The organism is Nonomuraea sp. SBT364, assembly GCF_001083785.1.
In the GTDB taxonomy this organism is placed as follows: Bacteria; Actinomycetota; Actinomycetes; order Streptosporangiales; family Streptosporangiaceae; genus Nonomuraea.
Genome location: NZ_LAVL01000052.1, coordinates 1 through 50,775 on the forward strand (window position 1 = coordinate 1; position 50,775 = coordinate 50,775).

The 50,775-nt window shown below is 73.3% G+C and carries 44 protein-coding genes and 1 pseudogene; 22 read left to right on the forward strand and 23 right to left on the reverse strand.

Going from position 1 to position 50,775, the window contains the following annotated elements; translation table 11 throughout:
* From ADY59_RS23150 to ADY59_RS23165, 4 genes and pseudogenes are all read left to right on the forward strand, one after another.
* Nucleotides 1-2,241 (forward strand): annotated as a pseudogene (locus tag ADY59_RS23150) (hypothetical protein); the annotation flags it as partial.
* A 90-nt stretch (nt 2,242-2,331) separates the two neighbouring features.
* Nucleotides 2,332-2,913 (forward strand): DUF998 domain-containing protein, encoded by a 582-nt coding sequence (locus tag ADY59_RS23155; RefSeq protein ID WP_197093802.1) that lies wholly within the window; start codon nt 2,332-2,334, stop codon nt 2,911-2,913.
* 8 nt (nt 2,914-2,921) lie between these two features.
* Nucleotides 2,922-3,989 (forward strand): sensor histidine kinase, encoded by a 1,068-nt coding sequence (locus ADY59_RS23160; RefSeq protein WP_197093803.1) that lies wholly within the window; start codon nt 2,922-2,924, stop codon nt 3,987-3,989.
* Entirely contained in the window at nt 3,986-4,639 is a 654-nt protein-coding gene (locus ADY59_RS23165; protein WP_049565418.1) for a response regulator transcription factor, read from the forward strand. Before ADY59_RS23160 ends, ADY59_RS23165 begins: the two co-directional genes overlap by 4 nt.
* Before the next feature lie 71 nt (nt 4,640-4,710).
* Here the strand turns inward: ADY59_RS23165 and ADY59_RS23170 are convergent, their stop codons facing one another.
* Entirely contained in the window at nt 4,711-5,988 is a 1,278-nt protein-coding gene (locus ADY59_RS23170) for a phytase (protein WP_049565419.1), read from the reverse strand.
* A 39-nt stretch (nt 5,989-6,027) separates the two neighbouring features.
* Nucleotides 6,028-7,197 carry an ABC transporter substrate-binding protein gene (locus ADY59_RS23175; protein ID WP_049565420.1) on the reverse strand — a complete coding sequence of 390 codons (1,170 nt, stop codon included), beginning with the start codon at nt 7,195-7,197 and terminating at the stop codon, nt 6,028-6,030.
* 242 nt (nt 7,198-7,439) lie between these two features.
* Here ADY59_RS23175 and ADY59_RS23180 point away from each other — a divergent pair, with 242 nt between their 5' ends.
* From ADY59_RS23180 to ADY59_RS23215, 8 genes are read left to right on the forward strand one after another with little or no spacing between them, the layout of a single operon-like run.
* A complete protein-coding gene (locus ADY59_RS23180; RefSeq protein WP_049565422.1) occupies nt 7,440-8,321 on the forward strand; it encodes a Cgl0159 family (beta/alpha)8-fold protein in 882 nt (293 codons plus the stop codon).
* Between the two features lie 31 nt (nt 8,322-8,352).
* Complete coding sequence (locus ADY59_RS23185) at nt 8,353-9,333, forward strand: inorganic phosphate transporter (protein ID WP_049565425.1); 981 nt, start codon at nt 8,353-8,355, stop codon at nt 9,331-9,333.
* Nucleotides 9,330-9,989 (forward strand): DUF47 domain-containing protein, encoded by a 660-nt coding sequence (locus ADY59_RS23190; protein ID WP_049565427.1) that lies wholly within the window; start codon nt 9,330-9,332, stop codon nt 9,987-9,989. Before ADY59_RS23185 ends, ADY59_RS23190 begins: the two co-directional genes overlap by 4 nt.
* Before the next feature lie 26 nt (nt 9,990-10,015).
* Nucleotides 10,016-11,842: an ABC transporter permease gene (locus ADY59_RS23195; protein ID WP_049565429.1), complete on the forward strand. Its 1,827-nt coding sequence runs from the start codon at nt 10,016-10,018 to the stop codon at nt 11,840-11,842.
* Nucleotides 11,843-12,940 (forward strand): ABC transporter ATP-binding protein, encoded by a 1,098-nt coding sequence (locus ADY59_RS23200; protein WP_049565431.1) that lies wholly within the window; start codon nt 11,843-11,845, stop codon nt 12,938-12,940.
* Nucleotides 12,937-13,701, forward strand: coding sequence for an HAD family hydrolase (locus ADY59_RS23205; RefSeq protein ID WP_049565433.1), 765 nt, complete (start codon nt 12,937-12,939; stop codon nt 13,699-13,701). The genes ADY59_RS23200 and ADY59_RS23205 overlap by 4 nt, the downstream gene beginning before the upstream one ends.
* A complete protein-coding gene (locus ADY59_RS23210; protein WP_049565435.1) occupies nt 13,692-14,495 on the forward strand; it encodes an inositol monophosphatase family protein in 804 nt (267 codons plus the stop codon). Before ADY59_RS23205 ends, ADY59_RS23210 begins: the two co-directional genes overlap by 10 nt.
* Nucleotides 14,492-15,277 carry an HAD-IIB family hydrolase gene (locus ADY59_RS23215; RefSeq protein ID WP_049565437.1) on the forward strand — a complete coding sequence of 262 codons (786 nt, stop codon included), beginning with the start codon at nt 14,492-14,494 and terminating at the stop codon, nt 15,275-15,277. Before ADY59_RS23210 ends, ADY59_RS23215 begins: the two co-directional genes overlap by 4 nt.
* Nucleotides 15,278-15,333: 56 nt before the next feature.
* Here ADY59_RS23215 and ADY59_RS23220 read toward each other — a convergent pair whose 3' ends face one another.
* The 5 genes from ADY59_RS23220 to ADY59_RS23245 all read right to left on the reverse strand — a co-directional run bounded on the left by ADY59_RS23220 (nt 15,334) and on the right by ADY59_RS23245 (nt 24,954).
* Nucleotides 15,334-17,217, reverse strand: coding sequence for a glucuronyl esterase domain-containing protein (locus tag ADY59_RS23220; RefSeq protein WP_231618845.1), 1,884 nt, complete (start codon nt 17,215-17,217; stop codon nt 15,334-15,336).
* A gap of 153 nt (nt 17,218-17,370) precedes the next feature.
* A complete protein-coding gene (locus ADY59_RS23225) occupies nt 17,371-17,760 on the reverse strand; it encodes a VOC family protein (protein WP_049565439.1) in 390 nt (129 codons plus the stop codon).
* 357 nt (nt 17,761-18,117) lie between these two features.
* Entirely contained in the window at nt 18,118-22,395 is a 4,278-nt protein-coding gene (locus ADY59_RS23235) for an nSTAND1 domain-containing NTPase (RefSeq protein ID WP_049565443.1), read from the reverse strand.
* Nucleotides 22,396-22,675: 280 nt separating this feature from the next.
* Complete coding sequence (locus ADY59_RS23240) at nt 22,676-22,849, reverse strand: YbdD/YjiX family protein (RefSeq protein ID WP_197093804.1); 174 nt, start codon at nt 22,847-22,849, stop codon at nt 22,676-22,678.
* Nucleotides 22,846-24,954 carry a carbon starvation CstA family protein gene (locus ADY59_RS23245; protein WP_049565445.1) on the reverse strand — a complete coding sequence of 703 codons (2,109 nt, stop codon included), beginning with the start codon at nt 24,952-24,954 and terminating at the stop codon, nt 22,846-22,848. The genes ADY59_RS23240 and ADY59_RS23245 overlap by 4 nt, the downstream gene beginning before the upstream one ends.
* Nucleotides 24,955-25,114: 160 nt before the next feature.
* Between ADY59_RS23245 and ADY59_RS23250 the strand changes: the two genes are divergently transcribed.
* Nucleotides 25,115-25,852, forward strand: a complete 738-nt coding sequence (locus ADY59_RS23250) for a class I SAM-dependent methyltransferase (RefSeq protein ID WP_049565492.1) — start codon at nt 25,115-25,117, stop codon at nt 25,850-25,852.
* Here the strand turns inward: ADY59_RS23250 and ADY59_RS23255 are convergent.
* The 5 genes from ADY59_RS23255 to ADY59_RS23275 form a co-directional block, all read right to left on the reverse strand.
* Nucleotides 25,831-26,637: an ABC transporter permease gene (locus ADY59_RS23255; RefSeq protein ID WP_049565446.1), complete on the reverse strand. Its 807-nt coding sequence runs from the start codon at nt 26,635-26,637 to the stop codon at nt 25,831-25,833. The two genes, ADY59_RS23250 and ADY59_RS23255, sit on opposite strands and share 22 nt — an antisense overlap.
* Nucleotides 26,634-27,563, reverse strand: a complete 930-nt coding sequence (locus ADY59_RS23260; protein WP_049565448.1) for an ABC transporter permease — start codon at nt 27,561-27,563, stop codon at nt 26,634-26,636. The genes ADY59_RS23255 and ADY59_RS23260 overlap by 4 nt, the downstream gene beginning before the upstream one ends.
* Nucleotides 27,560-29,068 carry an ABC transporter substrate-binding protein gene (locus ADY59_RS23265; protein ID WP_156325676.1) on the reverse strand — a complete coding sequence of 503 codons (1,509 nt, stop codon included), beginning with the start codon at nt 29,066-29,068 and terminating at the stop codon, nt 27,560-27,562. The genes ADY59_RS23260 and ADY59_RS23265 overlap by 4 nt, the downstream gene beginning before the upstream one ends.
* Nucleotides 29,069-29,173: 105 nt before the next feature.
* Nucleotides 29,174-29,839, reverse strand: a complete 666-nt coding sequence (locus ADY59_RS23270; protein WP_049565453.1) for a response regulator — start codon at nt 29,837-29,839, stop codon at nt 29,174-29,176.
* Nucleotides 29,824-30,996 carry a sensor histidine kinase gene (locus ADY59_RS23275; RefSeq protein ID WP_231618846.1) on the reverse strand — a complete coding sequence of 391 codons (1,173 nt, stop codon included), beginning with the start codon at nt 30,994-30,996 and terminating at the stop codon, nt 29,824-29,826. Before ADY59_RS23275 ends, ADY59_RS23270 begins: the two co-directional genes overlap by 16 nt.
* Nucleotides 30,997-31,155: 159 nt before the next feature.
* Here ADY59_RS23275 and ADY59_RS23280 point away from each other — a divergent pair, with 159 nt between their 5' ends.
* Together ADY59_RS23280 and ADY59_RS23285 are read left to right on the forward strand one after the other, a co-directional pair.
* Nucleotides 31,156-32,082, forward strand: a complete 927-nt coding sequence (locus tag ADY59_RS23280; RefSeq protein ID WP_049565494.1) for an ABC transporter ATP-binding protein — start codon at nt 31,156-31,158, stop codon at nt 32,080-32,082.
* Nucleotides 32,079-34,334 (forward strand): alpha/beta fold hydrolase, encoded by a 2,256-nt coding sequence (locus tag ADY59_RS23285; RefSeq protein ID WP_049565457.1) that lies wholly within the window; start codon nt 32,079-32,081, stop codon nt 34,332-34,334. Before ADY59_RS23280 ends, ADY59_RS23285 begins: the two co-directional genes overlap by 4 nt.
* Nucleotides 34,335-34,351: 17 nt before the next feature.
* Here ADY59_RS23285 and ADY59_RS23290 read toward each other — a convergent pair whose 3' ends face one another.
* Nucleotides 34,352-36,583: an ATP-binding cassette domain-containing protein gene (locus ADY59_RS23290; protein WP_049565459.1), complete on the reverse strand. Its 2,232-nt coding sequence runs from the start codon at nt 36,581-36,583 to the stop codon at nt 34,352-34,354.
* A 63-nt stretch (nt 36,584-36,646) separates the two neighbouring features.
* On the opposite strand from ADY59_RS23290, the gene ADY59_RS23295 reads away from it, so the two are divergent.
* Nucleotides 36,647-37,609: a helix-turn-helix transcriptional regulator gene (locus ADY59_RS23295; RefSeq protein ID WP_049565461.1), complete on the forward strand. Its 963-nt coding sequence runs from the start codon at nt 36,647-36,649 to the stop codon at nt 37,607-37,609.
* A 49-nt stretch (nt 37,610-37,658) separates the two neighbouring features.
* Complete coding sequence (locus tag ADY59_RS23300) at nt 37,659-38,330, forward strand: GNAT family N-acetyltransferase (RefSeq protein ID WP_049565462.1); 672 nt, start codon at nt 37,659-37,661, stop codon at nt 38,328-38,330.
* A 57-nt stretch (nt 38,331-38,387) separates the two neighbouring features.
* On the opposite strand, the gene ADY59_RS23305 is transcribed toward ADY59_RS23300, so the two are convergent.
* The 9 genes from ADY59_RS23305 to ADY59_RS23345 all read right to left on the reverse strand — a co-directional run bounded on the left by ADY59_RS23305 (nt 38,388) and on the right by ADY59_RS23345 (nt 45,898).
* Nucleotides 38,388-38,591 carry a cold-shock protein gene (locus ADY59_RS23305; RefSeq protein ID WP_049565464.1) on the reverse strand — a complete coding sequence of 68 codons (204 nt, stop codon included), beginning with the start codon at nt 38,589-38,591 and terminating at the stop codon, nt 38,388-38,390.
* A 179-nt stretch (nt 38,592-38,770) separates the two neighbouring features.
* Nucleotides 38,771-39,961 (reverse strand): sensor histidine kinase, encoded by a 1,191-nt coding sequence (locus tag ADY59_RS23310; RefSeq protein ID WP_231618847.1) that lies wholly within the window; start codon nt 39,959-39,961, stop codon nt 38,771-38,773.
* A complete protein-coding gene (locus ADY59_RS23315; RefSeq protein WP_049565465.1) occupies nt 39,958-40,611 on the reverse strand; it encodes a response regulator transcription factor in 654 nt (217 codons plus the stop codon). Before ADY59_RS23315 ends, ADY59_RS23310 begins: the two co-directional genes overlap by 4 nt.
* Nucleotides 40,612-40,653: 42 nt before the next feature.
* Entirely contained in the window at nt 40,654-40,950 is a 297-nt protein-coding gene (locus ADY59_RS23320; RefSeq protein ID WP_049565468.1) for a DUF3817 domain-containing protein, read from the reverse strand.
* A 29-nt stretch (nt 40,951-40,979) separates the two neighbouring features.
* Nucleotides 40,980-41,816 carry an ABC transporter ATP-binding protein gene (locus tag ADY59_RS23325; RefSeq protein WP_049565470.1) on the reverse strand — a complete coding sequence of 279 codons (837 nt, stop codon included), beginning with the start codon at nt 41,814-41,816 and terminating at the stop codon, nt 40,980-40,982.
* Nucleotides 41,813-42,871, reverse strand: coding sequence for a FecCD family ABC transporter permease (locus ADY59_RS23330; protein ID WP_049565472.1), 1,059 nt, complete (start codon nt 42,869-42,871; stop codon nt 41,813-41,815). The genes ADY59_RS23325 and ADY59_RS23330 overlap by 4 nt, the downstream gene beginning before the upstream one ends.
* Nucleotides 42,868-43,911 (reverse strand): FecCD family ABC transporter permease, encoded by a 1,044-nt coding sequence (locus tag ADY59_RS23335; RefSeq protein WP_049565474.1) that lies wholly within the window; start codon nt 43,909-43,911, stop codon nt 42,868-42,870. Before ADY59_RS23335 ends, ADY59_RS23330 begins: the two co-directional genes overlap by 4 nt.
* The gene (locus ADY59_RS23340) at nt 43,908-44,993 is read right to left on the reverse strand and encodes an iron-siderophore ABC transporter substrate-binding protein (RefSeq protein ID WP_049565476.1); all 1,086 of its coding nucleotides are present in this window, start codon (nt 44,991-44,993) and stop codon (nt 43,908-43,910) included. Before ADY59_RS23340 ends, ADY59_RS23335 begins: the two co-directional genes overlap by 4 nt.
* Before the next feature lie 131 nt (nt 44,994-45,124).
* Complete coding sequence (locus ADY59_RS23345) at nt 45,125-45,898, reverse strand: helix-turn-helix domain-containing protein (RefSeq protein WP_049565478.1); 774 nt, start codon at nt 45,896-45,898, stop codon at nt 45,125-45,127.
* Nucleotides 45,899-46,117: 219 nt separating this feature from the next.
* Here ADY59_RS23345 and ADY59_RS23350 point away from each other — a divergent pair, with 219 nt between their 5' ends.
* Genes ADY59_RS23350 through ADY59_RS23370 form a run of 5 tightly spaced genes read left to right on the forward strand, consistent with a single transcriptional unit; the run spans nt 46,118 to nt 49,473 of the window.
* Nucleotides 46,118-46,381, forward strand: coding sequence for a hypothetical protein (locus ADY59_RS23350; RefSeq protein WP_156325677.1), 264 nt, complete (start codon nt 46,118-46,120; stop codon nt 46,379-46,381).
* Nucleotides 46,382-46,385: 4 nt separating this feature from the next.
* A complete protein-coding gene (locus ADY59_RS23355) occupies nt 46,386-46,790 on the forward strand; it encodes a hypothetical protein (RefSeq protein WP_049565484.1) in 405 nt (134 codons plus the stop codon).
* A gap of 20 nt (nt 46,791-46,810) precedes the next feature.
* On the forward strand, nt 46,811-47,035 hold the full coding sequence (locus tag ADY59_RS23360; RefSeq protein WP_197093806.1) for a hypothetical protein: 225 nt from the start codon (nt 46,811-46,813) through the stop codon (nt 47,033-47,035).
* Between the two features lie 36 nt (nt 47,036-47,071).
* Nucleotides 47,072-48,295, forward strand: a complete 1,224-nt coding sequence (locus ADY59_RS23365; protein ID WP_197093807.1) for a radical SAM protein — start codon at nt 47,072-47,074, stop codon at nt 48,293-48,295.
* Nucleotides 48,292-49,473 carry a cupin domain-containing protein gene (locus ADY59_RS23370; RefSeq protein ID WP_049565487.1) on the forward strand — a complete coding sequence of 394 codons (1,182 nt, stop codon included), beginning with the start codon at nt 48,292-48,294 and terminating at the stop codon, nt 49,471-49,473. Before ADY59_RS23365 ends, ADY59_RS23370 begins: the two co-directional genes overlap by 4 nt.
* 21 nt (nt 49,474-49,494) lie before the next feature.
* On the opposite strand, the gene ADY59_RS23375 is transcribed toward ADY59_RS23370, so the two are convergent.
* A partial coding sequence (locus tag ADY59_RS23375) for an amylo-alpha-1,6-glucosidase (protein WP_156325678.1) occupies nt 49,495-50,775 on the reverse strand: 1,281 nt, incomplete at its 5' end.

The window sequence follows — 50,775 nt, forward strand, 5'->3', positions numbered from 1 at the left end:
GGGGGTCCTGGGGGTGGGGGGCGGCTGGCGGTGGCGGACGAGGCGTATCGGGTCGTCATCCTGCCTGCCGTGACCGCGCTGGACGAGGACGTGGCCGAGCGGCTGGACGAGTTCGCCGCCGCCGGGGGACTGCTGGTGGCGGTCGGGGCGCTGCCGGAGTCGCCGCGCCTCAAGGCCCGCTTCGCGGCCGGCGGCGCGCTGTTCGCGCCGGCACCCGAGCACCTGGGGGAGGCGCTGGCCGGGCTGGAGCGCCGGGTCGAGGCACCGGTGCCGCCGCTGGTCCGCGAGATCGGCGACACCACGCTGGTGTTCCTGACCGCCGCGTTCCCCATGGCGAGCAGGATCGGCGTGGCCCGGCCCGGCGAGCGCGGCGTCGAGCTGGGCTGGCTGGACGCCTCGATCGACTTCGACCCCGGCAGGTACGCGCGCGAGATGCGCGTCAAGGTCACCGGCGTGCGGGGTACGCCACTGCTGGCCGGCCTCTTCGGCGCCGAGCCGAGACCGCTGCCGTACCGGAGGGACGGCGACGCGGTGGAGGTGGACGTGCCCTTCGACGACGGCCCCGCCGCCCTGCTGATCTTCGACGGCAGCACCGCCGCCCCCGAGCCCCGCCCGCGCTACGGCGACCCGGTCGACCTGGGCCAGGAGTGGGACGTGGACCTGGTGCCGACCCTGGACGACACCTGGTCGGACTTCGGCGCCACCGGCGCCACCGTCGAACGCTGGACGCTGGCCGGCGCGGACGGCGGACGCGTGCACGCCGGCTTCGGCCCCATGGGCGAGCAGCGGACCGGCGACGGCCCGTGGACGCCGTCGGCGTGGTCGGCCTCCCGGGGCCTGCACAAGGACCCGGTCCATCGCGACACGCTGGGACCGAAGGGCCACGTGCCGGCGGAGTTCCTGGCGTTCGGCCGGGTCGCGGCGGGGCGGCGGGCCCGCTTCCGCAGCCTGCTCACCGTCCCCGGCGGCGACGACGGTGGCGGCTGGCTGGCGCTCGGCGCGCCCGCCGCCAAGACCGTCCGGCTGGACGGCGTGGAGCAGCCGATCGAGGACACCGGATACGCCGCCGTCTCACGTGCCCGCCTGGCGCCCGGCACGTACCTGCTGGAGCTCGACCTCGTCCCCGACGAGGAGCTCGAACTGCGCGCGTACGTGTGCCTGGTCGCCGAGCGGGGCGACGCGGCCCGGCCCGAGTGGATCGGCGGCGCGCCGCTGGAGACGACCGTGACCGTGGGCGCGCCGCCGTACGAGGTGCTGCAGGTCGCGTCCGTGGCACCCTGCCGGGTGCTGGTCAACGGGGAGGAGGCGGGGCGGCAGGGCGGCTTCGACCCGTACGCGGACGCCGACATCCCCCGCCTGCGCCGCTACGACGTCGCCCACCTGCTCCGTCCCGGCGACAACGTGGTCCGGGTGGAGTCGGACGGCTGGGTGCTCGTCGACGGGCTCGTGGTGTCCGGCCCGCACTGGACCTCGCGCCCGCGCGTGCGGCGCCGCCAGCAGGGCGACCCGGCCGCGCTGTATCTGCGGCCGCGCCCGCACCCGCTGCCGGGAGCGGGCTGGCTCGACGGGCGGCCTGCTGCGCTGCCCGCCACCTTCGCCGTCCCCGGCGCACGGCCGGGCACCGCGCGATTCCTGCTGGACCCGCCGCCCGGCGCGACCGCGATCGAGGTCGACGCCACCTGCGGCACCGCCAGACTCATCAACGGCGAAGGCCACGCGACCGCCCTCACCCCGCGCGGTGCCCCGGAGGCCGGCGTCACACCGGGCGCCGGTCCGGGGGGCGCCCCCGGGTTGGCGGGCGTGGTCGCGGCCGGGGCGGTGCTGGAGGTCGTCACCGGGCCCGGAGCCGAGGAGGGGGCGGCGCTGGCGGGCCCGGTCCGCTTCACCTGCGGTCCCGGCCGGATGCGGCTGGGCGACTGGGAGGAGCGCGGGCTGGCCGGTTACAGCGGCGGCGTCCGCTACCGGACCACGCTCACCGCCTCCGCCGGGCCCGCCCGGCTCGACCTCGGCCGGGTCCGCGGCACGGCGGAGGTCGCGGTGAACGGCCGGCCCTGCGGCATCAGGGTCTGCTCGCCGTACACCTTCGACGTCGTCCTGGACGAAGGGGACAACACGCTGGAGATCCTCGTCCTCGGCACCCTCGGCCCCTACCTGGACGAGGTCAGCCCGACCCACTTCGTCTTCCCCGGCCAGCGCGTCACGGGCCTGTTCGGCCCGGTCCGGCTGGCTCCACGGCTCTGAGAGGCGGTGTCAGTACACCGAATGGTGTACCCGCAGGTGTCATCGAACGGACGATGCCGGGCCGTACACCCCGTCCCTAATGTCGCAGCCATGAAGAAGACAGTTCTGGCCGGAGTCGGCGTCGGGGGAGTGGCCTTCGCCCTTTCGGACCTGGTCAACACGGAGATGAGCCCTGTCGAGGAGACCGTCAGCCGGTTCGTGAACACCGGCGCCGGCTGGCTGGTCACGGTCGGGCTCCTCGCCATGGCGCTGGCGGGCGCGGCCCTCACGGTGGCGGCGGCCCGCGCCGGCGCCGGCCGCGCCGGGACGTGGCTGCTCGGCCTCTGGTCGGCCGGGGTGCTGGTGGCCGCGATCTTCCCGGCGGACCCGCCGGGGCAGTGGGACGACCCGTCGGTGTCGGAGACCGTCCACGGGCTGTCCGCCTGGGTGGCCTTCCTCGCCTTCATGATCGCCGCGGTGCTGCTGACCAGGGGCTTGCCGAGAGACGCCCTGCTCACCGGTGTCACCGTAGCCGTGGTGGCTGGGATGATCCTGTTCGTGGTCACTCTCGTGGATGTCATGATCGCCCGCTCGCTGCCGCCGGTGGTGGGGGTGACCGAACGCGTGGCCATGGCCGCCAACCTGCTGTGGATGGCCCTGGCGGCCGTCCGTCTGCCCCGCCGGCGCCGATGATCGGCGCCGTGCTCCCCGCCGTTCTCACCGCCGTCGCCGTCCTGACCGGGATGGCGGCGGTGGGGGCTCCGATCGGCGTGCCGGCCGTCACGCTGGCACTCGTGCTGGGCGGCCTGCTGCTGGTCAGGCGGCGATGGCCGGTCGGGGTGCTGCTGGCGTCGGCGGCCGCGCTGATCGCCTTCCAGGCGGCGGGGCTGTTCGAGGGCGGCTGGGTGTGGCCGCTGACCGCGGCCGCCTACACGGCGGCCGCGGCGGGCCGGTTGCGCCGGGCCACCGGAGTGGGGCTGTTCCTGCTGGCCTACGCCCTGGCCTGGGACTGGGCCGTCGCGGACGCTCCGCCGGCCCGCGCGCTCGCCTCCGGCGGGGCGGAGATGCTCTGGCTGGCACTCGTGCTCGCGGTCGGCCACGCCCGCCACAACCAGTTGCGCTGGCGGGCCCAGCTGGAGGAGGCCCGCGAGGCGGACGCCCGCCGCCGCCTGGCCGAGCAGCGGCTTGAGATCTCCCGTGAGCTCCACGACATCGTCGCCCACACCCTGGCCGTGGTCGGCGTCCACCTCAACGTGGCCGCCGACGCGCTGGAGGAGGCCCCCGATGAGGCGCGCGAGGCCCTGCGCACCGCGATGGACGTGCGGGGCAGGGCCATGAACGACCTCCGCTCCCTCATCGGCGTGCTGCGGATCGACGGCGGCACGGCCCCGCAGCCGGACCTGGCGGGCATCGCCTCGCTCGTCGACGCGGCCGGGGCGAGCGGCCTGGACGTCACGCTGCACGAGGACGGCGACCCCGCGACGGTCCCCGCGGCCCACGCGGTCGCGGCTCACAGGATCGTCCAGGAGGCGCTGACCAACACGATCAAGCACGCCGGCGCCGCACGGGTGACGGTCCGGCTGCGCTACTCGGGGAGCACGGTGACGGTCGAGGTGACCGACGACGGGCGGGGCGCTCCGGACACCGCCGAAGGGCACGGCCTGACCGGCATGCGCGAGCGCGTCACCGCCCTGGGAGGCATCCTGAGCGTCGAGGGCCGGGACGGCTTCGCCGTACGGGCGAGCATCCCGCTGGCGGGGCGCGCATGACGATCAGGGTGCTGCTCGCCGACGACCAGGCCCTCGTCCGCGCGGGCTTCCGCAGCCTGCTCGGCCGCTCCAAGGACCTCACCGTCGTCGGCGAGGCCGCCACCGGCGACGAAGCCGTGCGGCGGGCCCGGGCCACCGAGCCCGACGTCGTCCTCATGGACATCCGCATGCCCGGCATGGACGGCATCGAGGCCACCCGGCGGATCCTCGCCGAACGACCGGCTACCAAGGTCGTCATCCTCACCACGTTCGACACCGACGAGCACGTCTTCGCCGCGCTGCGGGCCGGGGCCTGCGGCTTCCTCACCAAGGAGGTCGAGCCGGCCGAGCTGCGCCGCGCGGTCGCCGTGGTGGCGGCGGGGGAGGCGCTGCTGTCGCCGGGGGTCACGCGGCGGGTCGTCGAGCAGTTCGCCCACCGGCCCGTCCCGGTGGGCGGCGACGGCCTCACGGTGCTCACTGCCCGCGAACGCGAGGTCGTCCGCCTGGTCGCCGAAGGACTGTCCAACGACCAGATCGCCGCCAAGCTGGTGATCAGCCCGTTGACGGCCAAGACGCACATCACCCGGGCGCTGACGAAGCTGGACGTCCGGGACCGGGTGCAGCTGGTGATCGTCGCCTACGAGACGGGACTCGTCCGGCCCCGCTCATGACGACGCCCGCCGGCCGACGCGCGGCCCCGGCGGAGCGCTGCCCGCCGGGGCCCCGTATCGATCCGGGCGGGTCAGTCGCGGGGGTCCCAGCCGCCGGTGTCCACGTCCAGGTCGAGCTCGTCGGCGATGTCGTCCCACTCGGCGAACTTGAAGTTCGTGTTCTCCCGGTCGGGCACGGCCGGCGTGTTGGCGCCGTCGTGCGAGACGAACAGGCCCTCGTCGAAGTCGCCCAGCGGCAGGTTCAGCACAGTGGCGCCGTCGCTGTGCTCGGCGCCGTCGATGCCGCCGCCGGCGCCGATCCGGAACTGGCCGAGGTAGGCGTTGCCGCCCTCCCTGCGGTAGACGGCGAAGGTGCTGTCACCCTGGCTGGAGGCCAGCAGGTAACCCTTGCCGTCTTCCCGGTAGTAGATCGTGAGCCCTTCGGCGTCCGCGGTCAGGTGCCGGCCGCCGAAGCCCGGGTCGGCGCCTGGCGCGCACTCCTCCGTCGCGGGGTCGTAGGTGCCCGGCACGCCGTACTCCCTGACCTTGTCCATCAGCACCGGCGTGCCCGTGAGGTCGGCCCGCATGCGCCAGACGCCGACGTCCTCCTGGGCCGCGTAGAGCACGTCCCGCTGCTGGTCCACGACCATGCCCTCGACCTGCGCCAGCTCGTCGGGCTCCATGCACGGGGTCCACGGGCGGCCGTCGGGCAGGGTGAACGAGGCGGGCAGGCCGATCGTCCTGACGAGCTGGTAGCCGACCTTGCCGTTCGCCTCGGGCAGGAGCTTGACCAGGCCGATCGAGGTCTTGTGGCGGCGGCTGACCAGCGCGTAGGTGCCGGTGGAGTCCTTCCAGGCGGCCAGGCCGTACGCCGTCTCCGCGTCGTTGACCTGTTCGTGGGTGTCGTTGAAGACGAACGGCGCGCCCGGGGCGGTCACGTCGGTGAGCCGGCCGTCGTCGACGGCGTAGAGGCGCAGCTGGTCGCGGCCGCGGTCGGAGACGACCGCGAGGTCACGGCCGTGGAAGCCGTAGGTGACGTCGACGTTGTTGAACCGGCCGGGCTCGTCGTCGGGCCCGGGGGCGGCGGGCGCGGGGATGTGCTGGATCTGGCGGCCGTCGAGGTCGTGGACGAACAGCCCGCCCTCCTTGGCCGTGGCGATCACCACGCTGTCCTCGGAGTCGGACGGGTGCGCCCAGATCGCCGGGTCGTCGCCGTTGGCGTTGCCGCCGGCCTCGTCGTCGAACAGGGCGGGGGTCTCCACCTCGGGTGACACCGACGGGACGCCGGAGCCGGCCGCCGCGGGTAAGGCCAGGCCGCTCGACGCGGACACCAGCAGGGCTGCCAGGAGGAACCTGGGCAGGGGACGCATGACGCCTCCTCATGTGGGGGGTGATGGGGTGATGCCTGATCAGCCGCGGTTGACCCGCCAGAAGTCCGAAACGCCCTGGCGGTTCCGCAGGTCGCCGAGCAGGCCCTTGGGGTCGGTGTGGAAGAGCTGGCCCTGCCAGTCGGACAGGCCGGGCGGGGTGACCAGCGGCTTGACCGTGCTGTTGCCGGAGACGCCGCCCTCGCCGATCTCGTGCTTGACGCCCTCCTCGGTCATGATGAAGTGGACGTACAGCTTGGCCGCGTTGGGGTGCTTGCTCTTGGCGGCGACGGCGACGTACTTGGGGTAGCTGAAGCCGGTGAAGGGCGTCATGCCCTCGCACGCGGCCTGCTTGTAGCCCTTGTCCTCGTTGTTGCGGAACTTGGAGATCGACATGAAGCCGATCTTCTTGTCGGTGGTGCCGGGCGCGCCGACCGCGCCGGAGATGTCCTCGTCGGAGCCGGTCAGCACCGGCTTGTTGAGCGAGATCCGCCTGATCCACTCATAGGCGGCGCTCTTCTCCTCGGTCTTCAGCGCCTTGCCGTACTTCGCCTGGTAGGCCTGTTCGAGCGCCTGGTTGCCGTGCGCGTCCAGCTGGGTGAAGAACGACAGCACGGTGGGCTTGCCGAGCGGGTCCTGCATGACCAGCTTGCCGGCCCATTCCGGTTCGGTCAGGTCCCACACGTTCTTGACGGGGCAGCCGCCGGGGGACAGGGCCGTGTTGTAGGCGAAGATCGTCGCCTTCGAGAGCGCGAGCAGGGGGTTCTGGTTCTCGGCGGGGATCTGGTCCTTGAGGTCGGCCGGCACCCAGGTCCGGGTCACGCCCTGCGGCATGAGCCGGCCGACCAGCACGCCGCCGTCCTCGTACATGGCCGCGTCGATGGTGACGTTGTCCGCGGCGTGCTCACGGGTCATCTTCTCGGCGGTCTGCGGGGAGTCGGACTTCACTCCTTCCATGGTGATCCCGTACTTCGCGGTGAACGCCTTGGCCACCTCCTCGATGTCGCCGCTGGAGTCGTAGACCAGCACGCTGCCCTCCTTCTTCGCGGCGGCGATCAGCGCCTGGAGGTCGAAGTCCGCGTCGAGCGACGGGCCGGGCAGCGCCTGGGCGGTGTCCGTGGGGGACGGCCCGCCGCCGGCCGTGGACGGCGCGCACGCCACGGCGGCGGCCGTCAGCAACGCCATGGAGATGAACTTCCCGGTACGCCTCATCGCGGCGTCACCTCTCTTGCCTCGGGGATTCTCCGGGCGCCGGCTGAGCCCCGATCGGCGCCGTGGTTCATTCACGATGAACATCCTGTGAACCGTTTGTCAAGACATATGTATGTCAGTTCGGCATGGGGACCTAAGAGGCGTTCGTCAGTATGTCAGGACAAAGCATTGACTGTTCATCGATTGTTCATCTAGAACTGAAGGCCATGGCCGACAGGCCCGTGCGGAAGGAGTCTTCACGCATGCTTGAGCAGGATCACCGCAGGCTGCTCGACGATCGGGCCTGGCGTCCGGAGCGGGTCGCCGAGGCGGCCGCCGCCCGCAGACGCCGGCCACTCAGGAACGGCAGGGGCCAGCTGCTGATCATCGCGGCCGACCACCCCGCCAGGGGCTCGCTCGGGGTCGCCGGCCGGCCGCTGGCCATGCGCAGCCGCATCGACCTGCTCGACCGGCTCATGACCGCCCTGGCCAGGCCCGGCGTGGACGGGCTGCTCGCCACCGCCGACGTCGTCGAGGACCTGCTGCTGCTCGGCGCGCTCCACGACAAGATCGTGATCGGCTCGATGAACCGCGGCGGCGTGCACGGGTCGGTGTTCGAGTTCGACGACCGGTTCACCGCCTACGACGCCGACTCGATCGCGGCCATGGGCCTGGACGGCGGCAAGATGCTGTGCCGGATCGCGCTGGACGACGCCGCCACCGCCGCCACCCTGGCCGGCTGCGGGCACGCGGTGACCCGGCTGGCCGGGCACGGCCTGATGGCGATGATCGAGCCGTTCTGGTCGGGGCGGCTGGAGGGCGTCGTGCGGCACGACTTGTCGCCGGAGGCGATGATCCACGCCATCAGCGTCGGGCAGGGCCTCGGCGCCACCTCCGCCCGCACCTGGCTGAAGATCCCGGTCGTGCCCGACATGGAACGCGTAGTGGAGTCGACGACGCTGCCCGTCGTGCTGCTGGGCGGCGACACAGGCGGGGCCTCCGGCGAGGTGTTCGACGCCTGGAGCAAGGCGCTGCGGCTGCCCGGCGTCCGCGGCCTGGTGGCCGGCCGGGCGCTGCTCTACCCGCCGGGCGGCGACGTGACGGCCGCGGTGGACACCGCGCTGAGCCTGCTGGAGGCGACGTGACGACGTCCGCCGGCCGGCGGCCCCGCCTCTGATGGGCTGGACGCTCGCCTTCGCCGTGGTGGCCGCGCTGTTCGTGCTGATCAGCGGGGCTAACGACGGGGCCACGCTGATCGGGCTGGGGATGCGGTTCCCGAAGACGCCGGGCTGGGTGGTGGCCGCGTTACCCGTGGCGCTGCTGTTCGCCGGCCCGTACGTGCTCGGCGTCGCCGTGGCCGGGACGTTCACCGAAGGGCTGGCCGGGCGGGGCGGGCGCGGCGGCGCGGCCGCGTTCCTGGCGGGCGTGGTGATCGCGGTCGTGGTGGTGGCGGTGCTGACCGGCAGGGGACTGCCGACCAGCCTGACGCTCGCGGTGGTCGGCGGCATCGCCGGCGCCGGGCTCGGCGCGGGCCTGCCGGTGCCGTGGACGAGCCTGGTCACCGTGCTCGCCGTCGGCGCCTGCGCGCCGCTCGCCGGGCTGGCCCTGGGCTACCTGCTGGGGACGGCGGCGCGCCGGGTGCCGTCCACCAGCTGGATGCCCAAGCTCGTGCTCGCCGCCCATCTGCTCGCCTACGCGGCCCAGTGCACCGCGTACGCGGTCAACGACGGCCAGAAGATGATCGCGGTCGTGAGCGTCGCGGTGGACGTGAGCCGGCACGGGCCCGGCCGCGTCGGGCCCGTCGACGTCGCCCCCGGCTGGATGGCGGCGCTGGCGGTGCTGTTCCTGGCCGGCGCGCTGACCGGCCTGGCGCCCGTGGCCGAGCGGCTCAGCCGGGGCCTGGTCCTCACCCGGCCGCTGCACGTGGTCTCGGCCGAGACGGCGGCCACCGGCGCCGTCCTCGGCAGCTCGGTCCTGGGCAGCCCGGTGAGCATGACGCAGTCCGTCACGGCCGGCGTCGTCGGCGTGGTGGCGAGCGAGGGAAGCAGGAGGGTGCGATGGCAGGGAGTGCTGAACCTGGGCACGGCATGGCTGGTCACCCTGCCCTCGTCGCTGGCGCTGGGCTGCCTGGCCGGCCTCGGGCTGAGGCTGCTGTGAGCGGCCGGGGCGGCCCCGCCCGCCGGATCGCCAGGGCCTGGGACGAGCTGCGCGGCCGGTCGGGACGGCGGGTGATCGACCTGATCCGCGGCCAGGTCGCCGTCGCCAGGACGGGCGCCGAGCTGGCCTGCTCGGCGGCCGCCGACACCCTGGGACGCCAGGACGCGCGCGCCCGGATGGCCGAGATCGAGCACGAGGGCGACGCCGCGCGGGCCGAGCTCGTCCGGGCGCTGAAACGGGTGCTGACCACGCCCATCGACCGGGAGGACCTCTTCCGGCTCTCCCGCTCCGTCGACGACGTCCTCGACCAGCTTCGCGACTTCGTGCGCGAGGCCGACCTGTTCGGGCCGGCCGACCTCGCCTTCGCCGTCGAGCCGCTGGAGGCCGTGGCCGACGGCCTGGACGAGCTGGACCGGGCCCTGCTGAAGATCACCGGCGACCCCGGCTCGGTCACCGTCGCCGTGCTCGCCACCCGCAAGTCCCGCAGCCGGGTCCGCCAGCTCTACCAGGCCCGGCTCACCGAGCTGTTCGCCGGGCCGCTGGAGATGAGCACCCTGCGCGAACGCGAGCTGCTGTCGCGCCTGGACGCCGTGGGCAGACGGCTCGGGGAGGCCGCCGACGCGCTCGCCGACGCGATGCTCAAACGAAGCCACTGAAATCCGTCACCCCCCGAAGGAATCCCATGGCTGTCGTGACCAAGACCGAGCCGCCGCCCCGCCCGCCGAGACGGCGCAGACTGCGCTACCGCCTCCAGGTCATGCGGCACGATCCGACCGCCGCGCTCGGCCTGATCCTCGTCGTCCTGCTCGCCTATCTCGTCGTGGCTCCGCTGGTCGCCGTGCTGTCCGACGCCGTACGCCTGCAGTACGGCGACGACGTGCACACCGGGCAGCAGCCGGGCGAGTGGACCGGCTACTACCTGTGGCGGGTCTTCCGCTCCCGGATCAGCACCCTGTTGTTCTGGGAGCCGCTGCTCAACACGCTGGTCGTCGCCGTCGGCACCACGGCGTTCGCCCTGGTGCTCGGCGGCGGCATGGCCTGGCTGGTGAGCCGGACCAACGTGCCGGGGCGCCGCTGGCTGGCCGGGGCGCTGGTGGTCCCGTACATGCTGCCGTCGTGGACGTTCTCGCTGGCGTGGCTGTCGCTGTTCAAGAACGAGCGGGCCGGCGGGCAGATCGGGTTCCTCCAGGCGCACGGCATCCGCACGCCCGACTGGCTCGCCTACGGCGCGCTCCCGATCATCATCACGCTGGGCCTGCACTACTACCCGTTCGTGCTGCTCCTCGTCGGCAACGCGCTGCGGCGCATCGACGCGCAACTGGAGGACTCCGCGCGGATCCTGGGCGCGCCGAGGCGCACCGTCGTGCGGCGGATCGTGGTCCCGCTGATGCTGCCGGCCCTGTCGTCGGCCGTGCTGCTCGTCGTCGGGCGGGTGCTCGGCACGTTCGGCACGCCCTACGTCCTCGGCCTGCCGGTCGACTACCGGGTGCTGTCCACCGGGCTCTTCCAGTCGATCAGGGACCGCAGCACCGGCGTGGCCTCCGTGCTCGCCACCGTCATCGTGATCATCGGCGTGCTGATCGTCTTCACCGACATGCGGCTGATGCGCGAGCAGCGCCGGTTCGTCACCGTGGGCGGCAAGGGCGCGATGGACCGGCCGGCCGACCTGCGCCGCTGGCGCCGGCCCGCCTGCGCGCTCGGGCTGCTGGTCTTCGCCGTGAGCGTGCTGGTCCCGGTGCTCACGCTGCTGCTGTCCACCGTCACCCGCACCCCGCTGGACCTGTCGACCTTCACCCTCGACTACTGGATCGCCGAACGGCTGCCCGGCGCGGTCGGCTTCCCGCACGGCGTGCTGCGCGGCTCCGAGCTGTGGGAGGCGGCCTGGAACTCGCTGCGCATCGTCGGCCTGGCCGCGCTCATCTGCGCGATCCTCGGCCTGCTGATCGGCTACGTCGTGGTGCGGGGGACCGCACCGCGCATCGCCGGTTTCCTGCGCCAGGTGTCCTTCCTGCCCTACCTCATCCCCGGCATCGCCTTCGCCGCCGCGTCGCTGTCGCTGTTCGCCGTCGCGCGGGGGCCCGTCCCGGCGCTGTACGGCACCACGTTCCTGCTGGTCCTGGTCATGGCCGTCACGCACCTGCCGTACAGCTCACGCTCGGGCATCGCGGCGATGATCCAGCTCGGCAGGGAGCCGGAGGAGGCCGCGCAGATCGCCGGCGCCTCCTGGTGGCAGCGGATGCGCCGCATCATCTTCCCCATCCAGAAGGGCGCCCTCGTCACCGGGATCGTGCTGCCCTTCATCTCCGGCCTCAAGGAGCTCAGCATCGTCATCATGCTGACCACCACGGGGACCCAGCTCCTCACGACGCTCTCGATCGGCCTGGTCGACTACGGCTACACCCAGCTCGCCAACGCCGTCGTCCTCATGATCGCGTTGCTCTCCTTCACCATGACATCCCTGACGCAGCGGCTGACCAAGAGCAGCCTGGCGTCCGGCCTAGGAGGATAGATGCCGAACATCACCCTGAGCGGAGTCTCCAAGAGCTACGGAGGCGGCGACCACGCGGTCAGGAACCTCGACCTGGTCGTCCCCGACGGCGCCTTCATGTGCCTGCTCGGCCCCTCCGGCTGCGGCAAGACCACCACGCTCCGCATGATCGCCGGGCTGGAACAGCCCACCACGGGCACCATCGCCGTCGGCGGCCGGACGCTCGACTCCGTCGAGCAGGGCATCTACGTCCCCCCGGAGAAACGGGCCATGGGCCTGGTGTTCCAGAACTACGCGCTCTGGCCGCACCTGTCGGTGCGCGAGAACGTCGAGTTCGGCCTGCGCATGCGCAAGGTGCCCGGCCCGGAGCGGCGCTCACGGGCCGCCGAGGCGCTGAAGATGGTGCACGTCGAGACCGCCATGGACCGATACCCCTCGCAGCTGTCCGGCGGCCAGCAGCAGCGCGTCGCGCTGGCCAGGATGCTCGCCGTCAACCCCGCCGTGCTGCTGCTCGACGAGCCGCTGTCCAACCTCGACGCCCGCCTGCGCCTGGAGATGCGCGCCGAGCTCAAACGCATCCACGAGGAGTCCGGCGCCACCATCGTCTTCGTCACCCACGACCAGCTCGAAGCCCTCACCATGGCCACGGACGTCGCGGTCATGAGCGACGGCGAGCTGCAGCAACTGGCCGCCCCGATGGAGATGTACGCCAGGCCCGCCAACCGGTTCGTCGCCGAGTTCGTCGGCAGCCCGCCGATGGCCATCGTGGACGCCGGCCCCGCCCCCGCCGGCCTGGCCGCCTCCCTGCTGCGCTTCGTCCGGTCCCGCGACACGCGCGCCGTCCCCGCCGCCGTCGGCATCCGCCCCGAGGCGCTGCGCCTGGGCGCGCCGCCCGGCTCGGCGTGGAGCGAGGAGGCCCTGGTCGAGGCCGTCCTCCCGGCCGGCTCCTCCTGGACGGTACGGCTGCGCGTCCTGGACACCGAGCTGTACGCGCTGTCGTACACGCCCGTCCGGGCCGCCCCTGGCGACGTGATCACCTGCTGGGCCGAGCAGTTGCACCTGTTCGACGCGGACGGCTCCCGGATCTCCTCCTGGGACCGGTCGGAGGTCAGCGCGTGATCCGGCCGAAGGCGCTGCTCCTGGACTTCGGCGGTGTCCTCGTCGACACGAGCGAACGCCCCGCCTGGGCCGCCGAGCTGGCCCTGGAGGTGCACGCGCTGCTCGCCGGGGCGGGCTTCGACGGCCTCACCGCCGACGACGTCGAGACCGACATCCGGGCCGGCGCGCGGGCCGACTCGTACTGGAAGGACTCCACCTCCCGGCAGTTCGCCCCCGAGGAGATGACGCACCGCCGGTTCTGGGCCGAGTTCGTCGCCACCGACTGGCCGGAGCAGGCGCGCACGCTGGTCACCATCGAGGCGACGCCGCTGTGCCGGCGCATGGGCGAGCTGCGCAGGGACCGCGAGCTGCGCCCGGGGACGGAACGGCTGCTGACCGCCTGCCGCGAGCGCGGTGTCCGGGCGGCGGTCGTCAGCAACGCCCTGTGCGGCGCCGTGCACCGTGACCACCTCGCCGCCACCGGCCTGGACCGCCTGCTGGCGGCGCAGGTCTACAGCGACGAGGCCGGCGTGCGCAAGCCGAACCCCGAGATGATCTGGATCGCCTGCCGGGCCCTCGGGGTGGACCCCGCCGACGCCTGGTACGTGGGCGACAACTACGACAGGGACGTGCTCTGCGGCGCGCGGGCCGGGGCGGGCGCCACCGTCCTGATGGTCTCCGGGAGCACCGGCGAGGTCCCGTACCGGGTCCGGCAGAGCCCGCACGCCACCGTCGACGACCCGAGCGCCCTGCTGAAACTGCTGGAGGAGACATGGACCTGAACACCTCGCGCGAGCTGACCGCCATCGCGTCCGAGGCGGCCCGGGCCGTCGGCGACCGGCTCCGCGGCGCCTTCCGCTCCAGGCCGCAGGTCCGCACCAAACGTGACTTCCACGACCCGGTGACCGAGCACGACAAGGCGGCCGAGGACCACATCCGCGACGTCCTGGCCCGCCGCTGCCCCGACAGCGTCGTGGTCGGGGAGGAGGGCGGCACCCACGGGGAGGGCGCGGTGAGCTGGTACGTCGACCCCATCGACGGCACCGCGAACTTCGCCGCCGGCCTGCCGTTCTTCTGCACCTCCATCGCGGCGGCCGTGGACGGCGAGGTGGTCGCCGGGGTGGTCTACGATCCCGTGCGCGACGACGAGTTCGCCGCCTGGCTCGGCGGGGCGACGTGCAACGGCACGCCGATCCGCAGCGCCGGCGCCCGCACCGACCGGGAGGCGATGCTGCTGTCGAGCTATCCCACACCCCGGGACCTGGACAGGGACGGCGACGCGGCGCTGGACCGCCTGGCCAGGATGACCCGCGCGTTCGCCGCAGTCCGCCGGCCCGGCAGCGCCGCGCTGAAGCTCGCGCACGTCGCCGCCGGGTGGTCCGACGTCGCCTACGGCACGCACGTCAACGCCTGGGACGTGGCGGCCGGATCCCTGCTGGTCAGGCAGGCCGGCGGCGTCTACCTCCCGCTGTCCGGCAGCGTCTTCGCGCCCGGCGGCTACCTCGCCTGCGTCGGCGGGTTCGACCTCGGCGCCTCCGTCATGGCCGAGGTCGCGGCGGCTGCGAGCACGTCGTGATCCGCTGGATCGTGACCGACCTGGACGGCACGCTCGTGGGACGGGACCTGGCCATGGTGCCCACCGGCCGGGAGGCGCTGCGCCGCTTCCGCGCGGCCGGGGGCGAGGTCGTCCTGGCCACCGGGCGGATGGAACGATCGGCCCGCCGCTACTACGACGAGCTGGGCCTGGACGGGCCGGCCATCCTCTACAACGGCGCCAGAACCGTCAACCTGACCACCGGCGCCGTCCTGCGGTCGCGCCACCTGCCGGCGACGGCCTGGAAGACGCTGCTCGCCCTGTTCGGCGAGCTCCCGGCGGGCGTCCACCCGGTGGCGTTCAGCGGCGGGCAGGCGCTGACCCCGCAGGACGCGCCCGCGCTGCGGGACTACGCCCGGCGGGACGGGATCACTCTGCGCGACCCCGGCGACTGGACGGCGCTGCCGCCCGGCGCGATCACCAAGTGCATGCTGATCGGCGATCCGCTCCCGCGCCTGGACATCCCGGGCACGGTCACGGTCCGGTCCGAGGCGACGTACCTGGAGGTGCTGCCGGAAGGGGCGACCAAGGGGAACGCGCTGCGCGAGCTCGCCGCCGCCCGGGGCGTGCCGCTCGGGCAGATCGCGGCCATCGGCGACAACCCCAACGACCTCGACATGATCGCGGCGGCCGGCGTGGGGATCGCCGTCGGCGACGGCCACCCGGACGTCCGGGCCGCCGCCGACGTCGTGGCCGCGGCCTGCGCGGACGGCGCGGTCGCCGGGGCCGTGGAACTGGCGTTCCGGTCCAACGGCTGGTCCTGACCCGGACCGGCCCACCCCCACCGGCGAGGCGCGGGGGTGGGCCGGGGGATCGCCCGTCAGGCGCAGGTGTAGCCGGACGGGAGCGCGGTGCCGCCGCTCGGGCGGGTCGCCTGGAAGCCGACGCTGGTGGTGGCGGCCCCGGGGGCGAGGGCGCCGTTGTGGGCGACGTTCCTGACGGTCACGGTCTGCCCGCTGACGGTGAAGGCGCCGTTCCACGAGCCGGTGAGCGTGTGCCCGGCCGGCAGCGTGAAGGTCACCGTCCACCCGCTGATCGCCGACGTGCCGGTGTTGGTGATGGTCAGCGGCTGGATGACGTACCCGGTGCTCCACTGGGTCTGCGTGGCCGGCACGGCCGCGCAGACTCCGGTGGACGTGCCCGGCTGGGTGGTGACCTGCGCGGTGTCCGACACCGGCGAGGTGTTGCCGGCGGCGTCCCTGGCTCTGACCTGGTAGCGGTAGGTGGTGTCCGGGGTCAGGCCGGTGTCGCCGAACGAGGTCGTGGCCGAGGTGCCGACCTGGGTGAACGTGCCGCCGCTCGCGCCGGGCGCGCGCAGGACGTCGTAACCGGCCAGGCCGGAGCCGCCCTGGTCGGTCGAGGCGGCCCAGGTCAGCGTGGCGCCGCCGGCCGTCACACCGGTGGCCGCCGGGGCGCCCGGCGTGCTCGGCGGGGTGGTGTCTGCCGAGCCGTCGCCCAGCGTGGGGGTCTGCCAGTCGCGCCACTCCGCCAGGTTGCCGCTCGCCCGGGACGAGATCCGCATCGCGCCGGCGGCGCTGCCCGACTTCAGCAGGAACCTCTGGATGTTCTGCTGCAGCGGGGTGCGCCATTCCGGCCGGCTGGCGCAATGGCTGCCGTCCTGGACGTCGGACCAGTAGGTGATGGCGTCGCCCGCGCCGAGCGCCTTGTAGACCTCCGCCCCGCCGAGCGCCGCCACGCTCGCCGACCGGGGGCCCAGGTTGGCGATGTGCGGGTTGTCCATGACGAACAGCCCGCGCGGCGCCACCATGGCGACGATCTCGTGCGTGTCCACCGGCAGCCTGCCCGGGCTGCTCGTGAAAGAGCCGAACGCGTCACCCAGCCACGGCTGCTCACCGTAGGCGCTGCTCAGGCTCTGCGCGCCCTCCCCGGGGATCCCGCGGAAGATGGGCACACCGGCGCTGCCCGACTCGATCGGCATGGTCAGGGCGATGCGCTGGTCGAACGCGCCGACCACGAAGGCGCCCTTGCCGAACCGCGAGCATCCCGTCACGCCGGTCGCGTCCGCGCGCAGCACGCTGCCGTCGGACTGCTCGATGACGTCGATGATCCGGCTCACCCCCCAGGCCCAGGCCATGAGCAGCCCGGTGCTGCTGGAGGAGCCGTACACGCTGTAGAACGCGCCCTGCTTGTTGTTGCGCGGGGTGCCCTCCCGGCCGACGGCGTACGGGTCGTAGCTGATGACGGCGGCGCCGGCCGCCCTGATCGCCGCCGTGTCCGCGCCGAACCCGCCCAGCACGACCACGGCGGGGAACGGCCCGGAACCGCTCGGCAGCGAGACGCTCGCGGAGAAGCTGGAGCTTCTGCCGTTGTGGCTCACGTTCACCGTGATGCCGGAGCGGGTGACCGACCCCGTGACACCGGACGGCTTGCCCGGCTTCTCGCCGTAGACGAACTTCTCCGCCAGCCGCTTGATCTCCTCACGGCGGCACCGCCAGTCGGACTTGGCGGTGATGCGGGTGCCGTCCAGCTTCCTGAAGGGATCGGGAAGCCGGGAGTTCGTCGGCAGGGATCCGGCGTCGGGCAGACCGGGCACCGCGCAGTCGGCGCCTTCGTTCTCGACCCCGGCGGCCGCGGCGGCCCTGGTGGGGGCGACCGCCGCCGCCCCCGCGACGGCGAGCGCCGCCGCGGCCGCCAGCGCGACGAGCCTCGTACGGATCCTTGAGCGGGCCATGCCGGTGATCACTGGGGCTCTCCCTTCCGGGTGGGGCGTTGGCGATCAGTCTGAGAATCCGGCCGAAACATGTCAAGCAAATGCCGAAATATTTCGGAGACCGGTTTTCGCCCACGCCTGTGACGTGCCCCTGTGTCGACGAAGTCGCCGAAAGTTTCGGCTCGGTCAGCCGCCCGCCGGTGTCGTCCACTCGACGAGTTGCACCACCACGCCGCTCGGGTCGGTCATCTGGAACAGCGACTCGCCCCACGGCTCGGTGCGCAACGGCATCGTGATGTCGGCCCCCTCGCCGCGCAGCCGCTGCTCCTCGCCGGCCAGCCCGGTGACGGTGAAGGCGACGATCAGACCGGCGGCGTGCTGATCGCGCTGCCCGGCGGGCAGGACCTCGCTCCCGCGCCGCAGCAGCACGACGTCGGCCGCCGCGTCGTCACGGGTCAGCGAGACGAATCCCTCGGCCGCCATCGCCTCCCGGAAGCCCAGGTGCTTGGTGAAGAAGCCGCTGGAGCCCTCCAGGTTGTCGACGGTCAGCGAAATGGTGGAAGCGGTGATGTTCACGTCTCTCCTCGGAGCCGGACTTCGGACGGCCCCAGCCTGCTGCGCCCCGCGGCCTGGAACAACGCCGGATGTCGCATCGGCCGATAACCCCGGGGTTATCGAAACCCCGCCCCCTCCGCGGTCAGCCCCGCCGGGCTGATGGGCGTCCCCATGGCCCTGCTGATGCACCAGCGCGGCCTGGACATCGCGGCAGTCGGACCGGCCCCGGTGATCCATGAGCCCGGGCTCGCCCGCGGCGCGACGTGCGGCTCCGCCGCGCTGTGCGGCGTCACGCTCATGGGCGGCGGCGTGATTCCACCGGCCCTGTCCTGGAGCTGGACGTTCGGCCTGCTGCCACCCCTGCGGGCGCACCCGGCGTCAGCCGCAGGACGGCCGGTAGCTCTGCGCACCCCCGGCGTACGTCAGCCACTCCCGCTCGGTGAAGCCTCCACCGGCGACCGCGCACAGACGGCGGACCACGCTCCGGGGGTCCATGTCCACCCGATGGACGTCGCCCTCGCTGGTCACCGCCGTCACGCGATGCCCGTCCGGCCCGGCGGCCACCGCCGGCACGTCCGACGTCCTCAGGAAGAAGGGCTCCGCGATGGGCCGCCGGGTGGCGACATCCCAGACGCCGATGGCCGAGCCGCCCGGGCGGCCGGGGTCGGTCGTCTCGCCTGCCGTGACGAGCAGCCGTCCGTCGGGGGAGAAGGCCATGCTGTGCAGGAGTTGCGTCCTGGTGCGGAAGGGCAGTCCCGAGGCCGTCATGGTCGCCGCCGACCAGAGCGTGACGTCGTTGTATCCCTCGATCTCCGTGAGGGCGAAGGACGCGCCGTCCGGCGTGACGCTCTCGAAGGCGCGGGACGGGCCCGCATCCGCCGAGGCGCGCACGGTGCCCTCCGGCGCGCTGCGCCGGTGCAGCCGTTCAGGGTCCGCCCCGGTGCTCGTGATGACGCTGCGCCCGTCCGGAGTCATCCGCGCCGTGCCTTCGGAGGGGGTGGGGAAAGTCCCCACCGGGTCGGCGTCCCAGCGGTCCCACAGCAGCATGCGGTCTCCGAGATGGGCGGCGACCCGCACCCCGTCACGGCTCACCGACAGCGTGCCGTCCACCTCCTCCCCCTCATACAGCCACCCGGACCGTCCCGACCGCAGGTCGATCTTCGATACGCCGCCGCCGTCCAGGACGGCCAGGGTGCCGCCGTCGAGGCTGAAGGCGAGCTCCGGTGCGCCTTCCCACGCGAGAGGGGTGACGGATCGATTGAGGATGACGCGCCACGAACCCGTGTCCCACACCGTGAGCCGTCCCGCGGCGATCGCCGCGATCTTCGTGGCGTCCTGGCTGATCACCACCGTGTCGGGTCGGTGCGGCAGGGTGAAGACCGGGAGGTACGGGCCCAGATCCAGCGTCAGGACACGCTCTCCGGCTGTCCAGTAGAGGTGGCCGCCGGCTGCCCGCACGGTTCGCGGATAGTCTGGCAGCGGGTAGCGCGCCAGCAGGCGGCCGTCGGAGGCACGCCACACGTAGACCGCGAGCTGGTCACAGGTGGTGATGATCGTGCCTTCGGGGGCGAACGCGGCGCCGCAGTAGACTGCGAGGTCCTGGTGCGGGAGCTGGGCGACGGCTTCGCCGGTCCGCACGTCCCAGAGACAGCCCCGCGTCGCGGCGGGCATGAGGACCAGGCGGCTGGAATCGGTGTTGAAATCCAGGAAGAAGCCCTCCTGGTCGCCGTAGCCGGCTGAGCAGTTCTTCAGCGTCCGGGCGTCGTCGCGCCCGGCCAGATCCCGGAGCTCGACCCCCCGGGCGCCCTTTCGGACCGCGACGAGCCGGCCCGCCGGGTCGAGCGCGACGAAGTTGGCGTAGACGCCGGCCAGCTGCCCGATCTGTCTCATGGTGGCGGCATGGTAGAACCGGGTTCGTACGTCGCCCGGCCCGTTCTCGATCGTGACGGCGAAGTATCGGCCGCCTCCGGTCACGATGAGCGGAAACCAGGCGGCGGTCGCGATCCGGGTGATCGGCGCGCCGAGCGCCTTCCCGGTGCGGGCGTCGAAGACTCTGACCGACCACAGCTCCGTTTCGGCACCGCCATCGCTCCATCCCACCGCGGCCACCCGCCCGCCATCGGCCAGCCATACGTCGGTGGCGCCCCCGGGGACCGCGATCGTCGTGCGAGGAGTGCGGCCGGGCAGGTCCCAGATCTCGACCCGGGCGCCGTTCAGCCGGGCCAGTACGCGGCCGTCGCCGCTCAGCGTCGTGGTCGCCGGGTGGTTGCTCACGGGCGCCGCGGGAAGTGCGAGCAGTTCGCGCTCGGCGCGGAACACGGAGTTCACCAGTGCCGCGCGCGCCTCCATGGCGGGGGCCAGGCGCCAGGCCGCGAGGCTGAGCTTGAGGGCTCGGACGCGGTCGTTCTCCCGCTCGTTCTCCGCCTGGGCTGACAGCGCCCGCGCGAGCGCCTGGTCGTACTGGCGCTCCAGCAGGCTCTGCCTCTGGTCGCTCTGCTGCCGGAGATATTCGGAGAATCCGCCCAGACCGGCGAGGATGACCAGCAGAAGCATGAGAACGATGCCGCGGACCCGCCGCTGCCGATCCCTGCGGCGCGCGACGCCGGTCCCCGCGGCGAGGAAGGCACGCTCGGTGTCGTCGAGGACGATGGAGCCGTCGGCGACCTCCGTCCAGGACATCGATCGCGCGGCCTCCAGACGGGTGCCCTGGTAGAGGAAGGACGGGTCGCGATCATGCGCCTGCCAGTCCCGGGCGTCGTCGACGAGCTGGCTGTGCAGCACGTGGGCCGCCTGGTCCACGCTGAGCCAGCCGCGAAGCCGGGGCCAGGCCTGCAGCAGGTAGTCGTGCGCGATCTCGGCGCTTTCCTCGCCCAGCACTATCAGCCGCTTGCCGGCGAACGCCTCCAGCACCGCGTCGGCGTCGCCCGCCCGCTCGCCCAGCGCGCGCAGCTCGTCGCGTGTCGTCCTGCGGCGGGTGAACTGGCCGTCGCCGCTCACGGCCGTCATCCGCCGGAACACCACGCGCGCCGTGTCCCGCGCCGGTGGCGACAGACTTTCGTACACGGCCTCCGCACTGGTCTGCACGGCCTGCGCCACACCGCCGCCCCTGCCGTAACCGCGGATGGTCAGGCGCTTTCCCTCTCTGTTCTCCCAGGTGACCAGCATCGTCTGGGACAGCAGGGGCAGCGCCCCCGATCCGTGGCGGTCCGGCGGGCCGAGGTCGGCGAGGATGGCGTCGGCCAGTCCGGCCTCCACCTCCAGCCCGGCCGCTGCCGCGGGCCCCGTGATCACGCGGCGCAGCTCCGGCGTGGTCATGGGATTGACCACGAACTGCCCGTCCTGCAAGGCCTCGGCCAGGACCGGGTACTCCGCGCACCGGTCGATGAAGTCCCCGCGCACGATCACCACGACCAGCGCCGCCGGCTGCTTCCCCGGCCCGACGGGCGTGGTGGCGGCCGCGCCCAGAGCGGTGACGAACGCCTCCCGCTGCTCACCGGTCCCCAGCGTGAAGACTTCCTCGAACTGGTCGACGACCATGACGAGGCGGGCCCGCTCAGGGGCGTCGCAGGCCAGGAGGGCGTGCTGGACGGCCAGATGCGCTTCATCGGGGCGCTCGGCCAGGGTGTCACGCTGAATGATCGCGTCACCGTCACGAAGCGCGGACAGATGCGTGGCCAGCTCGTCCAGCGGCGCCTGCGCGGGCGTGAGCAGCAGACATGGCCAGTGCTCCGATCGGGGGACGGGCAGCATCCCCCGGGCCAGCGCCGGCACCAGCCCGGCGTGGACCAGCGACGACTTGCCCGCTCCCGAAGCTCCGGTGACCACCACCAGGCCGGGGCCTTCCAGGCGTTCGGCGATCTTGTCCAGCAGCCGGGCCGTGGTCTGCTCGCGTCCGTAGAAGATGGGCGCGTGGCCGACCTCGAACGGCCAGAGGCCGCGATAGGGACTGTCGTGCTCCCAGCGCGGTGCGCCGTCCAGTGCCGCCGAGCGCGCCTGCCTGAGCTGGGCGACCTCTTCTCGCAGGAGCATGAGCTGCATGGACTGGAGGCGCACCTGCTGCCGATCGTGACGGCGTTCGCCCTCCTGCCGGTGCAGGGTCCGCTGGATGCCGGCCGCCGCCGTCTCCAGCTCGGTGAGGAGGAAGGCGAACTCCGAGAACTGGGTGCCCAGCGCGGCGAATGCCTCGGCCAGCCGCGTCTGCAGCACGTGGTCGCCCGTGCCGATCGCGACCTCCAGGGCGACCGCCGGTGCCTCCACCTCCCGCAGGAGCGCGGCGATCCGCACCCGGAGCAGCCCGGCGTCGGCGTCGTCGCCGGCCAGCCGCTCGGCCAGGCGGTCCGTCAGGTGCCGTTCGACCTCCTCCTCCGGCACCGGCCCATCGGTACGGCGCCGCAGCGCGGCGATGGCGTCGCTGACCACCTGGCTCAGGATGTTGGTGCCGACGCCAGCCGCTATGGTCGCGGCGGCCTGGGCGGGCGGCATCGCGGCCAGCGGGGTCAGGGCGCCCGCGGACAGCACGGCCAGGAGCGCGGGCGGGGTCAGTTTCGCGGCGCCGGCGGCGGCGTGCCGCGCGACGGCAGCGGCGACGCCGGCCCGGGCCCGCCCGCGGGCTTCCCCGGCCGGCTCGGCCTCCGGTTCGTCTGCATTGGCGATCATCCAGCCACCCTGTCGTCGTAACTGGATATCGCCACGCCGGCGCCGCGCGCTACGGGATCGGCCCTCCGTCCAGCCGGGGCAGGTAGCTCCGATACGGCGTGTGAGTCCCCCCTGTGGCCCGGAAGACCGGCCGGGGGAGGCAGGGGGTCGTGACTCGAATCAGGGGGGTGGAGATCCGTTCTGCGAGCGTGGACGGGGTTCGCGCAGCGCAAGGCTGGATCGGCGCGCCCACCGGCCCCTGGGCTGAAGCGACGATTCCGGCGGGTTCTGGCCGCCGCGGTCAGCAGCAGCGGCTCTGCGGTGTCGCCTCGCGCAGGTCGGATCGCCGGCGTTCGAACCGGCGGCGCGACATCGGCGTCCCGCCATGTCCCTCGTGCGCGCGCACGTACCGCTCGTAGGCGGCCGTCCCCGTGAGCTCACGCACGTACCAGCGCAGGAAGCGCAGCACCTTCACGACGGCCGCGAGCCGGTGTCTGGGGTCGTGAGCAGCCCGGACGGCGCGACGATGGCCGATTCCACGTACGGGGCCTCCTTGAGCGGCAGCGGCTCGCGGGAGCGGATCGCGCGGACGCACACCACGGCCGCGTCGGCGATGACGACCAGCACGAGCACGGCGAACAGCGCCGCCAGGACGCCGTCGACCGTGGAGTTGGTGACGACGGTCCGCATCTGGTCCAGGTTCCGGGCCGGGGCCAGCACCTCGCCCGCCGCCAGCGCGCCGGCGAAGAGCTCCCGCTGCGCGAAGAAGCCGATCTTCGGGTCGGCGTCGAAGACCTTCTGCCAGCTCGCGGTGAGCGTGACGGCCACGTCCCACGCCAGCGGCACGCCGGTGACCCACGCCCACCTGAGCTTGCCCGACTTGATCAGCAACGTGGTCGCCAGCGTCAGCGCCACGGCCGCCAGCAGCTGGTTGGCGATGCCGAACAGCGGGAAGAGCTGGTTGATCCCGCCGAGCGGATCGTTGACGCCCGCGTACAGGAAGTATCCCCAGGCCAGCACCACCACGGCGCTGGTCGCCCAGAGGCCGGGCTTCCAGCTCACCCGCCCGATCGGCTTCCACACGTTGCCCAGCGTGTCCTGCAGCATGAACCGCCCGACGCGGGTCCCGGCGTCGACGGTCGTGAGGATGAACAGCGCCTCGAACATGATCGCGAAGTGGTACCAGAACGCCTTGAACGCCGCGCCGCCGAACACGGCCGAGAGGATCTCGGAGATGCCGACGGCGAGCGTGGGCGCGCCGCCGGTGCGCGCGATGATGCTGCTCTCCTCCACCGCCGCCGCGGCCGCCGTCAGGTCCTGCGGCGAGATCGTGAAGCCGAGCCGCGCGACCGCCGCCGACGCGCTCTCGGCGGTGCTGCCGAGCAGCCCCGCCGGGGCGTTCATGGCGTAGTACAGGCCGGGCTCCAGCACGCTGGCCGCGACCAGCGCCATGATCGCGACGAACGACTCGGTCAGCATCCCGCCGTAGCCGATCAGCCGGATCTGCGACTCCTTCTGGATCATCTTCGGCGTGGTGCCCGACGAGATGAGCGCGTGGAAGCCGGACAGCGCGCCGCAGGCGATGGTGATGAAGACGAACGGGAACAGCGCCCCGGCGAACACCGGGCCGTCGCCGTTCAGCGCGAATTCGGTGACCGCCTCGTTCCGCAGCACCGGCGCCGCGACGACCACCCCCAGCGCCAGCAGCCCGATCGTGCCGATCTTCATGAACGTCGACAGGTAGTCGCGTGGCGCCAGCAGCATCCACACCGGCAGCACCGAGGCGCAGAACCCGTACACCACCAGGCAGCCGACCAGCGCCTGCGGGCTGAGCGTGAACATCCCGGCCAGCGCGGAGTCCTGCACCCAGCTGCCCGCCACGATGGCCAGCAGCAGGAGCGCGACCCCGATGACCGACGCCTCGGCAACCCGCCCCGGCCGCAGCACCCGCAGGTAGAACCCCATGAACAGGGCGATGGGGATGGTCATGGCGATGGAGAAGGTGCCCCACGGCGAGGCGGCCAGCGCGTTGACGACGACCAGGGCCAGCACCGCGAGCAGAATGATCATGATCGCGAAGACCGCGACGAGCGCCGCCGCCCCGCCGATCGGCCCGATCTCCTCGCGGACCATCTGGCCCAGGCTCTTGCCGTCGCGCCGCATGGAGAAGAACAGGACCACCATGTCCTGGACGCCACCGGCCAGGATCACGCCGACGATGATCCAGATGGTGCCGGGCAGGTAGCCCATCTGGGCCGCCAGCACCGGCCCCACCAGCGGCCCGGCCCCGGCGATGGCGGCGAAGTGGTGACCGAACAGCACCCGCCGGTCCGTCGGCTGGAAGTCGACGCCGTTGTCCAGCCGCTCGGCCGGCGTGGCCCTGCGGTCGTCGACGCCGAGCACCGTGCGGGCGATGAAGCGCGAGTAGAAGCGGTAGGCGATCGCGTACGAGCCGAGCGCGGCGGCGACCATCCAGACCGCCGACACGCTCTCGCCCCGCGACAACGCCAGCACGCCCCAGGCGACCGCGCCGGTTATCGCGACCGCCGACCAGATGACGATCGACCTGACCCTCGACATGCGTGATCCTCCTGACTGCGGGCGGGGCGGGGCGTCACTCCTGAGGCAACCTAGAGGCAACGCCGGTGCGTAGTCAGGCGGTGACCGAATGATCCCGATGTGGCGCGTCAGAACGAAATCCGGTGGACAGCGCGCCCGCCGCCCGGCCAGGGTGGGCGGCATGCGCCAGGAGATCTGGGACAGCGAGACCGCCCGCGGCTATGACACGCCGGGCACCGGCATGTTCGCGCCCGAGGTGCTGGGGCCGACCGTGGACCGCCTCGCCGCGCTCGCGGGCGGCGGCCGGGCGCTGGAGTTCGCCATCGGCACCGGCCGGGTGGCGGTGCCGCTCGCCGGGCGGGGAGTGCCCGTCACGGGCATCGAGCTGTCCCGCCCGATGATCGACCAGCTGCGCACGAAGGTGGACGAGGCGACGATCCCGGTGATCGCCGGCGACATGGCGAGCGCCGTCGCCCCTGGCGCGTACACGCTCGTCTACCTCGTCTTCAACACGATCTCCAACCTGCTCACCCAGGCCGGGCAGGTCGCGTGCTTCCGCAACGCCGCCCGGCACCTGTCGCCCGGCGGCCGGTTCGTCATCGAGCTCTGGGTGCCAGAGCTGCGCAAGCTGCCCCCGGGGCAGCAGGCCACGGTCTACCACGCCGAGCCCGGCTACATCGGCCTCGACACCTACGACGTGGTGCGGCAGCTCGTCGTGTCGCACCACTTCAGGTTCGGCGACGGCCGGGAGGCGAAGCTGTTCCGCAGCCCGCACCGCTACGTCTGGCCGGCCGAGCTGGACCTGATGGCCCAGCTGGCCGGCTTCGAGCTGGAGTCCAGGCACGCCGACTGGAGCGGGGGCGCCTTCACCGAGGAGTCACGCTCGCACGTGTCCGTCTACCGCCTCCCGCCCGCCTGAGGTGACGCCGGCGCGGAGCGCAGGGTGTCGGCCGTGAGGGCGACGGCCAGGCCGGTGAGGGCCAGGGCGAGCGCGGGCACGACGGCCGGCCCCGGCGCGGCCACCAGCAGCGGCGTGGCCTCGCTCACCATGCCGCCCCAGTCGGTGTCGGGCGGCGGCAGCCCGGCGCCGAGGAAGCTCAGCGACGTCACGGCGATCAGCGCCCTGCCGAAGTCCGCCGTGGCCACCGTCAGGACCGGCCCGGCCAGGTGCGGCCCGATCGTGCGCCGGAGCAGGTAGCGGCGCGACGCGCCGATGGCCCGCACGGCCAGCACGTGATCGGAGCCGGCCACCTGCCGCGTCGCGGTGCGGGCGACCAGGCCGCAGTTCACCCAGCCGAGCGGCACGAGGGCGACCAGGACCGTCCCGTACCCGGGCCGCAGCACGCCCGCCAGCGCGAGCGCGAGCGTGAGACCGGGCAGGGCGAGCGCCACGGTGGCCGCGAAGCCCAGCAACCGGTCCGCCACCCCGCCGGCGAGCCCGGCGGCGGCGCCCGTCACCGCGCCGAGCGCCGTGGTGGCCGCCGTCACGGCCAGCGCCACCAGCAGCGAGGTCCGGCCGGCCGCCGCCGTCCTGGTGAGGAGGTCGCGGCCGAGCTGGTCGGTGCCGAGCCAGTGCGTCCCGCCGGGCGGCAGCAGGGCCCGCGCCAGGTCGGGCGCGTGCGGATCGTGCCCCGACACCAGGGGCGTGAGGAGGCAGAACAGCACGACCGCGAGGAGCAGCGCCGGCCCGGCGCGTCCCCTCATCGCCGCCGCACCCGGGGATCGCACGCCGCCAGGCAGAGCTCGACGCACGCCAGCAGCGCGACGGTCGCGGCCCCGGTGACCAGCACGTACGCCTGCACCACCGGGACGTCGCGCTGCCGGATCGCCGACACGGCGAGCTGCCCCACCCCGGGCCACGAGAACAGCGTCTCGACCACCACCGCCCCGGCCAGCAGCTCCGCGAGCACCACGCCGGCGGCCGTGACGGCGTTCGGCGCGGCCACGCGTACGGCGTGCACCAGGACCGTCCGCCGCGCGCGCAGCCCCTTCGCGGCGGCCAGCTTGACGAACGGCTGCCGCAGCGCGTCGGCGAGATCGGCCCGCAGCAGCCGCAGCAGCGTGGCCGCCCCGGCCAGGCCGAGCGTGAGCGCGGGCAGCACGACCGCACCGGGCCCGCCGTCGCCGCCCGTGGGGAGCGCGCGCAGCCCGACCGCCACCACGCTGATCAGCAGGATGCCCACGATGTAGGGCGGGACGCCCGTCAGCGCCACCGTCGCCAGCGCGATCGCGCGGCTGCCCGGCGCGTGCGGCCGGAGCGTGACGCGGACGGAGACGAGCACCGCGAGCCCGGCCGCCACCAGCGCCGCGGCCCCCGCCAGCCGCAGCGTCGCCGGGACCCGGGAGAAGATCTCCGCCGCCACCGGGGACCGGTCGGCGTAGGAGGTGCCGAGGTCGCCCCGGAGGACGCCCAGCAGCCACTCCAGGTAGCGGGTGAACAGCGGCCGGTCGAGGCCCAGCTCGGCGCGCAGCGCCGCGACGCCGGCCGCCGTCGGCTGGACGCCGCCCCGGCGCAGGATCTCCTCCGCGGGGTCGCCCGGCGCCAGCGACGTCAGCAGGAACACCAGCACCGACACCGTCAGCAGCGTGAGCAGCAGCTCCGCCCCGCGCCGCAGGACGACGGCCGTCACCGCCGGGGGACGAGCTCGCCGAGGTCCACCACGTACGCGGCGTTCTGCGTCACGCCGCCGACCCTGCTCGTGGTGACGACGGGGTTGTCCTGGTAGGCCAGCGGGATCATCGGCCGGTCGGCGGCGAGCAGCCGCTGCACCCGGTGGTACAGGCCGCGCCGGGCGTCCGGATCGATCTCGGTGGCGGCCCGGTCGACCAGGTCGTCGAACGCGGCGCTGCGGTAGCCGAGCCGGCGCTCGACGTTCCACGACGCGTCGGAGCGCAGGAACCGCCGGAACAGGTAGTCCGGGTCGCCGTTGGGCACGCTGTAGGCGCTCAGGAAGATGTCGTAGTCGCCGGCCTCCATCACGGACTTGGTGGCCTCGGCCACGGTCACCCGCGCGGGCAGCCCCGCCTTCTCCAGAGCGGCCCGCAGCACCTCGGCGATGCCGGCGTACGGGAACTGCCCGGTCTCGGCGGAGGAGATCAGGATGGACACCGGCCCGGCCGGCGCGCCCGCGGCGGCGACCAGCTCACGGGCCCTGGCCGGGTCGTAGGGCGCGCTGACGCCGGGATCGGCGAGCTCGCCGAAGACCGGCGACAGGAACGCCGCGCCCGGCGTCGCCGTGCCGCCGAGCAGCGTGCGGGCGATGGCCCGCCGGTCGAGGGCCAGGTCGGCCGCCTCCCGTAACCGGGCGTCGGAGAACGGGCCGCGCGCGGCGTTGAAGGTCAGGTAGTGCGTCAGCGCCGACGGGCTGCGCACCACCCGGAATCCGTCGTCGGCGGCCACCGCGCCCACCTGCCCCGGCAGCAGCGCGCCCTTGTCGATCAGCCCGTCGACCTCGCCGGCCCGCAGCGCCGCGACCCGGGCGTTGGCGTCCGGGATCACCCGGATCACGATCCTGTCGTACGCGGGGGCGCCGCCGTGGTGGTGCGGGTTGGCGGCGAGCACCGCCCGCTGCCCCTTGACCCACTCCACGAGCGTGTACGGGCCGGTCCCGACCGGCTTGCCCGCGAAGTCGCCCGAGGAGGCGAACGCCCCCGGCGACTGGATCATGCTGAAGAACCCGGCGAGCCTGCCCGGCAGGTCGGCGACCGGCTCCGCCAGCTCGAAGACCACCTTCCCGTCCTCGGCGCGGACGTCGCGGAGCTTGCCGTACGCCGCCTCCATCCCGGCGTCGAGGCTGAAGAACGCCGACTGGCGGGGCGCGATCCGCAGGAACCGCCTGACGTTGGCGACCACGGCCCCGGCCGTCAGCGGCGTCCCGTCGCTGAAGCGCACGCCGTCGCGCAGGGTGAACGTCCAGCGCCGCCCCCGGTCGGCGGAGGCCCACGAGACGGCCAGCGCCGGGACCGGCCGCAGCCTGTCGTCGACCGTCACCAGCGGCTCCCACACGCGTAACGTCTGGTGCGTGTAGTACGGGTCCCGCGGGCCGGCGACGAGGTCGCGCGGAGCCGCCAGCGTGAGCTGCCCGGTGGCGGGCTCCGGCCCCCCGCAGCCCATCAGGACCGTACTCAGCAACATCAGCAGCAGGATCGTGCCTCGTCCTCGCACCCTGATCTCCCGTCCACGTTCGGCCAGCACGCAAACGATAACCGTGTTCACCCGCCTTGGGGAGATCGGCGGGAGCTACGTCGCCCCGGCAGAGGGCGCGGCCTGCAGGTAGGCCAGGACGGCCATGACACGCCGGTTGTGGTCGTCGGACGGCGGCAGGCCGAGCTTGGCGAAGATGCCGGTGGTGTGCTTGGCGATCGCCTTGTCGGTGACGCGGAAGCGGGCGGCGATGGCCAGGTTGGACATCCCCTCCGCCATCAGGGCCAGCACCTCGCGCTCGCGGGGCGTCAGCGCGGCCAGCGGCTCGTCCCGGCTCCGGCGGGTGAGCAGCTGGGAGACCACCTCCGGGTCCATCGCGGTGCCGCCGCCGGCCACCTGGCGCACCGCGTCGACGAACCTGTCGACGTCGCCCACCCGGTCCTTCAGCAGGTAGCCCACCCCGCCGGAGCGGTCGGACAGCAACTCCCTGGCGTACAGCTGCTCCACGTACTGCGACAGGATCAGCACGGGCAGCCCCGGCACCCGGGCACGCGCCTCCAGCGCGGCGCGCAGCCCCTCGTCGGTGAAGCCCGGCGGCAGCCGCACGTCGATCACCGACACGTCCGGCCGGTGCCGGACCAGCGCCTCCAGCAGCATGGGACCGTTGTCGACGGCCTCCACCACGGTGCATCCGTACGCCGACAGCAGGCGGACCAGCCCGTCCCGCAGCAGGGCGAGATCCTCGGCTATGACAACGCGCACGGGACCTCCATGGTCAGTTCGGTCGGGCCGCCCGGCGGGCTGCTCACGGTGAGCGAGCCGTCGAAGGCGGACAGGCGGTCCTCGATGCCGCGCACACCGGTGCCGAGGTCGCGGCGCACCCCGCCGTGACCGTCGTCGCCCACCGTCAGCCGCAGCACGCCGCCGGTGTGCCGCAGCCGCACCCATGCCCGGGACGCGCCGCTGTGCTTGGCCACGTTGGCCAGCGCCTCGGCGGCGGCGAAGTACGCGGCCGACTCCACGGGCGGCTGCGGGCGGCCCGGCAGCTCGACGTCCACGTCGACGGGGATCGGGCAGAGCAGCGCGGACGCCTCGATCGCGCCCGGCAGGCCGCGGTCGGTCAGCACCGGCGGGTGGATGCCGCGCACCAGGTCACGCAGATCCGTCAGGGCCTGACCCGCGACCTCCCTGACCTCGTCGATCGCGCGCCGGACCGCGTCCGGATCACGGGAGCCGCCGGCCAGCCCCAGGTGCATGCGGATGGCGATCAGCTTGGCCTGCGCGCCGTCATGCAGGTCGCGCTCGATGCGGCGCAGCTCGGCCGCGTGCGCGTCGACCACCGCGGCCCGCGACGCGGTCAGCTCCCGGATCCGCGCGTCCGGCGTCGGCCCGGCGTCCAGCAGCAGCGACGCCAGCCGTGCCTGCCCGGTGCGGAACAGCGGCACGGCCAGCAGGACGACGACCGCGATGGCCACGGTGGACAGGCTGAGCGCGAAGGTGTTCAGCGTGCTCGTCCGGGACGGCTCCAGCCGGAAGAACACGTAGTCCAGGGCCGATAGCATCGCCCACACCGCCACCACGGGGGCGGGACCCGTCACCGCGTGCACGGCCAGCCAGAGCGGCTCCCGCCACCGCGGGCGCGCCGGGACGCTCCGGGGAACGTCGTCCCGGCCGAGCACCCGGCCGGCCCAGCGGCGCTGGTGACCGGCCAGCCGGTGGGCGGCCGCGCGTACCCGGTCGAGCGGCGCCGGCCCGATCCCGGCGACCGGCGCCAGGACGACGCACCCCGCCAGCAGGACGAGCAGCGCGAGTGCCGCCAGCCCGGTGACGGCGTTCAGCACCAGCGCCCACGGCCCGGCGGCGGCCGCGTTGACCGCCGTCCTGGCCAAGCCCTTCCCCGGCCCCCCTGTCCCCTTCACAGATGCAGTCTGCCCTGCCGGCGGACGGAAGACGGTAGGCCCACCCCTACCCCCGGGGTGGCGAATCCCCACCCCGCCGGTGGACCGGCGCCCATGGAACCCGGGGCCGAGGGGCGCGAGGCTCTGACGGACGTGACCATGCGCGACGAGGGGAAAGACGTGATCGACGTACGGGGACTGACCATGCGCTACGGCCGCACGGTCGCCGTGGACGAGCTGACCTTCACCGTGAGACCGGGCCTGGTGACCGGCTTCCTGGGACCCAACGGCGCCGGCAAGTCCACGACCATGCGGGCCGTGCTCGGGCTGGAGCTCCCCGACGCCGGCGAGGCGCTGGTGGACGGGCGCCCGTACGTGTCGCTGCGCCGCCCCATGCACACGATGGGGACACTGCTGGACGCCGGCGCGGTGCACGGCGGGCGGACGGCCCGCGACCATCTGGGCTGCCTGGCGCGCAGCAACGGCATCGGGCCCGCGCGGGTGGCCGAGGTGCTCGGCCAGGTGGGCCTGGCCGACGTCGCCGGGCGGCGGATCGGCGGCTTCTCCCTGGGCATGAAGCAGCGGCTGGGGGTCGCCGCGGCGCTGCTCGGCGACCCGGCGGTGCTGATGTTCGACGAGCCGCTGAACGGGCTGGACCCGGAGGGCATCCGCTGGATCCGCGACCTGCTGCGCGAACTCGCGGCCGAGGGCCGGACCGTGCTGCTGTCCAGCCACCTGATGAACGAGCTGGCGCTCACCGCCGACCACGTCGTCGTCATCGGGCGCGGCCGGCTGATCGCCGACACGACGACCGGCGAGCTCGCCGGCCGCTTCCGCCGCGACGTGCTCGTCCGGGCGGAGCGCCCGGAACGGCTGGCCGAGGTCCTGCGCGCCCACGGCGCCACGGTGACCTGCGCGGACGCGGCCGGCGACGGCCTGTCCGTGCGGGGCGTGGACGCCGCCGAGATCGGCGCGCTGGCGCTGCGCGCGGGCGTCGCGCTGCGGGAGCTGACATCGCGCAGCGCGTCGCTGGAGGAGGCGTTCATGGAGCTCACCGAGGACAGCGTCGAGTACGGGGCCCGCCCCGTGACGGAGGCGGCCCGATGACGGACGTGATCGCCTCCGAGTGGCACAAGCTCCGCTCGCTGCGCTCCAACGCCTACCTGCTGGCCGCCTCCCTGCTCGCCGTGCTGGCCTGCGCGGGCGTGGCCTACCTGATCGGGCGCGGGTTCGACCACCAGACGGCCGAGGAGCGGCTGCGTTTCACCGGCAACGGCAACGGGTTGGGCACCGGCCTGCCCGTCGCCTACTTCGTGTTCGGCACGCTGGGCGCGCTCACGATCACCGCCGAGCACGCCACCGGCATGATCCGCACGAGCCTGGTGGCGGTGCCGCGGCGGCAGCTGTTCCTGTTCGCCAAGATCCCCGGACTGGCCGCCGTCAGCCTGGTCGCGGGCCAGGTCCTGGCGTTCGCCATGCACCTGGCGGCGCAGGCCGTGCTCGGCGACCGCGCCGGTCAGCTGCTGCTCGACGGCGGGACCCTGGGCACCTCGCTCGCCGAGCCGGGCGTGCTCGCGTCGGTGGCCGTCGCCGGGCTGTCCATGGCGGCGGCGGCGCTGATCGGGCTGGGAGTGGGCGCGGCGATCCGGTCCACCCCCGGCAGCCTGGTCGCGCTCGTCCTGGTCTTCCTGGTGCTTCCCGTCGCCGCCCAGGCCCTGCCGTCGCCGCTGCGGGCGCGCGCGGGCTCGTACATGATCGAGAACCTGCCGGCCCAGATCGCCGGGGTGGACGGGCTGCTGCCGCCGGAGGCGGCGGCCGCGTTGCTCGCCGGCTACGTCGCCGTCGCGCTGGCGGCGGGCGCGGCGGTCACCGCGCTGCGGGGACGCAGGGTCAAGGCGCTGGCCGCCGGAGCGGTCGCCGTGCTGCTGACGGGGCTGGTGGTGGTGCCCGCCTCCGCCGGCGCGGCCGCCGGTCCGTCGTCCCTGGCCTGGCGGGCGTGCCCCGGCCAGGACGCGCCCGGGGACCTGCGGTGCGCCTCCGTCGAGGTGCCGCTCGACTGGGCGAAGCCCGCCGGGCGGAAGATCACCGTCCCGGTCGCGATGCTTCCGGCCTCCGGGACGGGACGCCGGATCGGCACGGTGGTCTCCGTGCCCGGTGGCCCCGGCGCGTCGGGGATCGACGACCTGAAGCAGTTCCACGGGCGGTTCGCCAAGCTGCGCGACCGGTTCGACGTGGTCAGCCTCGCGCCGCGCAACACGGTCGAGCCCGGCGGCCCGCTGCCCTACGACTGCCTCGCCACCGGCCCCTGGATCACGCTCCCCGGCGACCGCGCCGAGTGGGCCGAGCTCACGCGGAGGAACCGGGCGCATGCCGAACGGTGCCGCGCGGCCGACCCGGAGCTCTTCGACCACATGGACTCGGCCTCCGTCGCCCGCGACCTCGACGCCGTCCGCGCCGCGCTGGGCGAACAGCGGCTGAGCTTCCTGGCCAACTCCTACGGCGGCCACCCCGCGGAGGCTTACGCCCACCTGTTCCCCGCCCGCGTCCGCGCCATGGTCCTGGACGGCGCCGCCACCCACCAGGAGACCAGCGCCGCCACCGAGCCCCGCCTCTACGCGCGGCTGGAACGGCAGCTTGAGCGGTTCGCCGCCTGGTGCCGCTCGGCCACGGCCTGCGCCCTGCACGGCCGGGACGCCGAGGCGGTGTGGCGGCGGCTGGTGACCGCCGCGGACGAGTCGCCGGTGCCGGTCAGGAACGACCCCTCCCGCGCCGCCTACACCGGGTTCGACTTCAAGACCGCCGCCGGGCCCAGCTTCGTCTCGCCCGGCCGGGAGCCCGACGTGCCCCGCTGGGTGCAACTGGCCTCCGCGATCGAGAAGGCGGCGGGCGGCGACGCCTCCGGGTTCGCCGACTACGTCAGGCAGGCCTCCGGCAGCCCCAAGGTGCCCTCGATCGCCGGGCAGAACATGACCCACTGCCTGGACGGCAAGGGGTACGAGAGCTACGCGGTCTACCGGGAGGCGTTGCGGAAGGCGGCGGAGGTGTCGCCGAACTTCGCGGGGCAGCGATCCTGGTGGCCGCTGGCCTGCGCCGGCTGGCCCGCGCCGGTCACCAACCCGCCGGCGCCGCTGCCCGCCCACGGGCTGCCGCCGTTCCTGGCGGTCGGGAGCTGGACGGATCACGACGAGGTCGCGCGGGCCGTCCGCCGGGTGCCGGGCTCGTCCAGTGTCCGGTACGAGGGGCACGGCCACACCCTCTACCTCTCCGGCACCGGCGGCTGCGTCACCGCGCACGTCAACCGCTACCTGACGAGCCTGAGGCTCCCGCCGCCCGGCACCACCTGCCCGGCCACCGCGTGACGACCGGCCGCGCCCGCTCACCCGAGGGCGCGGCCGGTGGGGGTCGTGCGGTCGGTGTAGCCGGCGACGTGGCCCTCGAACAGGACGGTCCCGCCGTGCCTGCCGGGTCCGGGACCGAGGTCGACGAGCCAGTCCGCCTGCCGGATGACGTCGAGGTTGTGCTCGATGACGACGACGGTGTGGCCCTGCCCGACGAGGTCGCCGAGAACGCCCAGCAGCGTGTCGATGTCGGTCATGTGGAGCCCGGTCGTGGGCTCGTCGAGCACGTACGTGGTGGGCCGCGTCGCCTCGCGGAGCTCCTTGGCGATCTTGACCCGCTGGCACTCCCCGCCCGACAGCGTGCTCAGTGACTGCCCCAGGCGCAGGTAGCCCAGGCCGACGGCGGACAGCTGGCGCAGCGCGTCCGAGATGCCCCGGTCGGGGAGCCGGTCGACGGCCTCGTCGATGGTGAGGTCGTCGACGTCGGCGATCGACAGCCCGGCCACCGTGTGGGCGAGGACCTCCGGCGTGAAGCGGCGGCCCCGGCAGGTCTCGCAGACGACCTCCTGGCCGTTCATGAAGGCGAGGTCGGTGTAGATGACGCCGAGCCCCTTGCAGGCCGGGCAGGCGCCCTCGGAGTTGGCGCTGAACAGCGCGGCCGGGACGGCGTTGTGCCTGGCGAACAGCTTGCGGATCGCCGGGGCGATGCCGGTGTAGGTGATCGGGGTGGAGCGGCGGCTGGTGCTGACCGGCTTCTGGTCGATCACCGTCGCGCCGTGCTGGGCCACCAGCTCGTGGGCGAGGCTGGACTTGCCGGACCCGGCGACGCCGGTGAGCACCGTCATCACGCCCGTGGGGATGCGTACGGTGAGGTCGCGCAGGTTGTTGCGGGTCGCGCCGGTGACGGTGAGGCTGCCCGTGGCCGGGCGCGGCACCGGCTTGACCGGCAACTGCCGGGCCAGGGCGCGGCCGGTCGGCGTGCCGGCCTCCCTGAGCCGGTCGAACGGGCCCTGGAACACCAGCCGGCCGCCGCCGGCGCCGGCGGCCGGGCCGATCTCGACGACCTGGTCGGCGTGTGCCATGACGGCGGGGTCGTGCTCGACGACGAGGACGGTGTTGCCGCTGTCGCGCAGCCGCTCCAGCAGCTCGACCAGGGACTCCACGTCGGTGGGGTGCAGGCCCACGCTCGGCTCGTCGACCACGTACGTCATCTCGGCGAGGCTGGACCCCAGGTGCTTGACCATCTTGATCCGCTGCGACTCGCCACCGGACAGGGTCGTGGTCGCGCGGGAGAGCGTGAGGTAGCCGAGCCCGATCGTGACCATCGCCTCCAGCCGCGCCGCCAGCGCCGCGACGACGGGAGCGACGCCGGGGGAGCCGATCGTGCGGACGAGCGCGGCCAGTTCGGTGATCTCCATGCGGGACATCTCGCCGATCGTGCGGCCGAGCACGGTGGCCGTCCGCGCCGCCTTGGCGAGCCGGTCGCCGGCGCACTCGGGGCAGGTGCCGGACCGGGTGAAGCGCCGGATGGTCTCCTGCTTGCGCTCGGACAGGTTGTCGGAGGTGTGCAGGTAGATCCGCTCGAATCGCTCGACGACCCCCTCGTAGCCCTTGGGGGGCTTGCCGCCCAGCTTGGCCGCCGCCTCGCCGCCGTACAGCAGCGCCTCGCGTTCGGCCGGGGTCCACTCACGCAGCGGGGTATCGGCGTCGAAGGTCCCGATGTCGGCGTACTGGGAGTACCAGTAGCCGCCGTTGCCGAAGCCGGGCAGCAGGATCGCGCCCTCGGCCAGGGACTTGTCCAGGTCGAGGAAGCGCTCGACCGCGCTGACGACCACCTCCCCGAGACCGGAGCAGGCCGGGCACATGCCGGCGGGCTCGTTGAAGGAGAAGTGCCCCGACTCGCCGACGTGGGGCTCGCTGATCCGGGAGAACAGCAGCCGCAGGTACGTCCAGGCGTCGGTGACCGTGCCGACGGTCGAGCGCGCGTTGCCGCCGATCCGCCGCTGGTCGATGACGACCACCGGGGTCAGGCCGCCGATGTGCTCGACGTCCGGGCGCGTCCACTTCGGCAGCCGGTTGCGGGCGAACGGCGGGAACGTCTCGTTGAGCTGGTAGCCCGCCTCGGCGGCGATCGTGTCGAACACCAGCGACGACTTGCCCGAGCCGGACACGCCGACGAAGACGACCAGCCGGTTGCGCGGGATGTCGACGTCCAGCTCGGCGAGGTTGTTCGTACGGGCACGGCGGAGGGTGATGGTGCGCGCTGTCATGCCCGTCAGGCTATGAGGAGATGTGGCCGGATCCTGACCGCATCTGGTGGCAGGATCGGGGGCATGGCTGACGTCACCGAACGCATGCTGGCCCTGCTGTCGACGCTGCAGACCGGCCGGCCGTTCGGCGGGGAGGAACTGGCCCGGCGCCTCGGCGTCAGCCCGCGCACGCTGCGCCGGGACGTCGACCGGCTGCGCGGTTACGGCTACCCCGTGCAGACCCAGCCGGGGCCGGGCGGCTACTACCGGCTCGCCGCCGGCCGCACGATGCCGCCGCTCGTCCTGGACGACGACGAGGCGGTGGCCACGCTGCTGGCCGCCGCCTCGCTGGCCGCCGTCGGGGCGTCCGCCGAAGGCGGGATCGACGACGCCGCCACCCGCGCCTACGGCAAGCTGGACCAGTTCCTGCCCGCCCGGCTGCGCCCCCGCGTGGCCGCCGTCCGCGCCAGCCTGGAGACGAGCCCGCAGCGCGCCCCGAGCGTCACCGCCCACCAGCTCACCCTCGTCGCCGACGCGATCGCGCGCCGCGAGATCCTGTCGTTCGGCTACACGGACGCCCGCGGCGACCGGACGGACCGGCGTGTGGAGCCGTACCGGCAGATCCACCACCTGCTGCGCTGGTACCTGCTGGGCTGGGACCTCGACCGGGCGGACTGGCGGGTCTTCCGCCTGGACCGCGTCGCCGCTCCGGCGCGCACCGGCGGCCGATACACGCCACGGCCGCTGCCCGCCGAATCGGCGACCGACTACCTGCGGCAGGGGCTCAACAGGGGCAAGCAGGCCGTCAGCGTGGAGGTCGGCGCGCCGGTCGCCGGGGTGCTCGACGCCCTGAAGTTCCAGGACGCCGAGATCCGCTCCCTGGACGACCGGCGCACCGGCGTCAGCCTCGCGCTGGACTCCTGGCAGTGGCTGATCCTCAACCTCGCCTTCCTGGACGCCGACATCCGCATCACCGCGGGCGCGGAGTTCACCGAGGCCTGCCGTGCCTTCGGCGCACGGCTCCTGGCCGCCACCGAGCCCCGCTGACCACGCCGGCGGGCCCGCCCGGTACCCCCTGTGGGTATACGATCGGGGGATGACTCCTGAGCGAAGGTTGCACGAGCATCTGATGACGTGGCTCGGCCGCTGGCCGCCGGCCGGGCGGATGGACGTCGTCGGCCATGCCGGACGCGCGCTCCCGGCGTGGGACGGCGCGATCCATCCCGTGCTGGGCGTCGGCGGGCCCGGCGGCGCCGTGCTCTCGGTGCTGCCCGAGCACGCCGAGGAGGTGGCGAAGCTCCACGCGGAGGATCCCGATGACTTCGGGCCGGGGGTGCCGGCGCTGCTCGGGCCACCGGCGCGCGGCTGGTTCACCGCCGTCTACCGCTGGAGCGCGCGGCCCGCGCCGCTGCCCGACGCCGGGGTCTGGGTTCCCGCTCAGGACCCGGAGGTGCCCGAGTGGTTGCGGCCCTTCGGCGGCGAGGTGCTGGTGGCGCGTGACCCGGCGACGGGCGCGCACCTGGCCGGCGTGGGCGTCAAACGGCACGATCGCCACGGGCGCGAGCTGGCCGTGGTGACCGCGCCGCGGGCGCAGGGGCGCGGGCTGGCCAGGCGGCTCGTCGCCCAGGCCGCGCGGCGGGTGCTCGACGAGGGCGCGGTGCCCACGTACATGCACGCGCCCGGCAACCTCGCCTCCGCCGCCGTCGCCGACGCGGCAGGCTTCCCCGACCTCGGATGGACGGCCTTCGGCGTCAGCGCGGCACAGTAAGGAGAAAAGGCAAGGCCCCCCGCCCGTGAAACGGGCGAGGGGCTGTGCGCTACGTATTTACAGAACGGTGACGCCGACCGCCTGGGGGCCCTTGGCGCCCTGGCTGATGTCGAACTCGACGCGCTGGTTCTCCTCGAGGCTGCGGAAGCCGCCCGACTGGATCTCGGAGAAGTGGACGAACACGTCCGCGCCGCCGCCGTCGACGGCGATGAAGCCGAAGCCCTTGTCAGCGTTGAACCATTTCACAGTGCCCTGTGCCATTGCGATGTCTCCTAGTCAGAGATGGGTGAACCGCGGGACCGCGGATCGCCGGCCGGGGATTGTCAAGCTGCGACCGCACCATCTCTCAGCAAGAAACAGCCGCACACCCGAAGGGAGTACGGGGCAAACCACATACACGAACTTCCCGGCTGTCTCGTACAACCAATGCGCTTCGGCAATCATTCCCGCTCAGCGGGCCGGGGCGGGAAGGTGACGGTGACGTGGAGTCCGCCGTCCGGGCAGGCCGTGGCCGTCACGGCGCCGAGGTGGGCGGCGGCGATGGCGGCGACGATCGACAGGCCGAGCCCCGCGCCGCCGGCCGAGCCGGTCCGGTCCGGGTCGAGCCTGCGGAACGGTTCGAAGAGCTCGCCGACCCGGCCGGGCGGGACGTGCGGCCCGGTGTTGCGGACGACGAGCCCGGTGCCGGGGGACAACGCGACCCGGACGTGCCCGCCGGGATGGTTGTGCCGGACGGCGTTCTGGACCAGGTTGGCCACCAGCCGGGTGAGCATGACCTCGTCGCCCTCGACGATCACCGGGTGGGTGGAGACCGTCACCGTGACCCCGTCACGCCCGGCCTGCGGCAGGTGCTCCGCGACGACCTGCTCGACCAGGGCGGCGAGATCCACCGGCGCGGGCGCGTCGGGGGCGCGTTCGCCCTGGGCGAGGACGAGCAGCCCCTCGATGAGCCGTTCGGACCGCTCGGTGTTGCGCAGCAGCTCCGCCCGGATCCAGGCCAGCCGCTCCGGTGACGGGTCGGCCAGGCCGACCTCGATGGCGGTGCGCTGGATGGCGAGCGGCGTGCGCAGCTCGTGGGAGGCGTTGGCGACGAAGCGCCGCTGACCGGCCACCGCGTGCTCCAGCCGGTCGAGCATGGCGTCGAAGGTGTCGGCGAGCTCCTTGAGCTCGTCCTGCGGCCCGGTGAGCGCGATGCGCTCGTGCAGGGTCGACAGCGACAGCCGGCGGGCGGTGGCGGTGATGCGGTGCAGCGGCCGCAGCAGCCGCCCGGTGAGCCACCAGCACACCGCGAACGCCAGCGCCGCGATCACCACGATCGTGACCAGCGTGATGATCCGCTGCGAGTCCGCCAGGTCCTGTTCGAGCTCGGCGGCCCGGTGGAGCGCGTCCTCGCCGGGGACGACCGCGCAGGGGCCGCCGGGCGGGAGCTGCTCGCACGGCCTCCCGGTCATCGGCCGGTGCACGGCGTCCTGAAGGTTCCGGACGACGGCGAACCCCTGGAACCGCTGCGCCACGACCAGCGCCGCCAGCGTGATGACCGTGAAGACCCCGCCGTAGAGCAGGGTCATCCGGGCCCGCACCGAACCGCGGGCCGGCGGCCGGAAGAGCCGCACGGCCCGGCGCGGGCTCACAGCCGGTATCCGGTGCCCGGGACGGTGACGATGACGGGCGGCAGGCCGAGCTTGGCCCGCAGCTTGCTCATCGTCACCTTGACGACGGTGGTGAACGGGTCGGTGCGCTCGTCCCAGGCCCGTTCCAGCAGCTCCTCGGCGCTGACGGTGGCGCCACGCGCTCGCATCAGCACTTCGAGCACCCCGTACTCCTTGCGTGACAGCGCCAGGGCGTGGCCCTCGCGGAAGGCCAGGCGGCGCGCGGTGTCCAGGGTGATGCCGGCGTACTCCAGCACCGGCGGCAGCGGCGGCCCGGACCGCCGGGCGAGCGCGCCGACCCGGGCCGCCAGCTCGTCGAAGGCGAACGGCTTGGGCAGGTAGTCGTCGGCGCCGAGGTTCAGCCCGGCGACCCGGTCGTGCGCCGCGCCGGAGGCGGTCAGCATCAGGATGCGCACCGGGTCGCCGCGCTGGGCCAGCTCGCGGCAGATCTCGTCACCGTGCCGCCGGGGCAGGTCACGGTCCAGGACGAGCACGTCGTACGTGCCGGCCGCGAGGCGCTCCAGCGCCGCCGCGCCGTCGTAGGCGACGTCGACCGCCATCGCCCGCCCGCGCAGCCCCTCGGCCACCAGGTCCGCGAGGACCCGCTCGTCCTCGGCCACCAGTATCCGCATGGTGGCATTCCCGCAGATCGGCGATAAGAGGGCGGTTAACGTTCAGGCGAGCTGCCGGGCGGCCGTGCGCGCCGCCATCCGCCGTTCGAACCACAGCGAGGTGAACGGGGGCACCGCGCACGCCAGGCCGAGCACCACCGCGCCCCGGCTCCAGCCCGCCTCCCGCGCCGAGAGGATCACCCCGATCCCGTACAGCACGAACAGCGCGCCGTGGATCGGCCCGAACACCTTGACCCCGAGCTCGCCGGTCTCGGTCACGTACTTGAAGAACATCCCGACCAGCAGCCCGGCCCACGAGCATGCCTCGGCCACCGCCAGGATCCGAAACCAGCGCAGCACGCTTCACCCTTTCGCCCGAATTTCCGGGCTTACTCTACAGGCTGTAGAGGATTCGGGGTGAGCTGGGGCCGGACGTGGTGGCGGCCGATGGGGAGCATCAGGGGGCGGCCGGAGACCGGGTCCTCGATGACGCGGCTGTCGAGGCCGAAGACGGCGCGGACGCTGTCCTCGGTGAGGACCTCGGCCGGGGTGCCGCAGGCGTGCAGGCGGCCGCCGGCGATCGCGATGAGGTGGTCGGCGTAGCGGGCGGCGAGGTTGAGGTCGTGCAGGATCATCACGATCGTGGTGCCGCGGCCGCGGTTCAGGTCCGTCAGCAGGTCGAGGACGTCGATCTGATGGCTGGCGTCCAGGAACGTGGTGGGCTCGTCCAGCAGGAGCAGGTCGGTCTGCTGGGCCAGCGCCATCGCGATCCACACCCGCTGGCGCTGGCCGCCGGACAGCTCGTCGACGGCCCGGTCGGCCAGCTCCGTCGTGCGCGTGGCCTCCAGCGCCGCCGCCACGGCGACGTCGTCCTCGGCCTTCCACCGGGAGAACATGCCCTGGTGGGGGTGACGGCCCCGGCCGACGAGGTCGAGCACGGTGATGCCTTCCGGCGCGACCGGCGACTGCGGCAGCAGCCCGAGCGTGCGGGCCAGCTGCTTGGCGGGCATCCGGTGCACCTCCTTGCCGTCCAGGACGACCCGGCCCTCGCGAGGCGCGAGCAGCCGCGACAGCGAGCGCAGCAGCGTCGACTTCCCGCAGGCGTTCGCGCCGACGATGACCGTGATCTCGCCGGGCGGCACCACGAGGTCGAGCGACTCGACGACCACGCGGTCGCCGTAGCCGAGCGTCAGCCCCTCGGCCGCGAGAGAGTGGGACGTGGTCAAAGCGAGCCTCCCGCCCGATGCGTACGGACGATCAGATAGATGAGATAAGGCGCGCCGAGCACGCCCGTGACGACGCCGACCGGGAAGCGGGCGTCGAAGGCGAACTGCCCGGCGAAGTCGGCGACGAGCACCAGCAGGGCCCCGACGAGCCCGGCGGGCACGAGCAGCGAGCCGCCCGCGCCGACCAGCCGGGCCGCGATGGGCCCCGACAGGAACGCCACGAACGCGATCGGCCCGGCCGCCGACGTGGCGAAGGCGATCAGCCCGACGGCGGCGACGATCACCGTGATGCGGGTGCGCTCGACGCGGACGCCGAGCGCCGCGCCGGTGTCGTCGCCGAGCTGCATCGCCGACAGGTCGTGCGCCCGCGACAGCAGGACGGGCGTGAGGACGGCCAGCGCGACCAGGGCGGGCAGCACCTGGTCCCAGGTGGTGCCGTTGAGGCTGCCGGTCAGCCAGCGCATGGCCTCCTGAAGGTCCCAGTCGCCGGCCCGGGACAGCGCGTAGGAGGTGACGCTGTCGAGGATCGCGGAGATCCCGATGCCGATCAGGATGAGTCGCGTGCCCACGACGCCGTCCCGGAACGCCAGGACGTACACCAGGAGGGCGACGAGCAGGGCGGAGACGATCGCGAGGACCGACACCTGGGTGCCCCCGAGCGACAGCGACACGATCGCGATGGCCGCCGCGGCGCTCGCCCCCGAGCTGATGCCGATGATGTCGGGGCTGGCCAGCGGGTTGCGGAGCATCGTCTGGAAGGTGACGCCGGCCAGGCCGAAGCTGAACCCGGCGACCACGGCGAGCACGCCGCGCGGCAGCCGGAGCCGGCCCACCGTGAAGGACGCCCCGGGGACCCGCTCGCCCAGGATGACGCCGAGCACGTCGCCGGGCGGGTAGAACGTCTGCCCGGCCATCAGGGTCACCGCGAACGCGGCCACGGCGAGCACCGCCAGCGCCACGGCCACCAGGAGGCGGCGGGAGGAGCGCCGGCGGCGGCCACGGGCGACGGCCTGCACCACGGACGGCCGGACGGCGGCGGGAGCGGGGGCGCTCACAGGTCACGCACCTTCTGACGGCGGACGATGTAGATGAAGAACGGGGCGCCGATCAGCGCCGTCACGATGCCGACCTCGACGTCCGCGGGGCGCGCCACCACGCGGCCGGCGGCGTCGGCGGCGGTGAGCAGCGCCGCGCCGGTCAGCGCCGAGAACGGCAGCGTCCAGCGGTGGTCCACGCCGGCCAGCAGGCGGCACGCGTGCGGGACGACGAGCCCGACGAAGCCGATCGGCCCGGCGGCGGCCGTCGCGGTGCCGCACAGCACGACGGCGCCGAGCGCGGCCGTGGCCCGGATGACGGCGACCCGCTCGCCCAGCCCGGCCGCGAGCTCGTCGCCCAGGGCGAGCGAGTTCAGCGCCCGCGCCGACAGCAGGCACACGGCGAAGCCGACGGCGAGGAACGGCAGGATCTGCCCGATGCGCTCGTAGGACGCGCCGCCCACCCCGCCGATCTGCCAGAGCCGGAAGCTGCCCGCGATGTCGTTGCGGGGCAGCACGACCGCGCTGACGAAGGACGCGCACGCCGCCGACGTGACGGCCCCGGCCAGCGCGAGCTTGAGCGGCGTCGGCCCGCCACGCCCGAGCGACCCGACCGCGTACACGAACACGGCCGACAGGGCGGCGCCCGCCATCGCGACCCAGATGTAGCCGGTCGGCGCGGTGAGCCCGAAGAACGCGACGGCGGAGACGACGGCGAGCGACGCGCCCATGTTGACACCGAGGATCCCCGGGTCGGCCAGCGGGTTGCGGGTCACGCCCTGCATGACGGCGCCCGACAGGCCGAGCGCGGCGCCGATCACCACCGCGAGCAGGGTGCGCGGGATCCGCTTGGCGACCGCCGCCTGTTCGAGCGAGGCGTCCGAGCCGCCGAGCGCGGCCCAGACGTCGGCCCAGGAGACGTCGCGCGAGCCGAGCGCGACGGAGGCGACCATGAGCGCCGCCAGGACCGCGACCACGACGAGCAGCCACAGGGCCCGCACACGCGCCGGACGCCGCACGAGGGCGGCGTCCGGCGGGCGGTCGGTGCGGACCGACGTCACTTGACCTTGTCCGCGGCTTCGGCGAGCGCCTCGACGTAGTCCTTCAGCACCCAGGAGATCGCCAGCGGGGTCGGGTTCGCGGCGGTGCCCAGCGGCTTGGTGTCGGGCAGGAGGAACACCGAGCCGCGCTCGACGGCGGGGATCTTCGACAGCAGCGGGTCCTTGCTGATCTTCGCGAGCAGCTCGCCCTTGGCGTCGCCGTACCCGACGATGATGTCGACGTCGTCGAACACGTCGATCTGCTCCGAGCTCCGCGTCAGGACGAACTTGTCCGTCCCCTTGGACGCCTCGGCGATGCTGCCCGGGATCGTCAGCCCGAGGTCCTCGAAGAACAGCGTGCGGGTGTCATGCGTGGTGTAGAAGCCGATCTGGCTCACGTCGTTGGGGTCGACGTGCGTCATGAACATGATCGACTTGCCCTTGAGCTGCGGGTGGCTCGCGACGGCCGCCTCGATCTCGCCCTCGATCCCGGCGATGAGCTTCTCGGCCTCGGCGGCGAGGCCGATGGCCTTGCTGTTGATCCGGATGATGTCGCGCCACGGCGTCGCCCACGCGGCCTCGGGGTAGGCCACGACGGGGGCGATCTCGCTCAGCGTGTCGTAGTCCTGCTGCGTCAGGCCCGAGTAGGCGGCCAGGATCACGTCCGGCTTTGTGTCGGCGACGGCCTCGAAGTCGATGCCGTCGGTCTCGTCGAACAGCACCGGCGTCTTGGCGTTGAGCTCCTTCAGGCGGTCCTCGACCCAGGGCAGGAGCCCGTCGCCGTCGTCGTCGCCGAAGTTCGCCGCGGCCATGCCGACGGGGACGATGCCGAGGGCCAGCGGCGCCTCGTGGTTGGCCCAGTTGACCGTGGCCACCCGCTCGGGCTTGGCCTCGATGGTGGTCGTCCCCAGCGCGTGCGTGATCGTCATGGGGAAGGCGCTCGCGCCGCTGCCCGCGGGCCCGGTCGCGCTCCCCGGCGCGCTCCCGGTCGCGCTCCCGGTCGTGCTCCCGGCAGGGGTCTTGGCCGGGGCGCCGCCGCAGGCCGCGAGGCCCAGCAGGACGGCCGCCGCGGCGAGGACGCGAAGGCGATGTGGACGCTTCAATCCGTACTCCACTTTCCAGAATCCGTACTCGGCGACCCTGTTAGGTAAGCCTTGCCTTGGTAACCCTAGGAGAAAGGGAGGAAATGTCGCAATAGACCATTTGAGACACCCGGTGTCGCGATCGGGACACCTCACGGCACCCGGAACGCCCCCGGGGTCAGCCCGGTCGTCCGCCGGAAGGCCGCGCCGAACGCGCTCGCCGACCTGTAGCCGACCTCCCCGGCCACCACGTCGACCTCCCAGCCCCGGGCGAGCAGCGTGACGGCGTGCCTGGCCCGCGCGGCCGCGACCCAGCGGGCGAAGCTGGTGCCCGTCTCGGCGTTGAAGGCGCGGGTGATCGTACGGGCGCTCACGCCGAGCTGGGCCGCCCACTCCGCCAGCCCCCGCCGGTCGCCGGGATCGTCGCGGACCGCGTCGGCGATCGGCCGCAGCAGGTCGGACGTGGGCAGGTGCAGCAGCAGTTCGCGCGAGGAGGGGGTGAGCACGTCGAGCACCATCGCCTCGGTCACGGCCCGCGAGCGGGCGGGCAGCTCAGGGCCGGCGAGCCGGTCCAGCAGCAGCCGGAGCAGCGGGGTGATCTCGACGCCGACCGGCGTGGCGGAGATCGGGGCCACGGCGCCGAAGCGGATGAAACCGGCGCGGCACCAGGTGCCGGCGATCGCCGAGCCGGAGTGCGGCGTGCCCGCGGGCATCCACAGGCCCAGGGCCGGGGTGATCGTCCAGACCCGCGACCCCACCACGGCGGTGGACGCGCCCCGCTCGTTCCAGAGCAGTTCGTGGAAGGGGTGGGAGTGCTCGTTCCAGACGGTGTCGCGGGCGATGACCTCGCTCCACCCCACGATCGCGGACGGCATCTCGACGGGCCCGGCCGCGAGGGCGGGCAACCTGCGGGTCTCCTTGGTCACGGCGTCCCCCTCACCTGGTACATAGGTAAGGCTTACCTTATGTCTGGCGGATGGACGAGAGCCGCGACGGACCGGTAGGGGAACGTCCCGATCGGGTGATCCCGCGACCGGCGACGCTATGAATCGAATAAAGAGGGTAAGTTTTCGGTTTTCCCCGTGGTTGTCACCGGGGCCGCAGTGGAATAGACCCCCGGAAAACACTGTGGGGAGGCGGCGGCGTTGGCGCGACATGAATTCCGCGTGGTGCTCGATTTCGAGCTCGACGAGAGCGCGGTCGGCAGGATCAACCGGGCCGTGCAGAAAGCGGTGGCGGTCGAGCTCGCGAACGTCGACCTCAGCGACAGGGCATGGATCAGCAATCCCGTCCTGGCCGCGCGCGGCGGAACCGGGGGCGGCGGGGGAACGCAGGGAATCTGGGCGGTCGAGATCTCCGCGGAGCAGATCGCGGCCGCCGGGGTCAGGATGCCGGACTTCGGGAGCTGACGCGGTGAGCGTCCACGGGGAGAAGGCCGAGGAGATCCTCTGCCCGAGCGCCCGGTGCGAGAAGGACGCGATCCTGCTGGGAGTCCTCGACGCCACCGGCCGGCTGGGATACATCCGTCCAGCTCTCAGGATCGATGACGACTTCGTGGCCGGCGCGTCCGGGGGCCGGACTCCCGAGGAGCGTTTCCGGTTCGCCCAGCCCTGCGTCGAGGGTGGCTGCAGGAACTGGACCGGCGAGCGGTGTGCGGTGATCGACGACGCCCTGGAGTCCGGCGCCGGGACCGATTCCCTGCCGGCTTGTTCGATCCGGCGGACCTGCCGCTGGTTCGCGCAGGCCGGGCTGAGTGCGTGTGCGGTATGCCCCCTGATCGTAAGAAATGTGAGAACGGCCGATCCAAGCACGGCCTGAATAGGAAAGGGGATTCCGTCATGCCGAAAACGAGTGACGAGAAAGAATCCAGAGGCAAGCCGACGCTGTCCACCGAAGGTCGTAAGATCCTCGGGGAAAGCATCCTGAACGGAATCATCGCGCCCGGCGAGGTGATTTCCGGCTCCTTCGACTACAACCAGCACGGCGGCAATTACACGCAGCGGGGCGGCGGCAGCTACAACCAGAGCGGCGGCGGGAACTACGACCAGGCCAGGCTGCAGTAGGCCCGCGCGGTGGTGGACAGGGTCGTGGACAGGGTCGTGAACAGGGTCGCGGACGGGGCGGTCCGGGCGGCGTGGAGCCCGGCGGAGCCGGGCTCCATCGAGGCGCTCCAGGTCGTCTACAAGGTGGCCGAACGATGCAACATCAACTGCACGTACTGCTACTACTTCAACATGGGCGAGGAGACGGCCTTCGACAGGCCGTCGATCGCCTCGATCGACGTCACGGAGGCGCTGGCCCGCTGGATCGCCCAGGGCTGCGAGGAACTGCGCATCCCTTACGCGAAGGTGGCCTTCCACGGAGGCGAGCCGACTCTCATCGGGGTCAAGAGGTTCGGTGAGGCGTGCCGGCGGCTCCGCGAGATCATCGAGCCGGTCGCGACCGTCCTGCTGAGCATCCAGACGAACGGGACGCTGCTCGACGAGCAGTGGATCGAGACCTTCGCCGAGCACGGCGTCGCCGTGGGCGTCAGCATCGACGGGCCGCAGGCGGTGAACGACCGCTTCCGCCTCGACCGGCACGGTCGTTCCAGCTTCGCCCGGACGGAAGAGGCCATCCGGCGGCTCGTCGAGGCCCATGGTGCCGGGCATCCGCTGCCGTCGACCGTCAGCGTCGTGCACAGCGGGAACGACTATCGCGCCGTCTACCGCTACCTGCGGGAGCTGGGCGTGCTGGACATGACTTTCCTGCTTCCCGACAGGAACGCCGACGACCTCGAGTTCATCTCCTCGGGAGCGGCCAAGCAGTACGGTTCGTGCCTTTCGGATCTCTTCCATGAATGGCTCAGCGAGGACAACACGGACGTCCACCTCCGCTTCGTCGACCGGCTGCTCGACCACTTCCGGCCGGACGTGGCCCCCGGCCAGGCGTTCCTGCGTCCGCGCAAGGAGAACCAGGTGGTCATCGCGCGCAGCGACGGCACCGTCGCGATCGACGATACGTTCATCCCCGCACTGGGCTGGTACACGGGGACGCCGGTGCACTCCACCGCCGGCAGCACCCTGCGCGAGTTCCTCGCCGAACCGGTCTTCCGGGAGGTCGAGGAGATCTTCAACACGCTGCCCGCCGGATGCGCCGGGTGCCGGTGGCGGCACGTCTGCCGGGGCGGCGACCTGGAGAACCGCTTCTCCAAGCGAAACGGGTTCGACAACCCGTCGGTGTACTGCGACGCCTACAAGGTGATGTACCAGTTCGTGTGCGACGAGCTGGTGCGCAACGGCTACCCCGGTGACCTGATCACGGCGAAGTTTGGGGACGCATGACCGTCGAATACTCTCTGGCCCACCTGCTCCAGCCGCTCACGGTGGAGACCTTCCTGGAGAAGGTGTGGGGCCTCACGCACTACCACGTCGAACGAGGCCGCCAGGACTACTTCGGCGGCCTGTTCGGCGCGGCCGCGGTCGAGGACGTCCTGGAGATCGTCCGGCCGGAGCCGTCGGCCGTCACGGTCGTGCGGGAGGACGAGCACAGGAGCCCCGACTCCTACCGGTTCGCCGACGGCACCGTCGACCTCGTCCGCGTCCGCAACGACTTCGCCGACGGCCACACGATCGTGCTCAACGGCGTCGAGCGCTACGTGCCGGCGATCGCCGCGCTGGCCCACGGCATCGAGATCGAGCTGAACTTCGAGACCCAGGTCAACGCCTACGTCACGCCTCCCGGATCGCAGGGCTTCCTCCCGCATTACGATGATCACGACGTGCTGATCCTCCAGATCCAGGGATCCAAGACCTGGCAGGTCTACAGCGACGCCGACGTGCCACCCCGCAAGATGCGACGCCGTGAGGCGGTCGTCGCGTCCGGCCTCCCACGTCCGACCGGCCTGCTCCTGAACGCGGGCGACGTGCTCTACCTTCCGCGCGGCCGCGTCCACGCCGCCACGGCCAACGCCGAACCGTCCATCCACCTGACCGTCGGGATCCACGCGCCGACCGTGCTGAAGCTCATCACCGAGGCGCTCGATTCGCTGAGCTACCGGGACGACCGGGTCCTCGCCCAGTTGCCGCCGCGGCATGTCGATGACGTGGGCGTACGCGCGAGCCTCGGCGACCTCGTACGCGACCTGGCCAGGATGCTCGAGGAGCCGGGCGTCATCGCCGAAGGGCTCGGCGCCCTGGGCGACGCCCTGGTCCGGCGCGGCCGATGCCGGCCCGTCGGGCAGCTCGTCCCCAACGCCGTCGAGGCGCCCCTGATCGACGGGCGGACGCGGGTGGTCAAGTACCGGCCGCTCTACTCGCGCGTGCTGACGATGGCGGACGGCGTCGCGCTGCAGTTCGGGCAGTCGCTGGTGAGCGCCGACGCCGGTCATCGGGCCGCGATGCTGTTCCTGTCGGGGAACACCGAACCGTTCGAGGTGCGCGACCTGCCGGGGCTGTCCGAGGCGCAGCAGACCGAGCTGGCCCGGACGCTCGTCGTGGACGGGTTCCTCGTGCGGGTGTGACCGGCACCCGGGGGAAGCGGGTCAGCTGGTGCACGCGAGGTCCAGGAACAGGGCGGCCGACCAGCCGAAGCCGCTGGTCGCGCGGCCCGCGCGGCGGCCCGTCACCGGGTTCCAGTACTCGTAGAGCCCGCCGCCGTCGCGGACCATGGCCAGCGTGCGCTCGCGCAGCTCGGCGGCCGTGCGGGGGTGTCCGGAGCGGCGCAGGGCGTCGACGAGGAGGTAGTTGACGTTCAGCCAGACCGGGCCGCGCCACATCGCGTCCGGGTCGAACCGGGGGTCGTCGAAGGCGACGGTGGGCACCGGCCGCGCGCCCCAGAAGGCCGGCGACGTCAGGTCCGCGACGAGCCGGTCCGCGATCTCCCGGGGGAGCCGTCCGGTGATCAGCGGCATGAGCTCCAGCGGCGTGCGCACGTCCACCTCGCGCCCGCCCACCCTGGTGACGAAGCGGCGGCCGTTCCAGCGGCGGGCGATCATGAGGTCCACCAGCGCCTGCGCCCTGGCCCGCCACGGGCCGGGATCGCGGCCGAGCACCGCGGCGATGTCGCCGAGGCGGTCGTACTGCAGAGCCAGGTAGGCGTTCAGGTCCGGCGGTTCGGCGCGCGGGCCGTGGTCCCAGATCGGGCTGTCGTCGAGGCCGGACGAGTACGGGTGGAGGTATTCGGCCAGGCCGTCGCCGTCCGGGTCGGAGCGGGTGAACCACCACTGCTGGGAGCGGACGAGCGGTTCGAACACCTCGGCCAGGAAGGCGGGGTCGGGGTCGGCCTCGTGGATCTTCCACACGGCCCAGGCGGTGAGCGGCGGCTTGGTGACGGGGACGACGGCCCGGTCCGGCTCGCCGCCGACGTGCCGGGCCAGCCTGGCCAGGTCGGAGCGGGGCAGGTCGGTGGTCTCGGAGAGGACGCCGTGGTCGTGCACCACGTCGGGGATCAGGCCGTCGGGGCGCTGGTGGTCGAGCAGGATGCGGATCTGCTCCCTGGCCAGGGCGGGGTCGGCGTGCCTGAGGGCGATGGCGTGGAAGTAGGAATCCCAATTCCATAAGCCGACATATCCGTACTTGGAGGGGATGAGCGATTCCCTGCCCCGGATGGGCACCAGGTTCACGGCCAGTGTCCACCACGCCTGCTCGGCGCGTTCCCGCAGGCCGGGCGGCACGGCGGGCATCCGCTCGAACCACGTCCGCCACCGCGCCCCCGCCTCCTCCAGCACCGCCACCCCACCGGGGGAAGGCACAGCAGGGAAACCCCCGGCCATGCCGGGGGTTTCCCTGCTGTGCCGTCCCCTGGTGGGGCGGGGGGGCTGGAG

What these genes read in the sequence shown, in the direction of transcription:
- ADY59_RS23155 (WP_197093802.1), top strand. Translation starts at nt 2,332, where the DNA reads ATGAAGAAGACAGTTCTGGCCGGAGTCGGCGTCGGGGGAGTGGCCTTC.
- ADY59_RS23165 (WP_049565418.1), top strand. Translation starts at nt 3,986, where the DNA reads ATGACGATCAGGGTGCTGCTCGCCGACGACCAGGCCCTCGTCCGCGCG.
- ADY59_RS23170 (WP_049565419.1), bottom strand. Translation starts at nt 5,988, where the DNA reads ATGCGTCCCCTGCCCAGGTTCCTCCTGGCAGCCCTGCTGGTGTCCGCG.
- ADY59_RS23175 (WP_049565420.1), bottom strand. Translation starts at nt 7,197, where the DNA reads ATGAGGCGTACCGGGAAGTTCATCTCCATGGCGTTGCTGACGGCCGCC.
- ADY59_RS23180 (WP_049565422.1), top strand. Translation starts at nt 7,440, where the DNA reads ATGCTTGAGCAGGATCACCGCAGGCTGCTCGACGATCGGGCCTGGCGT.
- ADY59_RS23185 (WP_049565425.1), top strand. Translation starts at nt 8,353, where the DNA reads ATGGGCTGGACGCTCGCCTTCGCCGTGGTGGCCGCGCTGTTCGTGCTG.
- ADY59_RS23195 (WP_049565429.1), top strand. Translation starts at nt 10,016, where the DNA reads ATGGCTGTCGTGACCAAGACCGAGCCGCCGCCCCGCCCGCCGAGACGG.
- ADY59_RS23200 (WP_049565431.1), top strand. Translation starts at nt 11,843, where the DNA reads ATGCCGAACATCACCCTGAGCGGAGTCTCCAAGAGCTACGGAGGCGGC.
- ADY59_RS23210 (WP_049565435.1), top strand. Translation starts at nt 13,692, where the DNA reads ATGGACCTGAACACCTCGCGCGAGCTGACCGCCATCGCGTCCGAGGCG.
- ADY59_RS23235 (WP_049565443.1), bottom strand. Translation starts at nt 22,395, where the DNA reads ATGATCGCCAATGCAGACGAACCGGAGGCCGAGCCGGCCGGGGAAGCC.
- ADY59_RS23245 (WP_049565445.1), bottom strand. Translation starts at nt 24,954, where the DNA reads ATGTCGAGGGTCAGGTCGATCGTCATCTGGTCGGCGGTCGCGATAACC.
- ADY59_RS23250 (WP_049565492.1), top strand. Translation starts at nt 25,115, where the DNA reads ATGCGCCAGGAGATCTGGGACAGCGAGACCGCCCGCGGCTATGACACG.
- ADY59_RS23255 (WP_049565446.1), bottom strand. Translation starts at nt 26,637, where the DNA reads ATGAGGGGACGCGCCGGGCCGGCGCTGCTCCTCGCGGTCGTGCTGTTC.
- ADY59_RS23265 (WP_156325676.1), bottom strand. Translation starts at nt 29,068, where the DNA reads ATGTTGCTGAGTACGGTCCTGATGGGCTGCGGGGGGCCGGAGCCCGCC.
- ADY59_RS23285 (WP_049565457.1), top strand. Translation starts at nt 32,079, where the DNA reads ATGACGGACGTGATCGCCTCCGAGTGGCACAAGCTCCGCTCGCTGCGC.
- ADY59_RS23290 (WP_049565459.1), bottom strand. Translation starts at nt 36,583, where the DNA reads ATGACAGCGCGCACCATCACCCTCCGCCGTGCCCGTACGAACAACCTC.
- ADY59_RS23295 (WP_049565461.1), top strand. Translation starts at nt 36,647, where the DNA reads ATGGCTGACGTCACCGAACGCATGCTGGCCCTGCTGTCGACGCTGCAG.
- ADY59_RS23300 (WP_049565462.1), top strand. Translation starts at nt 37,659, where the DNA reads ATGACTCCTGAGCGAAGGTTGCACGAGCATCTGATGACGTGGCTCGGC.
- ADY59_RS23305 (WP_049565464.1), bottom strand. Translation starts at nt 38,591, where the DNA reads ATGGCACAGGGCACTGTGAAATGGTTCAACGCTGACAAGGGCTTCGGC.
- ADY59_RS23315 (WP_049565465.1), bottom strand. Translation starts at nt 40,611, where the DNA reads ATGCGGATACTGGTGGCCGAGGACGAGCGGGTCCTCGCGGACCTGGTG.
- ADY59_RS23360 (WP_197093806.1), top strand. Translation starts at nt 46,811, where the DNA reads ATGCCGAAAACGAGTGACGAGAAAGAATCCAGAGGCAAGCCGACGCTG.
- ADY59_RS23370 (WP_049565487.1), top strand. Translation starts at nt 48,292, where the DNA reads ATGACCGTCGAATACTCTCTGGCCCACCTGCTCCAGCCGCTCACGGTG.